Origin of the sequence: Mesorhizobium sp. CA16, from assembly GCF_020165175.1 — a bacterium.
In the GTDB taxonomy this organism is placed as follows: domain Bacteria; phylum Pseudomonadota; class Alphaproteobacteria; order Rhizobiales; family Rhizobiaceae; genus Mesorhizobium.
Map to the genome: position 1 here is coordinate 1 of NZ_JAIUHP010000015.1, position 55,414 is coordinate 55,414.

54 protein-coding genes and 1 pseudogene (1 of these 55 cut by a window edge) are annotated in these 55,414 nt (G+C 64.5%); 18 read left to right on the forward strand and 37 right to left on the reverse strand.

Features of this window, described 5'->3' with window-relative positions; translation table 11 throughout:
* Positions 1 to 280 precede the first annotated feature (280 nt).
* A complete protein-coding gene (locus tag LB525_RS20225; protein ID WP_224546259.1) occupies positions 281 to 1,171 on the reverse strand; it encodes a LysR family transcriptional regulator in 891 nt (296 codons plus the stop codon).
* Positions 1,172 to 1,267: 96 nt separating this feature from the next.
* Between LB525_RS20225 and LB525_RS20230 the strand changes: the two genes are divergently transcribed.
* Entirely contained in the window at positions 1,268 to 2,263 is a 996-nt protein-coding gene (locus tag LB525_RS20230; protein ID WP_224546261.1) for an aldo/keto reductase, read from the forward strand.
* A gap of 31 nt (positions 2,264 to 2,294) precedes the next feature.
* Here the strand turns inward: LB525_RS20230 and LB525_RS20235 are convergent, their stop codons facing one another.
* The 8 genes from LB525_RS20235 to LB525_RS20270 form a co-directional block, all read right to left on the reverse strand.
* Positions 2,295 to 2,897: a nucleotidyltransferase family protein gene (locus LB525_RS20235; protein WP_224546263.1), complete on the reverse strand. Its 603-nt coding sequence runs from the start codon at positions 2,895 to 2,897 to the stop codon at positions 2,295 to 2,297.
* 39 nt (positions 2,898 to 2,936) lie between these two features.
* On the reverse strand, positions 2,937 to 5,345 hold the full coding sequence (gene pheT / locus LB525_RS20240) for a phenylalanine--tRNA ligase subunit beta (RefSeq protein ID WP_224546265.1): 2,409 nt from the start codon (positions 5,343 to 5,345) through the stop codon (positions 2,937 to 2,939).
* On the reverse strand, positions 5,342 to 5,779 hold the full coding sequence (locus LB525_RS20245) for a GFA family protein (protein WP_224526030.1): 438 nt from the start codon (positions 5,777 to 5,779) through the stop codon (positions 5,342 to 5,344). Before LB525_RS20245 ends, pheT begins: the two co-directional genes overlap by 4 nt.
* On the reverse strand, positions 5,776 to 6,873 hold the full coding sequence (pheS, locus tag LB525_RS20250) for a phenylalanine--tRNA ligase subunit alpha (RefSeq protein ID WP_140843481.1): 1,098 nt from the start codon (positions 6,871 to 6,873) through the stop codon (positions 5,776 to 5,778). The genes LB525_RS20245 and pheS overlap by 4 nt, the downstream gene beginning before the upstream one ends.
* Before the next feature lie 145 nt (positions 6,874 to 7,018).
* A complete protein-coding gene (gene rplT / locus LB525_RS20255) occupies positions 7,019 to 7,420 on the reverse strand; it encodes a 50S ribosomal protein L20 (RefSeq protein ID WP_042637600.1) in 402 nt (133 codons plus the stop codon).
* A 38-nt stretch (positions 7,421 to 7,458) separates the two neighbouring features.
* Positions 7,459 to 7,662 (reverse strand): 50S ribosomal protein L35, encoded by a 204-nt coding sequence (rpmI, locus tag LB525_RS20260; protein WP_027166935.1) that lies wholly within the window; start codon positions 7,660 to 7,662, stop codon positions 7,459 to 7,461.
* A gap of 249 nt (positions 7,663 to 7,911) precedes the next feature.
* Positions 7,912 to 9,195 carry a hypothetical protein gene (locus LB525_RS20265; RefSeq protein ID WP_224526024.1) on the reverse strand — a complete coding sequence of 428 codons (1,284 nt, stop codon included), beginning with the start codon at positions 9,193 to 9,195 and terminating at the stop codon, positions 7,912 to 7,914.
* A gap of 180 nt (positions 9,196 to 9,375) precedes the next feature.
* The gene (locus tag LB525_RS20270; RefSeq protein WP_224526022.1) at positions 9,376 to 10,023 is read right to left on the reverse strand and encodes a methyltransferase family protein; all 648 of its coding nucleotides are present in this window, start codon (positions 10,021 to 10,023) and stop codon (positions 9,376 to 9,378) included.
* Between LB525_RS20270 and LB525_RS20275 the strand changes: the two genes are divergently transcribed.
* On the forward strand, positions 10,022 to 10,180 hold the full coding sequence (locus LB525_RS20275; protein WP_224546267.1) for a hypothetical protein: 159 nt from the start codon (positions 10,022 to 10,024) through the stop codon (positions 10,178 to 10,180). The two genes, LB525_RS20270 and LB525_RS20275, sit on opposite strands and share 2 nt — an antisense overlap.
* 74 nt (positions 10,181 to 10,254) lie before the next feature.
* Here the strand turns inward: LB525_RS20275 and infC are convergent, their stop codons facing one another.
* Positions 10,255 to 10,791: a translation initiation factor IF-3 gene (infC, locus tag LB525_RS20280; protein ID WP_095767981.1), complete on the reverse strand. Its 537-nt coding sequence runs from the start codon at positions 10,789 to 10,791 to the stop codon at positions 10,255 to 10,257.
* Between the two features lie 213 nt (positions 10,792 to 11,004).
* On the opposite strand from infC, the gene LB525_RS20285 reads away from it, so the two are divergent.
* The 4 genes from LB525_RS20285 (at position 11,005) to LB525_RS20300 (ending at position 14,395) form a co-directional block, all read left to right on the forward strand.
* Positions 11,005 to 11,778, forward strand: coding sequence for an alpha/beta hydrolase (locus LB525_RS20285; RefSeq protein ID WP_095768198.1), 774 nt, complete (start codon positions 11,005 to 11,007; stop codon positions 11,776 to 11,778).
* Positions 11,778 to 12,920 (forward strand): benzoate/H(+) symporter BenE family transporter, encoded by a 1,143-nt coding sequence (locus LB525_RS20290; RefSeq protein WP_224546269.1) that lies wholly within the window; start codon positions 11,778 to 11,780, stop codon positions 12,918 to 12,920. The genes LB525_RS20285 and LB525_RS20290 overlap by 1 nt, the downstream gene beginning before the upstream one ends.
* Positions 12,921 to 13,036: 116 nt before the next feature.
* Positions 13,037 to 13,516, forward strand: coding sequence for a DUF2852 domain-containing protein (locus LB525_RS20295; protein WP_095767983.1), 480 nt, complete (start codon positions 13,037 to 13,039; stop codon positions 13,514 to 13,516).
* Between the two features lie 120 nt (positions 13,517 to 13,636).
* A complete protein-coding gene (locus LB525_RS20300) occupies positions 13,637 to 14,395 on the forward strand; it encodes a M48 family metallopeptidase (RefSeq protein ID WP_095767984.1) in 759 nt (252 codons plus the stop codon).
* Positions 14,396 to 14,721: 326 nt separating this feature from the next.
* On the opposite strand, the gene LB525_RS20305 is transcribed toward LB525_RS20300, so the two are convergent.
* Positions 14,722 to 14,937, reverse strand: a complete 216-nt coding sequence (locus tag LB525_RS20305) for a hypothetical protein (protein WP_140686825.1) — start codon at positions 14,935 to 14,937, stop codon at positions 14,722 to 14,724.
* Positions 14,938 to 15,047: 110 nt separating this feature from the next.
* Between LB525_RS20305 and LB525_RS20310 the strand changes: the two genes are divergently transcribed.
* The 6 genes from LB525_RS20310 to LB525_RS20335 all read left to right on the forward strand — a co-directional run bounded on the left by LB525_RS20310 (position 15,048) and on the right by LB525_RS20335 (position 20,900).
* Positions 15,048 to 15,707, forward strand: coding sequence for a phosphoribosylanthranilate isomerase (locus LB525_RS20310; protein ID WP_224546271.1), 660 nt, complete (start codon positions 15,048 to 15,050; stop codon positions 15,705 to 15,707).
* 26 nt (positions 15,708 to 15,733) lie between these two features.
* The gene (trpB, locus tag LB525_RS20315) at positions 15,734 to 16,984 is read left to right on the forward strand and encodes a tryptophan synthase subunit beta (RefSeq protein WP_224546273.1); all 1,251 of its coding nucleotides are present in this window, start codon (positions 15,734 to 15,736) and stop codon (positions 16,982 to 16,984) included.
* 2 nt (positions 16,985 to 16,986) lie between these two features.
* Positions 16,987 to 17,826 (forward strand): tryptophan synthase subunit alpha, encoded by an 840-nt coding sequence (gene trpA, locus LB525_RS20320; RefSeq protein ID WP_224546275.1) that lies wholly within the window; start codon positions 16,987 to 16,989, stop codon positions 17,824 to 17,826.
* A gap of 94 nt (positions 17,827 to 17,920) precedes the next feature.
* On the forward strand, positions 17,921 to 18,847 hold the full coding sequence (gene accD / locus LB525_RS20325; RefSeq protein WP_224546277.1) for an acetyl-CoA carboxylase, carboxyltransferase subunit beta: 927 nt from the start codon (positions 17,921 to 17,923) through the stop codon (positions 18,845 to 18,847).
* 254 nt (positions 18,848 to 19,101) lie between these two features.
* Positions 19,102 to 20,427 carry a bifunctional folylpolyglutamate synthase/dihydrofolate synthase gene (locus tag LB525_RS20330; protein WP_224546279.1) on the forward strand — a complete coding sequence of 442 codons (1,326 nt, stop codon included), beginning with the start codon at positions 19,102 to 19,104 and terminating at the stop codon, positions 20,425 to 20,427.
* 53 nt (positions 20,428 to 20,480) lie between these two features.
* Positions 20,481 to 20,900 (forward strand): VOC family protein, encoded by a 420-nt coding sequence (locus LB525_RS20335; RefSeq protein WP_224546281.1) that lies wholly within the window; start codon positions 20,481 to 20,483, stop codon positions 20,898 to 20,900.
* A 36-nt stretch (positions 20,901 to 20,936) separates the two neighbouring features.
* Here the strand turns inward: LB525_RS20335 and LB525_RS20340 are convergent, their stop codons facing one another.
* The 14 genes from LB525_RS20340 to LB525_RS20405 form a co-directional block, all read right to left on the reverse strand.
* Entirely contained in the window at positions 20,937 to 21,701 is a 765-nt protein-coding gene (locus LB525_RS20340; protein WP_224546283.1) for a TSUP family transporter, read from the reverse strand.
* Between the two features lie 54 nt (positions 21,702 to 21,755).
* The gene (locus LB525_RS20345; protein ID WP_140546375.1) at positions 21,756 to 22,037 is read right to left on the reverse strand and encodes a cupin domain-containing protein; all 282 of its coding nucleotides are present in this window, start codon (positions 22,035 to 22,037) and stop codon (positions 21,756 to 21,758) included.
* Positions 22,038 to 22,168: 131 nt separating this feature from the next.
* Entirely contained in the window at positions 22,169 to 22,492 is a 324-nt protein-coding gene (gene trxA / locus LB525_RS20350; protein ID WP_095767992.1) for a thioredoxin, read from the reverse strand.
* Positions 22,493 to 22,566: 74 nt separating this feature from the next.
* The gene (gene addA / locus LB525_RS20355; RefSeq protein ID WP_224546285.1) at positions 22,567 to 26,079 is read right to left on the reverse strand and encodes a double-strand break repair helicase AddA; all 3,513 of its coding nucleotides are present in this window, start codon (positions 26,077 to 26,079) and stop codon (positions 22,567 to 22,569) included.
* Positions 26,076 to 29,195, reverse strand: coding sequence for a double-strand break repair protein AddB (gene addB / locus LB525_RS20360; protein ID WP_224546288.1), 3,120 nt, complete (start codon positions 29,193 to 29,195; stop codon positions 26,076 to 26,078). The genes addA and addB overlap by 4 nt, the downstream gene beginning before the upstream one ends.
* Positions 29,192 to 29,914 carry a nucleotidyltransferase family protein gene (locus tag LB525_RS20365; RefSeq protein ID WP_224546290.1) on the reverse strand — a complete coding sequence of 241 codons (723 nt, stop codon included), beginning with the start codon at positions 29,912 to 29,914 and terminating at the stop codon, positions 29,192 to 29,194. The genes addB and LB525_RS20365 overlap by 4 nt, the downstream gene beginning before the upstream one ends.
* Positions 29,911 to 31,422, reverse strand: a complete 1,512-nt coding sequence (tsaE, locus tag LB525_RS20370) for a tRNA (adenosine(37)-N6)-threonylcarbamoyltransferase complex ATPase subunit type 1 TsaE (protein ID WP_224546305.1) — start codon at positions 31,420 to 31,422, stop codon at positions 29,911 to 29,913. Before tsaE ends, LB525_RS20365 begins: the two co-directional genes overlap by 4 nt.
* Positions 31,423 to 31,432: 10 nt before the next feature.
* Complete coding sequence (locus tag LB525_RS20375) at positions 31,433 to 34,012, reverse strand: sensor histidine kinase (protein ID WP_224546307.1); 2,580 nt, start codon at positions 34,010 to 34,012, stop codon at positions 31,433 to 31,435.
* Positions 34,013 to 34,201: 189 nt separating this feature from the next.
* The gene (gene ahcY, locus LB525_RS20380) at positions 34,202 to 35,602 is read right to left on the reverse strand and encodes an adenosylhomocysteinase (RefSeq protein ID WP_095767996.1); all 1,401 of its coding nucleotides are present in this window, start codon (positions 35,600 to 35,602) and stop codon (positions 34,202 to 34,204) included.
* 290 nt (positions 35,603 to 35,892) lie between these two features.
* Positions 35,893 to 36,189, reverse strand: a complete 297-nt coding sequence (locus LB525_RS20385; protein ID WP_095767997.1) for an HPr family phosphocarrier protein — start codon at positions 36,187 to 36,189, stop codon at positions 35,893 to 35,895.
* The gene (locus LB525_RS20390) at positions 36,186 to 36,587 is read right to left on the reverse strand and encodes a PTS sugar transporter subunit IIA (RefSeq protein WP_027166957.1); all 402 of its coding nucleotides are present in this window, start codon (positions 36,585 to 36,587) and stop codon (positions 36,186 to 36,188) included. The genes LB525_RS20385 and LB525_RS20390 overlap by 4 nt, the downstream gene beginning before the upstream one ends.
* 164 nt (positions 36,588 to 36,751) lie before the next feature.
* Positions 36,752 to 37,213, reverse strand: coding sequence for an HPr kinase/phosphorylase (locus LB525_RS20395; RefSeq protein WP_224546319.1), 462 nt, complete (start codon positions 37,211 to 37,213; stop codon positions 36,752 to 36,754).
* Positions 37,214 to 37,226: 13 nt separating this feature from the next.
* Complete coding sequence (locus LB525_RS20400) at positions 37,227 to 39,011, reverse strand: sensor histidine kinase (protein ID WP_095767999.1); 1,785 nt, start codon at positions 39,009 to 39,011, stop codon at positions 37,227 to 37,229.
* 127 nt (positions 39,012 to 39,138) lie between these two features.
* The gene (locus LB525_RS20405; protein ID WP_006201274.1) at positions 39,139 to 39,840 is read right to left on the reverse strand and encodes a response regulator transcription factor; all 702 of its coding nucleotides are present in this window, start codon (positions 39,838 to 39,840) and stop codon (positions 39,139 to 39,141) included.
* 341 nt (positions 39,841 to 40,181) lie between these two features.
* On the opposite strand from LB525_RS20405, the gene LB525_RS20410 reads away from it, so the two are divergent.
* The 4 genes from LB525_RS20410 (at position 40,182) to LB525_RS20425 (ending at position 44,401) form a co-directional block, all read left to right on the forward strand.
* Positions 40,182 to 41,792: a phosphoenolpyruvate carboxykinase gene (locus LB525_RS20410; RefSeq protein ID WP_224525986.1), complete on the forward strand. Its 1,611-nt coding sequence runs from the start codon at positions 40,182 to 40,184 to the stop codon at positions 41,790 to 41,792.
* Positions 41,793 to 41,874: 82 nt separating this feature from the next.
* On the forward strand, positions 41,875 to 42,312 hold the full coding sequence (gene arfB / locus LB525_RS20415) for an alternative ribosome rescue aminoacyl-tRNA hydrolase ArfB (protein WP_224525984.1): 438 nt from the start codon (positions 41,875 to 41,877) through the stop codon (positions 42,310 to 42,312).
* A gap of 188 nt (positions 42,313 to 42,500) precedes the next feature.
* Positions 42,501 to 43,118, forward strand: coding sequence for an alpha-ketoglutarate-dependent dioxygenase AlkB family protein (locus LB525_RS20420; protein ID WP_224525981.1), 618 nt, complete (start codon positions 42,501 to 42,503; stop codon positions 43,116 to 43,118).
* A gap of 107 nt (positions 43,119 to 43,225) precedes the next feature.
* Entirely contained in the window at positions 43,226 to 44,401 is a 1,176-nt protein-coding gene (locus tag LB525_RS20425; protein ID WP_224546330.1) for a glycosyltransferase family 87 protein, read from the forward strand.
* A gap of 390 nt (positions 44,402 to 44,791) precedes the next feature.
* On the opposite strand, the gene LB525_RS20430 is transcribed toward LB525_RS20425, so the two are convergent.
* The 12 genes and pseudogenes from LB525_RS20430 to hisB form a co-directional block, all read right to left on the reverse strand.
* Positions 44,792 to 46,378 (reverse strand): hypothetical protein, encoded by a 1,587-nt coding sequence (locus LB525_RS20430; protein WP_224546332.1) that lies wholly within the window; start codon positions 46,376 to 46,378, stop codon positions 44,792 to 44,794.
* 140 nt (positions 46,379 to 46,518) lie between these two features.
* Positions 46,519 to 48,069 (reverse strand): hypothetical protein, encoded by a 1,551-nt coding sequence (locus tag LB525_RS20435; RefSeq protein ID WP_224546334.1) that lies wholly within the window; start codon positions 48,067 to 48,069, stop codon positions 46,519 to 46,521.
* A pseudogene (locus LB525_RS20440) lies at positions 48,066 to 48,341 on the reverse strand (GtrA family protein); the annotation flags it as partial. The gene LB525_RS20435 and the pseudogene LB525_RS20440, both read right to left, overlap by 4 nt.
* A gap of 218 nt (positions 48,342 to 48,559) precedes the next feature.
* Entirely contained in the window at positions 48,560 to 49,519 is a 960-nt protein-coding gene (coaA, locus tag LB525_RS20445) for a type I pantothenate kinase (RefSeq protein ID WP_095768007.1), read from the reverse strand.
* A 78-nt stretch (positions 49,520 to 49,597) separates the two neighbouring features.
* Positions 49,598 to 49,921 (reverse strand): phosphoribosyl-ATP diphosphatase, encoded by a 324-nt coding sequence (locus LB525_RS20450; protein ID WP_095768008.1) that lies wholly within the window; start codon positions 49,919 to 49,921, stop codon positions 49,598 to 49,600.
* 9 nt (positions 49,922 to 49,930) lie between these two features.
* Complete coding sequence (hisF, locus tag LB525_RS20455; protein ID WP_224546338.1) at positions 49,931 to 50,722, reverse strand: imidazole glycerol phosphate synthase subunit HisF; 792 nt, start codon at positions 50,720 to 50,722, stop codon at positions 49,931 to 49,933.
* The gene (locus tag LB525_RS20460) at positions 50,722 to 51,561 is read right to left on the reverse strand and encodes an arginase family protein (protein ID WP_224546340.1); all 840 of its coding nucleotides are present in this window, start codon (positions 51,559 to 51,561) and stop codon (positions 50,722 to 50,724) included. Before LB525_RS20460 ends, hisF begins: the two co-directional genes overlap by 1 nt.
* Complete coding sequence (gene hisA / locus LB525_RS20465) at positions 51,558 to 52,304, reverse strand: 1-(5-phosphoribosyl)-5-[(5-phosphoribosylamino)methylideneamino]imidazole-4-carboxamide isomerase (RefSeq protein WP_224546342.1); 747 nt, start codon at positions 52,302 to 52,304, stop codon at positions 51,558 to 51,560. The genes LB525_RS20460 and hisA overlap by 4 nt, the downstream gene beginning before the upstream one ends.
* A gap of 4 nt (positions 52,305 to 52,308) precedes the next feature.
* The gene (locus LB525_RS20470; RefSeq protein ID WP_095768012.1) at positions 52,309 to 52,599 is read right to left on the reverse strand and encodes a DUF1330 domain-containing protein; all 291 of its coding nucleotides are present in this window, start codon (positions 52,597 to 52,599) and stop codon (positions 52,309 to 52,311) included.
* 2 nt (positions 52,600 to 52,601) lie between these two features.
* On the reverse strand, positions 52,602 to 53,252 hold the full coding sequence (hisH, locus tag LB525_RS20475) for an imidazole glycerol phosphate synthase subunit HisH (protein WP_224546344.1): 651 nt from the start codon (positions 53,250 to 53,252) through the stop codon (positions 52,602 to 52,604).
* Between the two features lies 1 nt (position 53,253).
* The gene (locus tag LB525_RS20480) at positions 53,254 to 53,724 is read right to left on the reverse strand and encodes a DUF2628 domain-containing protein (RefSeq protein WP_224546346.1); all 471 of its coding nucleotides are present in this window, start codon (positions 53,722 to 53,724) and stop codon (positions 53,254 to 53,256) included.
* Between the two features lie 4 nt (positions 53,725 to 53,728).
* Positions 53,729 to 54,325 (reverse strand): imidazoleglycerol-phosphate dehydratase HisB, encoded by a 597-nt coding sequence (gene hisB / locus LB525_RS20485; RefSeq protein ID WP_224546348.1) that lies wholly within the window; start codon positions 54,323 to 54,325, stop codon positions 53,729 to 53,731.
* A 215-nt stretch (positions 54,326 to 54,540) separates the two neighbouring features.
* Here hisB and hslV point away from each other — a divergent pair, with 215 nt between their 5' ends.
* Together hslV and LB525_RS20495 are read left to right on the forward strand one after the other, a co-directional pair.
* The gene (gene hslV, locus LB525_RS20490) at positions 54,541 to 55,092 is read left to right on the forward strand and encodes an ATP-dependent protease subunit HslV (RefSeq protein WP_095768016.1); all 552 of its coding nucleotides are present in this window, start codon (positions 54,541 to 54,543) and stop codon (positions 55,090 to 55,092) included.
* A 6-nt stretch (positions 55,093 to 55,098) separates the two neighbouring features.
* On the forward strand, positions 55,099 to 55,414 hold the 5' portion of the coding sequence (locus LB525_RS20495) for a GNAT family N-acetyltransferase (RefSeq protein ID WP_224546349.1). It continues 248 nt past the right edge of the window; 316 of the gene's 564 nt are visible here — the first part of the coding sequence; its start codon is at positions 55,099 to 55,101; its stop codon lies beyond the right edge, outside the window.

The following is a 55,414-nucleotide window of genomic DNA, read 5'->3' on the forward strand; positions in this document are numbered from 1 at the left end:
TCCTTTCCCTCCGGAGGGGGGAAAGGTGGCGCTGCGAAGCAGCGACGGATTGGGGGAACAACGTGGCAATCAAGCCTTGGCCTGCAGTGGCGCCAGTCACAGAAGATGTGTGCATAGCGTAGCCACATTCTGGAGGGAGGAAACGCCAACCGCCGAGATTGCGGCCTCGAAAAGCCTGGCTTTCCTCTCCGCCATGAACATGGGTGAGAGGTGAACGCGCAGCGGCCGGAGTGGGGGCTGGCGCTGCCATATGCGATTTACCCTGCCCATTTTGGGGGTGCTATCCGCTCACCTTGAAGAAATCCACGAACGCCCTGAGCGCCGGGCGCATTTGCCGGCGGCTCGGATAATAGACGAAGAAGCCCTCGAAGGACGGGCACCAGTCCGCCAGCACGCGGATCAGCCTGCCATCGGCGAGCGGCGCCTTGACATAATCCTCGAAGACGAAGGCAAGCCCGGCGCCGTCGACTGCCGCCTGGGCGATAAGATGATCCTCGTCGAGGATCAGCGGTCCTTCCACCGCGATCTCGATTTCCTCGCCGTCCTTCTCGAACTCCCAGCGATAGAGAATGCCGCTGGAAAAACGGAAGCGGATGCAGCGATGGCCTGCGAGATCGCGCGGATGACCTGGCTTCGGCATGGAAACGAAATAGGAGGGCGCTGCGACCACCGCGCCGCGGATGTCGGGCCCGATCCGCACCGCGATCATGTCGCGCTGCAGGCTTTCGCCGAGCCTGACGCCGGCGTCAAAGCCGCCCTCGACGACATCGGTGAAGCGATCCTCGATGACGATCTCCAGCACGATGTCGGGATAGGCGGTGGCAAAGGCGCCGAGCCGTGGCGTCAGCACCAGATGCGCGGCGGTGCGCGGCACGCTGAGCCTGAGATTGCCGGCCGGCCGGTCGCGCGCCTCGACCGCCGTTTCCAGCGCGAGATCGATCTCGGACAGGGCCGGCCGCAGCCGTTCCAGAAGCTGCGCGCCTTCCTCGGTCGGCGCGACGCTGCGCGTGCTGCGCGCCAGCAGCCGCACGCCGAGCCGTGCTTCCAGGCTCGACACCGCATGGCTCACCGCCGACGGCGCGATGCCGAGCTCGCGGGCGGCGCCGCGGAAGCTGGCGCATTGGGCGACCGCGGCCAGCACGGCGAGTTGCGAGAGGTTCGTCCGATTCATCGTTCTATTTTATAGAGCAACCCGTACAAAAGAGAAAGAATTATCGAACGCAGTGCGAGGCGCTATCTCTCCCCCATCGCAACAAGGAGATGCGCCATGAAAACCCGCAAACTTGGAACTGAACTCGAAGTCTTCCCCGTTGGCCTCGGCTGCATGGGCATGAGCTTCGGCTATGGTGGCCAGCCGGAGGCGGAAGCGATCGCCACGCTGCGCCGCGCCGTCGAGATCGGCGTGACCTTCTTCGATACGGCCGAAGTCTATGGTCCATACGAGAACGAGATCCTGCTCGGCAAGGCGCTGAAGCCGGTACGCGACAAGGTGACGATCGCCACCAAATTCGGCTTCAAGATTTCCGAGCACGGCGAGGGCACCGACCGCATGGTCGGCGTCGACAGCCGCCCCGAGCACGTCAAGGCGGTGGCCGAGGCTTCGTTGAAGCGGCTGAACACCGACGTGATCGACCTCTATTACCAACACCGCGTCGATCCGAACGTGCCGATCGAGGACACGGTCGGCGCCATGGCGGAATTGGTGCGCGAAGGCAAGGTCCGGGCGCTGGGTCTATCGGAGGTGAGCGGCACGACGCTGCGCCGGGCGCATGCCGTGCACCCGATCGCCGCGGTGCAGAGCGAATATTCGCTGTGGAGCCGCGATCCCGAGGATGAGGTGTTCGACGTCTGCCGCGAGCTCGGCATCGGCTTCGTCCCCTACAGCCCGCTCGGCCGCGGCCTGCTCACCGGCGCGATCGCCAAGCCGGACGCGCTCGGCGCCGGCGACTGGCGCCTCACTCTGCCGCGCTTCCAGGCCGAGGCGATGGAAGCCAACAACGCGGTCATCGCAGTGCTGGAGGAGATGGCGGCGCAGAAGGGCGTGACAGCGGCGCAGCTGGCGCTCGCCTGGGTGCTGCACCAGGGCGATTTCATCGTCCCGATCCCCGGCGCAAGGAAGATACGCCACCTTGAGCAGAACACGGCGGCGGCGAATATCGAGCTGAGCGCGGCCGAGGTCGCGGCGATCGGTGATGCGCTGTCGCCCGACAAGGTAGTCGGCAAGCGCTATACCGAGGAATTGCTGGCGCTGGTGAATGGGTGAGCGACAATGGCAGGGGCGCTTCGGCGCCCCCCTACCACGGCACCACACTAATCTCCGGCCAATACTCCTGCGCCCTTCTCCCCTTCGCCTCGTGCGTCCGCTGATTGTCCAGCACCCGGTTCGGCGTGATGCGAAACGAAAAAAGATCGTCGAGGCCGAACGGTGCCACCAACTCCAGCGCCCCACCTGGACCGTACCGCACCCCCACCGCATGCGTCTTCGACGCAAAATAGCTCACCGACTCGCTCGCGCTCGCATAACGCGGGCACTCCTGCCCGAACTTCACCGGATACCACAAATGCACCCGCGCCTGGTTGCGCACCTCGACCGGCAGCGCCATCCCCGCGAAATGCTCTGCCGCCCGGCGGATCACCGCATCCTCGGCCTCGTAGGACAAGTCGGCGTCGTCGAAATAGAACAGGTCGACGTCCTTGATGCCGTAGCCCGGCGGCTTGCCGGTTAGGTGGTTCCAGACGCTGTTGTAGAGCGCGCCGGAAACCACCAGCCAGTCGGGAAGCGCAAGCTCGCGCACTCGCGCCAGCGTTTCATCCAGCAGCGGATCGGCCGCGATGATGGCCAGGAAGGCCGCGCGCTGTTCCTCGAAGGGGAGGCCGGAATAGCGGAGATGGTGCATCGCCCTTTGGAGAGCGATTCGCCATCTCTGCGCAATGCCTTACGCCCTCAGCACGCCGCCCGTCTGCTTGTTGACGTTGTCGACGATGCGTCTTGCGAGGGCTTCGAAATCCTCGTCGGTCAGCGTCTTTTCGACCGGCTGGATCGACACCTCGATGGCGATCGACTTCTTGGCCGCCCCCAGCGAGGCGCCTTCGAAGACGTCGAAAACCGAAACGCCGGCCACAAGCTTCTTGTCGGCCGCGAGCGCTGCCCGCACCAGCGTGCCGGCCTCGACCGTCTTGTCGACGACAAAGGCGAAGTCGCGCTTCACCGCCTGGAAGGGCGACAGCTCCAGCTTAGGCTTGGTGCGCGTCGGCTTGGCCTTCGGCTCCGGCACGGCGTCGACGAAAACCTCGAAGCCGCAGAGCGGCCCGGAGACGTCGAGCATTTCAAGCGTCTTCGGATGGAACTCGCCGAAGGTGCCAAGCACCGTCTTGGGGCCGAGCTTGATCGTGCCCGAACGTCCCGGATGATACCAGGCCGGGCCGCCGGGCTCGATCTGCAGCCGGTCGACCGGCGCGCCGCAGGCCTCGAGCGCCGCGATCGCGTCCGCCTTGGCGTCGAACACGCCCACCGGCCCGGCATTGCCGGACCAGCTGCGGCCCGAGCCGTCGAGCTTGGCGGTGCCGCGCCGCACGCCGGCGGCGACGCGCCGCTGCTGGTCGGCGCCATCGCCCTCATAGGTGCCCGAGACTTCGAACAGCGCCACATCGCCGATGCCCTTGTCGGCATTGCGCTGCGCGGCCGCGATCAGCCCCGGCAGCAGCGACGGCCGCATGTCGGACATATCTGCGGCGATCGGGTTGGCGAGCTTGAGCGCCGTCTGGCCGCCGCCGAACAGCTCTGCATGCCTGCCGGGGATGAACGACCAGGTGACAGCCTCCATCATGCCGCGCACGGCGAGCGCGCGCTTGGCGGCGCGGGTGCGCACCTGCAGCGTGGTCAGGATCTTGCCGTTGACCGCGTCATGCGAGGTAAGCGGCTGGGCCAAGATGTTGTCGACGCCATGTATGCGCATCACCTCCTCGACCAGGTCGGCCTTGCCGTCGACATCCGGCCGCCAGGACGGCACCTCCACCTTGACGACGTCGCTCAGTCCTTTCGGCTCGAAGCCGAGCCGGGTCAGGATGCCAAGGGCTTCCTCTCTCGGCACCTCGATGCCGGTCAGCCGTTTCACTTCCGACAGCGGGAAGGAGACGATCTTCGGCTTGTGGCCGGCATAGCCGGCAACCTCGATTTCAGAAGGCGTGCCGCCGCAGAAATCGAGCACCAGCTTGATCGCCAGCTCGACGCCCGGCACCATGAATTCGGGATCGACGCCGCGCTCGAAGCGGTAGCGCGCGTCGGTGATGATGCCGAGCGCGCGGCCGGTGCGGGCCGTGGCGATCGGATCCCAGAGCGCCGATTCGATCAGCACGTCGGTGGTGTTCTCGTCGCAGCCCGAATGCTCGCCGCCCATGATGCCGGCGATCGATTCCACGCCATTGTCGTCGGCGATCACGCACATTTCCGGCGTCAGCGTGTATTCGCGCCCGTCCAGCGCCAGCACCTTCTCGCCGTCCTTGGCGCGCCGCACCACGAGATTGCCGGCGACCTTGGCGGCATCGAAGACATGCAGAGGCCGCCCGCGGTCAAAGGTGACATAGTTGGTGATGTCGACTAGCGCGCTGATCGGGCGCAAGCCGATGGCGATCAGCCGCTGCTGCAGCCATTTCGGCGACGGGCCGTTCTTGACGCCCTTCACCAGCGCCAGCGCGAAGCCGGGGCAGAGTTCCGGCGCCTCGATCTTCACCTTGACCGGGCACAGGCCTTCGCCGGCATGCGGCATGATCCCGCCGCCGGTGAGTCGGCCAAGCCCGCTCGCCGCGAGGTCGCGCGCGATGCCGTAGACGCTGGTCGCATCCGGCCGGTTCGGTGTCAGATTGATTTCGATGACCGGATCGTCGAGATGCGCGTAGGCGGCGAAGCTGGTGCCGACCGGCGCATCCTCAGGCAAATCGATGATGCCGTTGTGCTCGTCGGAGATTTCCAGCTCACGCTCCGAGCACATCATGCCATGGCTCTCGACGCCGCGGATCTTGCCGACCGAGAGCGTCACGTCGATGCCGGGAACATAGGTGCCGGGCGCGGCGAAAGCGCCGATCATGCCGGCGCGGGCGTTGGGCGCGCCGCAGACCACCTGCACCGGCGGCTTGCCATCGCCGGTGTCGACGGTCAGCACGCGCAGCCGGTCGGCGTCCGGATGCTGCACTGCCGTCAACACTTTGGCGATGACGAAGGGTTTCAGGCCGGCCTTGTCGTCGACATGTTCGACTTCGAGACCGATCGCGGTCAGCCGCTCGACGATCTCAGCAAGCGAGGCGTCGGTCTCGAGATGATCCTTGAGCCAGGAGAGGGTGAATTTCATGACTGTGTTTCCGAGGGTCTTTGTTCTTCGGGCCGGGGCACGCTGGTCTTCAGCTCGCGCGGCAGCGCATCGGGCATGTGCAGGAAGGGCAGTTGCTCGCGCACATGCGCATGCACTGTCGGCCTGAAATAGGCCGGCATGTCCATGGCGCCGAGCATGAAATAGATCTGGTTGTCGAGCCGCTGATCGAGATAGGCGATCGGCGAGCCGCAGATGCCGCAGAACGTGCGCTCCACCGGGCCGTTGCGATAGCTCTTCAGCGATTTGCCGTTGAGCGCGACCTGATCGGCCATGAAACCGACAAAGGCCGACACCGGCGCGCCGCTGGCGCGCCGGCAATCGCCGCAATGGCAATAGCTGATGTGGTGCGGCTCGGCCGAGGCCTCGAACCGCACCGCGCCGCAGCGACAGCCCCCGGTGTGGGGTGCGGTCATGTCGACAGCCCCCCGAACAGCGTCGGCAGGTCGAGCGGCCGGAAGCCGTAATGCGCGAGCCAGCGCACGTCGGCGTCGAAGAAGGCGCGCAGGTCCGGCATGCCGTATTTCAGCATGGCGATGCGGTCGATGCCCATGCCCCAGGCAAAGCCCTGATATTCGTCGGGATCGAGCCCGCCGGCGCGCAGCACGTTGGGATGCACCATGCCGCAGCCCAGTATCTCCATCCAGTCGGAGCCTTCGCCGAAGCGCACTTCACCCGGACGCGAGCGATCGCACTGAATGTCGACCTCGAGACTGGGCTCGGTGAACGGGAAGAAGGACGGACGGAAGCGCATCTTGACCGACGGCACCTCGAAGAAGGCCTTGCAGAACTCCTCCAGCACCCACTTCATGTTGGCGACATTGGCTGATTTGTCGACCACAAGCCCCTCGACCTGATGGAACATCGGCGAGTGCGTGGCGTCGGAATCCTGCCGGTAGGTCTTGCCGGGAATGACGATGCGGATCGGCGGCTTCTGCTTCTCCATGGTGCGGATCTGCACGGGCGAGGTGTGGGTGCGCAACAGCTTGCGCTCACCCTTCTCGTCCGGCTGGAAGAAGAAGGTGTCGTGCATCTCGCGCGCCGGATGTCCCTCGGGAAAATTCAGCGCGGTGAAATTGTAGTAGTCGGTCTCGATATCGGGGCCTTCGGCGATGGCGAAGCCGAGATCGCCGAAGATCGCCGCGATCTCGTCGATCACCTGGCTGATCGGATGAATGCGGCCGCGCTCGGCCGGCGATTGGCGAACGGGGAGCGTGACGTCGACCTTCTCAGCCGCGAGCCGGGCCGCGATCGCCACATCCTTCAGTTCCGCCTTGCGCTGGGTGAGCGCTTCGGTGACGCGGTTCTTCAGGCCGTTGATCGCCGGCCCCTTCACCTGGCGCTCCTCGGCGCTCATTGCGCCCAGCGTCTTCAGCATTTCGGAGACGGAACCCTTCTTGCCCAGCGCCGAGACGCGCACCGCCTCGATCGCGGCCTCGTCCGCGGCCGCCGCGATTTCGGCGAGCAACGAGCCTTCCAGGGCTTCAAGATTTCCAGCGGTGGCGTTCACGGCGAAGCTCTCTCGGTCGGGCGACTGTCACCATTTCGGTTTCGGTGTCGCCATTTTGGTTACATCAGGCATAAGAAAAACCCGCGCCAGCCGTGCCAGCGCGGGTTCCCCAAATCAGAATTGCGTATGCTTGGGAAGCGCTGGCTTAGGCGACAGCGCTCTCAAAAGCATTCGGCGTGGTGTTCTTCAGATATTCGAGCGCGACCTTGGCCTTGGCGACCAGCGCAGCGAAAGCCTGCGGCTCGTGGATGGCCATGTCCGAAAGGACCTTGCGATCGATTTCGATGCCGGCCTTGTTGAGGCCGTCGATGAAACGGCCATAGGTCAGGCCATGCTCGTGGGTCGCGGCGTTGATGCGCTGGATCCACAGCGCGCGGAACGAGCGCTTGCGGTTCTTGCGGTCGCGGTAGGCGTATTGCAGCGACTTCTCCACCGCCTGCTTGGCGATGCGGATGGTGTTCTTGCGGCGGCCGTAGAAACCCTTGGCGGCCTTCAAAACCTTCTTGTGCTTGGCGTGGGCGGTAACGCCTCTCTTTACGCGTGCCATGTCATGATCTCCTTAAAAACGTTGTCCAAGCCGAGGGATTAGAGGCCGTTCGGCAGAAAATTCTTGATGACCTTCTTGCCGTCCGGTTCAGCCAGAACCATCGTGCCGCGGGCATCGCGAATGAACTTGTTGGAACGCTTGATCATGCCGTGGCGCTTGCCGGCGGCAGCCGACAGCACCTTGCCGGTGGCAGTAATCTTGAACCGCTTCTTGGCGGCCGATTTGGTCTTCATCTTGGGCATTTTGCTACTCCGTATTGGTGGCGCACCATCGCGCTTCTTGTCTCGCTTCGGGCCGACCAAAGCCCGAAAAGCAAATGAAACCGCCACGGCATGCCCTGCCGGGCGGTTTTCTTGGAACGGCGGTCCTATAGATCAAAGATGGCCGGCGTGCAACACCTGAAGCCGATACACCTGAAGCTACACGCACCGAAGCTGCGCGCCCGCCTCAGGTTCCCGAAGATCGGAGTGTGCTAACGCAGCGCTTATCAGTCACACGTCACCTCTTGTGGACTCGAGGTTGAAAAGAACTCGTTCCAATACATATTCATCGCCGTCGAAGACGAGCTCGGCGCGATAAAATCCATAGCCCCAGTGCTCCGGAGCACCCGCTACCACATCTTTCCCATCGATGGTCGTGGTCGCAGGCAAGGCCCACACCTTGTCTCCCAATTCCTTTGTTGGCGGCCGGTCGCCTAGGTAGCAATAAGCGAAGCCTCGGTTCCGCCCGTCGTCGACATCGATATTTGTTGTATTTACCGACTGTAGGGTTTCATACGCGGCAATCCTCGCGGTACGCTCCACAGGCCATTTGTCTTGCCTCATCGAAGTGTCCGCCGGATAGAACGCAGCAGCTTTTGTGGTGCTGCTGGCTTTCAGCCCCACCAATTGTGTACCATCGCGGCGCAGTGCCCCGAAGTCCGGTTGCCAGAAGCCTCCATTTACCCCTAGGGCCAGCCCATCGTCGCGGGTCTGTTTTTTCGCCTTTTTTCGCGCTTCGCGAATTTCGCTCGTAAGGGAGGCTTGGGTGGTCGTGTCCAAGAGTGTCTGGGAGATAGTCCAGTAGCGGGCAGCGGTCGATGGCCGGTACTTGCGCACGATCTCCCGCTCCGGCCCGGACAGTCTCCAGCGGGAAAAGGCGGAGCAACTTCTTCCGAACGCCAGATAGCTCCTCGGGAGGCCCAGAAGTGCGAGCTGGTAGTCATTTTGTGCAGAATGATACTGGCTGCGCGTGATGATGTTCTGTGGGCCATTGGCGCGGAAAGAATCGAACTCGGCGCGCGTAGCGCGCTCGACCGTCGCTTTGTCGAACCTCAGCACCGATGTCGGGCTTCGGTAGGCGTCGTCAGTCATATAGCCCGTGCCGAAGGCCATGGTGTCGGCATTCTCATAGACGACCATCACCGGTAGAAAATCCGCGGGCACGCCGCCGTTTTCTGTCGTGTCGCCACGGCAGGCATCGGGCGCACGAACCACCACCGCCTTACCGTCGCCCATGCGCTGCCCCCAAACTGTTGGGATCAGACCGGCTTCATAAGTCGAGGAACTATCCTTGTAGTGAATGTTGAGGACGTTGCAGCCAACAACAATGTCATAGTGTTGTTGTTCGCCCTTATAGTCAAAGTCCACCTTCAGACGGAAGTAGGTTCCGTGATCGACATAGGCGTCCTTTGTAAAGGACAATTGCTCGGTCGCGTGTTCGCGGTTGGCGGTCGCCGTCACCCAAGCCAAAGCCAGGAGAATGAGCCCGCCGACGGCGGCAACGGCAGTCCTCATCCTAAGCTTTGCTCCGTGTGGAAAACATTCGCAAATGTGGTGGTGCCGACCTGATGCTCGACACAGTGCACCCCCGGCGCTTTATTTGCCACGATCATCGCTACACCATTCGTGTAGCCAGACTATTAATATGTTCGGAAGTTAGCCCGGCAATTCGATAGTGCTTCTGTCCGTCAACTCTTAGGGCAGCGTGAACCACACCGGCAGCACCCCCGACTGCTGCATGCCGTCGATCAGCTCAAAGGCGGGCAGCGCCACCAGAAACACCAGGCCGTCGAGCAGCGTGTTCAAGAGCAGGCGCGGCCTGAAGCTGCCGGTATCGCCTTCCTGGTAGAGCGCAAGATTCGGGAAGAACCGCGGCACTTTGGCCAGATAGGCCTGGTAGGGCGCGCCGAGCAGTTCCTTCAGGTAACGCTCCTCGCGCAGGATGACGATGTGGAAGGCGCCGGCGCAGAGCAGCGAGAACAGGATGATGCCGCTGAACGAGCCGATCTGCGCCCCGACCCCGGCGGCAGCCAAGGTCGAAAACAAATAGAGCGGGTTGCGGGTGATCGAATAGGGACCGCCGGTGACCACCTCGGCCGATTTGCGCCCGCCGATATAAAGCGTCGACCACAGCCGCCCGACAATGCCGAGAAAGATCAAAAGCACGCCGAACATCTCGATCGACTCGTGCACGGACGTGTCCGGGGGAAAGGAAGACTGGCCGAACAGAAGCGCGCAGAACAGCACCACGATCAGCACCGCCAGCACGATCCGGCGCATGTGCTGGTAGCCGCCCAACCCCTCAGTCTGGTTGTCGGCTGAGACCTTCACTTCATCGACCATGACCCATCCGATCGTCGATTGGTTCGCGATCGGCAAAAGCCGATCGTCGATTGCTCGCGATCGCGAAGGGATCGTCGAGGTGGCTGGCGATCGGGTTGAAAACAGGCGCCCCGCCGATCGTCGGGACGCCGTGCCCGGCAATTCGGGCGGATTTTAGAGCGGGATACAAAGAGCCCGGCAACTCTCGAAACCGTGATGGACGCGACGCTTTGGCGGCCGCGCCATCCCTGGTCAGCGCGGCGCCAGAACCATCATCATCTGGCGGCCTTCGAGCTTCGGCTCCGCCTCGACCTTGGCGATCGTCGCAACTTCCTCGCGCACCTTGTTCAGAAGCTGCATGCCAAGTTCCATATGCGCCATCTCGCGGCCGCGGAAGCGCAGCGTCAGCTTGACCTTGTCGCCTTCCTCGAAGAAGCGCCGCACGGCCTTCATCTTGGTCTCGTAGTCATGGCTGTCGATGTTCGGGCGCATCTTGATCTCCTTGATCTCGATGACCTTCTGGTTCTTGCGCGCTTCGGCCGCCTTCTTCTGGTTGGCGTATTTCAGCTTGCCGAGATCGAGGATCTTGACGACGGGCGGCACCGCATTGGGCGAAATCTCGACGAGATCGAGCCCGGCCTCTTCGGCCAGCAGCAACGCGTCGTTGATGGAAACATCGCCTCGGTTCTGGCCGTCGGCGTCGATAAGCTGGACCCGGGGCACCCGGATGTCTCGGTTGGAGCGCGGCCCGTCCTTGGTGGGTGCCGCTGCTTTGAAAGGTCTGCGAATGGTCGTGGTCTCCTCGGCCGTTTCGTTCTGGGTTCTTTAGACAAAAGTAGATGGACGCGCCTATGTGGGAAGCGCGGGGCGTGAGTCAATAGCATAGCCGCGCCGCAAAATCACCTGCTGCCTGGTAATTGTCTGCACCAAGCAAAGAAACGCCGCGAGCACTTTTCGTTGAACCACCGCCTGTGCCAAAAGACCGGCGGGAAGGACAAGCTCATGGCCGCCAGCGCTCCGGTTTTCATCGATGTGGACGGGTCGGGCATCGCCGTCAGGCAGATGCCGGGCGCGGCGCCCGGCGTGGTCTGGCTCGGCGGCTACAAGTCCGACATGCAGGGCACGAAGGCGCAGACGCTTGCCGCCTGGGCTGCGAGCGAAGGCCACGCCTGTCTGCGCCACGACTATTCTGGCCATGGCGAGTCGGGCGGCGAATTCGCCGACGGCACAATCTCGAAGTGGTTGGCCGAGAGTCTCGCCGTCTTTCGCCGGTTCAGCAAGGGCAAGCAGGTATTGGTCGGCTCCTCGATGGGGGCGTGGATCGCGTTGCGCATGGCGCAGGAACTGCGCAAGGCGGGCGACACGAGGGTTGCCGGTCTGGTGCTGCTCGCCCCGGCGCCTGATTTCACCGTCGAGCTGATCGAGCCGGTGCTGACCGACGCGCAGCGGCAGGATCTGAGGGAAAAAGGCTTCTTCGCCGAGCCGTCCGACTATTCGGACGAGCCCTATATCTACACGCGCGCGCTGATCGAGGACGGCCGCGCCAATCGGGTGATGACCGGGCCGATCGACACCCATTGCCCGGTGCACATCCTGCAGGGCCTGGCCGATCCGGACGTGCCGTCCGGCCATGCCTTGAAGCTCGCATCCATGCTGCCCGCCGACGATGTGACGCTGTCGCTGATCCCGGACGGCGATCATCGCCTGTCCCGCCCCGAGGATCTCGACATGCTCAAGCGGGCCGTCGGCGACATGGTCAAGCGGGCGGCCGGATAATGCGCATCTCCATCCCGATATCCGCCTTCGTCGCGGCGATCGTCGGCTTCGGCGGCACTCTGGCCCTGGTTATTGCCGCCGCCAAGGCGGTCGGCGCTACGCAGATCGAGACCGCGAGCGGCGTGACGGCGATCTGCCTGGCCATGGTCGTTGAGTGTCTGTGGTTGTCCTGGCGCACCAAGATGCCGGTCATTACCGCCTGGTCGACGCCCGGCTTGGCGCTGATCGCGGCCTCCAGCGGGTTTACGATGCCGCAGGCCGTCGGCGCCTTCATGGTCACCGGCGTCCTTCTGGTCGCCACCGGTCTGTTCAAGCCTTTGACCAGACTGATCGCGAAAATCCCGGCCTCGGTAGCGTCCGGCATGCTGGCCGGCATCCTGGTCAGCTTCGCCGTCAATGCGGCTAAGGCCATTCCCGCCGACCCTTGGCTGATCCTGCCGCTGATCGCCGCCTTCTTCGTCATCCGCCTGTTCAATCCGGCTCTGTCGGTGCTGGTGGTGCTGATCGGCGGCGGCCTCGCCGCTTTCCTCACCGGCCGCGTCGGCAGCCTGCCGGCGCCGGAACTGTCGACATTGACATTGATTGCGCCGCAATTCACCGCATCGGCGATCATCGGCCTCGCCCTGCCTCTCTATCTGGTCACCATGGCCTCGCAGAACCTTTCCGGTCTCGCGGTGCTGCGCGCAGCGGGCTACCATCCGGAGCCCGGTCCGCTGATCGGCGTCACCGGCCTGTTTTCGCTGCTCTCGGCGCCGTTCGGCGCCGCGACCACCAATCTCGCGGCGATCTCGGCCGCAATCTGCACCGGCCTCGATGTCCATCCCGACCCGGCCGAACGCTGGAAGACCGGGCCGTTCTACGCGCTCGCCTATCTCATCTTCGCGATCTTCGGCGCCTCGCTGGTGGCGATCTTCGCCGTCCTGCCGCAAAGCCTGATCGTGCTGGTCGCGGGGCTCGCCTTGACGGCGCCCTTGGCCAACGCGCTGTCGATCGCGCTGAAGGACGAGGCCGAACGCATGCCGGCCACCGTCACCTTCGCCGTGACGGCTTCGGGACTCACGCTCCTTGGCGTCGGCGCGGCATTTTGGGGGCTGGTCGCCGGAATGGCAGTGCTTTTCCTGGAGAAGCTCAAAAAGCGATAATCATTTCAGGTGCTTCGCCGGTTTTGGCGGGGTTTGTCTTGAATCGCCGATTTCGCCTTCCCATTTCGATTCCACGCAGCCGGTTTGGCTGTCTCCAATGGAAGGATTGGGAGAAAATGAACACAAGTGCATTGATCCGTCCGGCCTGGACGCCGGCCACCATCGCGCTGATGGTCATCGGCTTCATGGTGTTCTGGCCGCTCGGCTTCGCCATGCTCGCCTACATCATCTGGGGCGATCGGTTGGAAGGCTTCAAGCGCGACGTCAACCGCGCCACGGACGGCATCTTCGCCGGTTGCCGTCGTCGCTCCGAGAAGGCGGCCCGCTGGGGCCACGGCTCGGCCCGCACCGGCAACGTCGCCTTCGACGATTGGCGCGAGAAGGAGCTGGAGCGCCTCGCTGAAGAGCGCCGCAAGCTCGACGAGATGCTCTCCGAGTTCGACGAGTACGCCCGCGAACTGCGCCGCGCCAAGGACCAGGAAGAGTTCGATCGCTTCATGGCCAACCGCAACAAGTCGACCGCGCCGAGCTCGACCGGCTCGAGCGACAAGGCGGGTCCGGAGGGCGGCAAAGGTACCAACCTGCTCGACGACTGAGATCCGGCGACACGTCTCGGTATGATATGCGGCGTCGCGTTTAGCGGCGCCGTTTCTTTTTTGTTCTCTATGTAGCTTCCCTCCACTGGCCGTTTTTTTCGAATCGCGTATCGTCCAGCCATGACCCTCGGCTTCCTTCGCAATCTGACCAAGCCAAAGCCTACGCCTGTCGTCGAGCGCGAGCATTGCGTCGCCGGCCGCACGCTGCCGCTCAAGATCGTTGAGAGCGCCAGGGCCCGGCGGCTCACGCTGCGCATCGATTCCGGCGGCCAGGGCCTGCGTGTCACCGTGCCCCCCGGCCTGCGCCGCGGCGAGGTGGAGAAATTCCTCGACCGCCACCAGGACTGGCTGGAGCAGCGGCTGGCCAAGGTGCCGACGAGACCGCAGGTGCGCCCAGGCATCCGGATCCCGATCCGGGGGGTGCCTCACCGGATCGTGCACGAGCCTTCTCGGCGCGGCACCGTCACCGTCGCGCGCGACGATCGCGGCCCGCTCCTGATCGTCCATGGCGAGCGTATCCATTTGCCGCGCCGCATCGGGGATTACCTCAAGCGCGAGGCCAAGAAGGAGATCGAGAGGCTGGTGATCAAGCACACCGAAACGATCGGCAAGCGGGCCAAGGCGATAAGGTATAAGGATACCTCCAGCCGCTGGGGGTCATGCACCTCGGAGGGCAATCTCTCCTTCTCGTGGCGCATCATGATGGCGCCGCCGGCGGTGATAAACTACCTTGTGGCGCATGAGGTGGCGCATCTCAAGGAGATGAACCACGGCCCGAAATTCTGGAAGCTGTGCGAAAAACTCTGCCCGGATACCGACCGCTGCAAGGACTGGCTGAAGCGCAACGGCGGCGCCTTGCAGGCGATTGTGTTTGAGTAACTCCAGCGGATGACAATGCAGAGAACGCCGTCACTGCTAGTGCAAACGCTGGAGATTAGCCGAGCCATCTCAGCTTCGTCATCCTAGGGCGAAGCAAGGAGCGAAGCGACGCGCGCAGACCCTAGGATCCATGCCGTGACGTGCGAACGCCGTAGCGGTTCAGAAATTGCTTTGCCTTTGGCGGGAGGCGTCCCGGAAAGGCGTTTTATTCTCTATCGCTGCACTCTTGGGCCGATGTAACGGCATGGATCCTAGGGTCTGCGCGCCGCTTCGCGTCGCTCCGCCCTAGGATGACGAAGGAGAGGTGGCGCCCTACTAGCGCCCCCTCAATCATCATTCGCCGCGTTCAGCTCTTCCGGCCGCAGTCCTTCCTCGGTATGCGGCCACGGCAAAAAATCCCGGTCGAACGTATCGCTTCCGAAATAATCCAGAGCCCGATGCGCCTCGGCGCCGTTGAAGGCGGCCTTGTCCATCAGATGCGCGATCACCTCGCGCGCCTGCGCGATCTTCTGCTTCAGTTCGGCGACGGTCCGGTCGGCCATGATTATTCTGCTCCCGCCTGTGGTTCCTATATGAAGGTAGTGTTTTCCGCCGGACCGGCAACAGCATGCTTTTTCTCGACTCTTTTCCCGTTTCGTGCCAAGCCCGCGCCATGACGCTCGACATCAAGATCTGCGGATTGAAGACCGACGCCGCGATGGCCGCCGCGCTCGCCGGCGGCGCCAGCCATGTCGGCTTTATTTTCTTCGCCAAGAGCCCGCGTTATGTCGAGCCCGCCGAGGCCGGCCGTTTGCGTCAGGCGGCGCGCGGCAAGGCCCTGGCGGCAGCCGTCAGCGTCGATGCCAATGATGCCTTTCTCGATGAGATCGTCGCGAAAATGCAGCCCGACATGCTGCAATTGCATGGTTCGGAAACGCCCGAGCGCGTGGCCGAGATCAAGGGGCGTTACGGCCTGCCGGTGATGAAGGCGCTGCCCATCAGCGAGGCGGCGGATCTCGACCGCATAAAATCCTTTATCGGCATCGCCGATCGATTCCTTCTGGATTCCAAGCCGCCGAAGGGCTCGCAACTGCCGGGCGGCAATGGCGTTTCCTTCGACTGGCGCATCCTTGCCGGCCTTGACGCCGGGCTCGATTACATGCTTTCCGGAGGGCTCAACGCCGCCAATATCGGCGATGCCCTGAGACAGGCCGACCCGCCCGGAATAGACGTTTCGTCCGGTGTGGAAAGCGCTCCGGGCGTCAAGGATCCGGCGCTGATCGAGCAGTTTTTCCGGGCCGTCAGGGCCGCGCGCGACGACCGCGCCGCCTGAATACAATTCACATCAGGAGATCGGCGATGAACAAGCCGGCAATGCCCAATTCCTTCCGCACCGGACCCGACGAGCAGGGCATGTTCGGCATTTTCGGCGGCCGCTTCGTCGCCGAGACGCTGATGCCGCTGATCCTCGATCTGGAAGAGCAGTGGAACAAGGCCAAGACCGATCCCGAGTTCAAGGCCGAGCTGCAGAACCTGTCGACCCACTATGCCGGGCGGCCGTCGAAGCTGTATTTCGCCGAGGGCCTCACCAAGCATCTTCGTGAGGTTTCCTCGGCGAAGGGCCTCGGGGGCGGCGCAAAGGTCTATTTCAAGCGCGAGGACCTGAACCACACCGGCTCGCACAAGATCAACAACTGCCTCGGCCAGATCCTGCTTGCCAAGCGCATGGGCAAGAAGCGCATCATAGCCGAGACGGGCGCCGGCCAGCATGGCGTCGCCTCGGCCACCGTCGCGGCGCGCTTCGGCTATCCCTGCGTCGTCTACATGGGCGCCACCGACGTCGCCCGCCAGAGCCCGAATGTCTTCCGCATGAAGCTGCTCGGCGCCGAGGTGCGGCCGGTCACCGCCGGTCACGGCACGCTGAAAGACGCCATGAACGAGGCCCTGCGCGACTGGGTCACCAATGTCGAGGACACCTACTACCTGATCGGTACCGCCGCCGGCCCGCACCCCTACCCGGAGCTGGTCCGCGACTTCCAGTCGGTGATCGGCACGGAAGCCCGCGCCCAGATTCTGGAGCAGGAGGGCCGGCTGCCCGATGTCATCATTGCCGCCATCGGCGGCGGCTCCAACGCCATCGGCCTGTTCCATCCCTTCCTCGACGACAAGGACGTCCGCATCATCGGCATCGAAGCCGGCGGGCGCGGCCTCGACGGCGTCGAGCATTGCGCCTCGATGAATGCCGGCAAGCCCGGCGTGCTGCACGGCAACCGCACCTATCTGTTGCAGAACTCGGACGGCCAGATCCTCGACGGCCATTCGATCTCGGCCGGCCTCGACTATCCGGGCGTCGGCCCCGAGCATTCCTGGCTGCGCGATTCCGGCCGCGTTCAGTATGAGCCGATCCTCGACGACGAGGCGCTGGAAGCCTTCCAGCTCACCACCCGTGTCGAAGGCATCATCCCGGCGCTGGAATCGGCGCATGCCATCGCGCATGCGATGAAGATTGTGCCCACAATGGACAAGGACCAGATCGTCATCGTCAATCTGTCCGGCCGCGGCGACAAGGACGTGCACACGGTGGCGAACATGCTGGGCATGGAGATCTGACAATGACCACCCGCATCGATCGCCGCATGGCGAAGCTCAAGGCCGAAAGCCGCCCGGCTTTGGTCACCTATTTCATGGGCGGCGACCCCGATTACGACACCTCGCTGTCAATCATGAAGGCGCTGCCGATAGCCGGCGCCGACATTATCGAGATGGGAATGCCCTTCTCCGACCCGATGGCCGATGGCCCGGCGATCCAGGCCGCCGGCCTGCGCGCACTGAAGGGCGGCCAGACACTGGTCAAGACGCTGAAGCTGGCGGCCGACTTCCGCGCCGGCGACGACGAGACGCCGATCGTGCTGATGGGCTACTACAATCCGATCTACATCTATGGCGTCGACCGCTTCCTCGCCGACGCCAAGGCGAGCGGCATCGACGGACTGATCGTCGTCGACCTGCCGCCGGAGATGGACGAGGAGCTTTGCATTCCGGCGCTGAAGGCCGGCGTCAACTTCATCCGCCTGGCGACGCCGACCACCGACGACAAGCGCCTGCCCAAGGTTTTGGAAAACACTTCCGGCTTCGTCTACTACGTCTCGATGACCGGCATCACCGGCTCGGCCTTGGCCGACACGGGCAAGGTGGCCGCGGCCGTCAACCGCATCAAGGGCCACACCGACCTGCCGGTCTGCGTCGGCTTCGGCGTGAAGACCGCCGAGCAGGCGCGTGTGATCGGCGCCAATGCCGACGGCGTCGTCGTCGGCACCGCGATTGTCAATGCGGTCGCCAATGTGCTCGGCCCCAAGGGCGACAAAACAGCCGATCCGGCCGAAGCCGTCGCCACTTTGGTCAGCGGTCTTGCCCAGGGCGTGCGCTCGGCCCGCCTTGCTGCCGCCGAATAGCCCGACTATTTGTTCTTGAGCAATTCCGGCCGGAAAACCCCACAGACTTTCCCTGGAATTGCTTGAAGTCCTTTCCAGGACAGGAGCCGAAGCCATGAACTGGATCACCAATTACGTCCGCCCGAAGATCAATTCGATGCTCGGCCGGCGCACCGACATGCCGGAAAACCTCTGGATCAAGGATCCCGAGACCGGCGAGATGGTCTTCCACAAGGATCTCGAATCCAACCAGTTCGTCATCCCGGCTTCCGGCCACCACATGAAGATCTCGGCCAAGGAGCGGCTGAAATATTTCTTCGATGACGGCAAATACGAGGTGCTGGAAAACCCGAAGGTCGTCCAGGACCCGCTGAAGTTCCGCGACGAGAAGCGCTACACCGACCGCCTGAAGGAGGCCAAGGCCAAGACCAGCCTCGAGGATGCGATCCTCAACGGCGCCGGCACCATCGACGGGCTGCCGGTCATCGTCACCGCGCAGGACTTCGCCTTCATGGGCGGCTCGCTCGGCATGGCCGCCGGCGAAGCCATCGTGCATGCTTTCGAGGTCGCGCTGCAGCGCAAGCGGCCGCTGATCCTGTTCGCCGCTTCCGGCGGCGCCCGCATGCAGGAAGGCATCCTGTCGCTGATGCAATTGCCGCGCACCACGATCGGCGTCGATCGGCTGAAGGAAGCCGGCCTGCCCTACATCGTGGTGCTGACCAACCCGACCACCGGCGGCGTCACCGCCTCCTACGCCATGCTGGGCGACGTCCACATCGCCGAGCCCGGGGCGCTGATCGGCTTTGCCGGCCCGCGCGTCATCGAGCAGACCATCCGCGAAAAACTGCCCGACGGTTTCCAGCGCGCGGAGTATCTGATGGAACACGGCATGGTCGACATGGTCGTGTCGCGCCTCGAGATGCGACGGACCATTTCCCGTCTCTTGAAGATGATGCTCAAGATGCCGGAGGCCGAGAAGCCGCTGGAGCCGGAGATCCTGCCGCCGGCGGTGGTCAATGCCGAGGCGCGCGCGCAAGCCTGACGCGATGTCGGCCTGAAGCGATATATCGGCTTGGCGCGACATCGCTTGCCGCGAACCGCGAGTTGCGCCGCCTGTTGCGTGCTGTAGCCTCTGATTTGCGCACGGCTCGTTCGAACCGATTCCCGGTTTCGGGAACCGCCCGCCAAAGCAATTCCAGGAAAAGTGTGGAACGGTTTCCGTTTGGAATTGCGCCAACAAAAAAGAGAGAGCGGTTCTGCATTCCATGAGATGATGAACCGCTCTAGGATTCCATCATGACAACGCTTTCCGCCGAACGCGAAATCGAACATCTGATGAGGCTGCATCCGAAAGGCTTCGACCTTTCGCTGGACCGCGTCACGGGGCTTCTCGAGCGCCTCGGCAATCCGCAGGATCGGCTGCCGCCGGTCATCCACATCGCCGGCACCAACGGCAAGGGCTCATGTGCCGCCTTCGCGCGCGCGCTGCTGGAGGCCGCCGGCCACCTTGTCCACGTCCACACCTCGCCGCATCTGGTGAACTGGCATGAGCGCTACCGGCTGGCGGCCGAAGGCGGCGGCAAGCTCGTCGAGGACGATATTTTCGCTGAGGCCATCGCGCGTGTCGCCGAGGCCAATGGCGGCCAGAAGATCACCGTCTTCGAGATCCTCACCGCCGTCACCTTCATCCTGTTCTCGGAGCATCCGGCGGAGGCGGCGATCATCGAGGTCGGCCTCGGCGGCCGGTTCGACGCCACCAATGTCATCAAGCAGCCGGCGGTTTCGGTGATCATGCCGATATCGATGGACCACGAAGCCTATCTCGGCGACCGCGTCGAGCTGATCGCCGCCGAGAAGGCCGGCATTATGAAGCGCGGCTGCCCGGTGGTGATCGGCGCCCAGGAAAGCGACACTGCGCTTCAGGTGCTGATCGAGTCGGCCGAGCGGTTGGATTGCCCGACCGTGGTCTATGGCCAGGATTTCCTCGCCTTCGAGGAAAACGGCCGCATGGTCTATCAGGACGGGGACGGGTTGATGGACCTGCCCTCGCCGCGCCTGCCGGGGCGCCATCAATACGCCAACGCCGCGGCGGCGATCGCTGCCGTCAAGGCGGCCGGCTTCGAGATCGGCCACCGCGCCGCCGAGCGGGCGATGACCCATGTCGCCTGGCCGGCACGCATGCAGAAGCTGACCCAAGGCAAATTGGTTGACCTGGCGCCGAAGGGCGCCGAGATCTGGCTGGACGGCGGCCACAACCCCGGTGCCGGCATCGTCGTCGCCGAGGCGCTGGCCGAGCAGGAGGAAAAGAACCCGCGGCCGCTGGTCCTGATCTCCGGCATGATCAACACCAAGGACCAGACGGGCTATTTCAGCGCCTTCAAGGGGCTTGCCCGCCACGTCTACACCGTGCCGGTAACCAGCAGCGACGCCGGCGTTCCCAACGACGAGCTGGCCTTGCGTGCCGAAGAGGCCGGCCTGTCGGCCGAGCCGGTCAGCTCCGTCGCCAACGCGCTGATGCTGTTGCGCGACTCTTGGGATGGCCCGGCGCCGCGCATCCTGATCGGCGGCTCGCTCTATTTCGCCGGCGCCGTGCTGGCCGAGAACGGCACGCCGCCGACCTGAGGCGAAACCGGGACAGCGTTGCGGATTTCGGCGGGGGCCGAAAGGAACCGGCCATGATCAAGGTGAAGCAGCTCGCTCATGTCTGCATCTTCGCGCACGACCTGGAGGCGACCCGTTGCTTCTATCGTGACGTGCTCGGCATGGACACGCGGTTCAATTTCCTGCGCGACGGCAAGATCTTCGGCTTCTACCTCGACTGCGGCGGCCGCAGCCATGTCGAGGTGTTCGAGAAACGTGAATCCAGCTACAGCGAGGCGAACCAGATCAACCACCTCTGCCTTGAGGTGGAAGACATCGATGCGGCGATCCTTCATATCCGGTCGAAAGGCATCGCTGTCACGCCAAAGAAGCTCGCCTGCGACGACACATACCAGGCCTGGATCACCGACCCCAACGGCGTGAAGATCGAGCTGTTCGAATACACCGCCAAAAGCGCGCAATTCACCGGCGGCGACCGTGTCGCCGACTGGTAAATTGGAGCGACACGTCGCCCGCATGAGCAGTTGAAGTTAGACGGCAAGGTGCATCGCGGCAGGCAGCGCCAGCGAGAGCCCTGACAGGAAAAGCAGAACAAAGACGATCTTTCGCATTGTCCCTTGCGACAATGACGGTGGCCAGCGGCGTGCCGAATAGGTCATCAGCATTACGGCCGGTATGGCGACGACGAGCGCGACAGGCGACATGGTCGGCAGGTTGCCGCTTGCCGTCACCAGGATAAGCCGCACCACCTGCGCGGCGCCGAAAGCGGCGACCAGCGTTTCGCGGACACGTTTGTGCGGCATTGGCTGGCGAAAGAGATGATAAACGAGCGGTGGGCCGCCAGTCGCAAACAGCCCACTCATCAGGCCCGAAACGACACCGAAGCCGACGAAACTCGCGTCCGATGATCGTTTTGCCAAGCCGGCAGGCCTGATGGCCAGTTGCAGGCTGGACATCATGATGACCAGACCGAGTCCGATTTTCAGCAGGTCGGCCCGCGTGTCCGCCAGCCATTCCAACAGGGCATACCCCAAGAGCAGCGAAGGGAGGCTTGCGACCAGGATAAGCCGCAGCTCCCGGCGCGCAATCTCGCGCCAGCCGCCCTGGATCAGCATCTGCGTGGCATTGACCAAGGTCAGCATGCCGACCATCGCGGCTGCGTCGGGCAGCGGCAGCAAGCCGACAAGCGCAATCGCGCCCATCATCACCAGGCCGAAGGCGAAGCCCGTCAGGGTCTGGACATAAGCGGCCACCGCCGCAAAACCGGCAAAGGCGAGGACAGGCGTTAGACCCACGACATCCCGCACGAGGCCGGAAAGGAAACGTGCAAGCCGGCAATCACGGCCGGCCTACTTCAGCTCGATTTCGATGAAGGCGTATTCGCCGTCATTGGCATTGATGACGTCGTGCTCGACGCCTTCCCGGCGGAAATAGGGCGCGCCTTGCTTCATCTCGGCGAAGGATTCGCCGTCCTTGGTCACCAGCTTCACCTTGCCGTCCATCAGCGGCACGACGACATAGTCGTGGCCATGGCGGTGCCAGCCGGTGTTGGCGCCCGGCGCGAAGCGGTATTCGGTGACGATGACGCGCTCATTGTCGACGTGAACTATGGCCTTGGCGGTTCCGGTCATGGAGCTCTCCCTTTCCTGCGAACAGAGAACACGGAGTGCCCGCAGGCGAGAGCCAGAGCGCGACGAGCCATGACGCCAAAGAAAAGCCCGGCGCGATGGCCGGGCTTGGATCTTGAAAACTTCAGATTGGCTCAGGCGAGGCTGCCGTTGATCCAGTGCGACAGGGCGGTCTTCGGCGCGGCGCCCACTTTCATGTCGGCCACTTCGCCGCCCTTGAAAATCATCAGCGTCGGGATCGAGCGCACGCCGTACTGCGCGGCAAGCTCCGGGTTCTCGTCGATGTTGAGCTTGGCCACCTTGATCTTCGCGCCGAGTTCGTTGGCGATGTCTTCCAGCGCCGGAGCGATCATCTTGCACGGGCCGCACCATTCCGCCCAGAAATCCACCACGACCGGCTCCTTGGCGTTGAGCACATCGGCCTGGAAATTGCCCTTGTCGACCTTGACGGTGGCCATGCTGAAATCCTTTCGAAAATTCGGGTTGCACCAAATGTGGTGGTTGTGGCGGCGATGTTCAAGCAGTTCTTGTGTCACGCTGCCGTGAGTCGGGCAAGGGCGTCATCCATGGCGGGGGCGGGCAGCTCGATCAGTCGCGGCGCCTCGGTGAACAGCAGCGCCGCCGTCACCTCGCGGCCCGGATAGAGCGGCTGGAGCAGAGCGCGGTAGAGCGCAAGCTGCAGCACATAGGCCGGCGGCACCTCCGCCAGGTCTTTGGGGGCCGGCCGGTTGGTCTTGTAGTCGATGATCGACACCTTTTCGGGCGCGACCGCCAGCCGGTCGATCTTGCCGGAGATCGAGCGCAGCCTGCCCTTCACCTCGAGGCTGCCCATGACGGCGACCTCCGCTCGGGAGAATGGCGAGAACAGCGCGCCGAAGCGGGTGTCGGACAGGATGGAGAGCACGGCGTCCAGCGCCCTGTCGCGCTCGCCATCCGGCCAATCCGCGCCGGCGCGCGCCAGGTAGCGCTCGGCGGCGCCCCGCCTTTCCTCCTCCGCGATGCCGGGCAGCATCTGCAGCAATTTGTGCAGGGCAAGGCCGCGCATGATCGCAAAGCCGGGTTCGGCGGCGGCGTCGAGCACCGGCGAGCGCGTGTCGGGGACGGCTTCTTTCGCCTCGTCGATCAACGCCGAAGCGCCGGAAGGCGAAAGCGGCCGCGGCAGCTCCTCATAGGGCGGGAGCGGCCGGAACAGGTTTTCAGGCAGCGGCGCTACGTGCTCGAACGGCCCTGCCTCGTCGACGCTGGTCAGCGCCACCGGCGGCAATTTCGTCATGTGGAACCGGTGCACGGCCACCTCGGCAGTCGCCGGATGCCGCCGCTCCGAACTCTCCGGCGCACCGAGCAACGCCCGGCTGACGATCGAATGCCAGGTGCCGGTGCTGGGCTGCCGCTTGCCGTGATAGCCGCAGACGACCAGCCGGTCCTCGGCACGCGTCATGCCGACATAGAGCAGCCGCCGGTATTCGTCGTCGGCCAGTTCGCGCGCCCGGACCGAGGCCGCCTTCGAGACGCCATTGGCGACATCGCTGGCCGAGCGCCACAGATAGCCCTTGCCTTTCCATTGCGCGCCCGAGCTCTCGAACGGCATCAGCCGCGGCAGATGCTGGTCGCTGAACGGCGCCGAGCCGCCATCGACCAGGAAGACCACCGGCGCTTCGAGACCCTTGGCGGCATGCACGGTCATGACGCGGACCTCGTCACGCGTCTGATCCATCTCGCGTTTGATCTCGGGACCGGCATTTTCCAGCGTCGACAGGAAAGATTCCAGCCCCGGCAGTCCAGCCCGCTCCTCGGCCAGGCAAAAACTCAGGAATTCGTCGAGGATGTCGCCAGCCTCCGGCCCGAGCCGCGCCGTCATCCTGCGCCGCAGCCCGTCGCGTGCCAGTGCCGCGGCGTAGAATTCGAACACCGGCTTGAAGGCCACTTCGGTTGCCCAGCCGTCGAGCCGGCTAACGACAGCGGCGAGGGAAACATCCTCGGCCGCATGTTGCCTGAGCGAGGCGATCAGCGACTGGCCCTTCGGCCTTTGGCCGGCAAGCGTCAGCAATGTCTCCTCGGAGACCTCGAAGATCGGGCTGCGCAGCACCGCGGCCAGGGACAGGTCGTCCTCCGGCTGGATCAGGAAATGTCCGAGCGCGATCAGGTCCTGCACGGCGATATGGCCGGGCAGGCTCAGCCTGTCGGCGCCGGCGACCGGGATCTGCCGGTTCTTGAGGCTGCGCGACAGCGCATGGACGAAGCGGTCGCGTTTGCGCACCAGGACGAGGATGTCGCCGGCGGTCAGTTTCCTTCCCTTGCCCTCGATGATCTCGCCGTTGCGCAGCCAGGTCTGGATGGTGGTGGCCACATGCTCGGCGACGCGCACCGCGGGCGCGCTGGCGTGGTTGACCGGCAAGGTCCAGTCGTCGGGCTCCTCGACCATCTCGGCGCCGACCGAGGGCCACACCTCGACATAGCCCGGCGCGTCATTGCGGATCGCCTTATGACTCAGAGGGTCTGGATCGTGGCTGATGCCGCGCCTGACACCGGGTTCGGCGAAGACGCGGTCAACCGCAGCCAGCACGTCGTCGCTCGACCGGAACGACCAGGTGAGCTTGAGATTGGCGAAGGCGGCCTCCGCGTCGCGCACGCGGCCGGCAAACAACAGCCGGCTTTCGGCAAAGGAATCCGGCGCCGCGCCCTGGAAGGAGTAGATCGACTGCTTCTCGTCGCCGACGGCAAAGACAGTTCGGCGCACCGCTTCGCGCTGGCCAAGCCCGGCAAAGAACTCTTCCGTCAGCTTCTTCACCACTTCCCACTGGTCCGGGCTGGTGTCCTGCGCCTCGTCGAGCAGGATGTGGTCGATGCCCTGGTCGAGCTTGAACTGCACCCATGGTCCGGCATCCGGTCGCGACAAGAGACTGACCGTGCGGGTGATGAGATCGTTGAAGTCGAGGAAACCCCGCCCGCGCTTCAACTGCTCGTAGCGCGCGATCAGCCAGCCGACGACGGTCAGTGCTGCCGCTGTCCCTTCCAGCATGCGGAACAGCGCCAGCCGGTCGGTTACGTCGAGGATTGCCTTCGCCACCACGAAATAGCGGTCCGGCAGGTCGGGCAGGCGGTCGATCAGCGCCTTCCTGAAGATTTTGGGCGGATCGTAGGGGTCGCCGTCCGCACGCAGGAATGCTTTGGCGAGCAGGCGCAGCCGCCGGATCGGATCGGCCTCGGCAAAGGCGCTCTGCGCATAGGGCAGCACATTGTTCAACACTTGCTTGGCGTCGGCTGCCTCGGCGGCACGGGCAAATTCAGCGAGCTGGCCAGGCGAAAAGCCAGGCAGCGGCCACAGCGAAGCAGCGATGTCCTCGGCCGTCTGTCCAGGCCTGAAGCCGAATTCGGCGAACAGCGGCCGGAAGTCCCGATCCTCGTCGAACTTGGCGATGAAACCGCGCAGTTCATCGCGCTTGCCGACGATCTCGGCAAGCAGCGTATCGAGCCCGAACTCGCCGCCGCGTTCCAGCACGGTGGCAAAGGCTTCCGCCAGCCCTTCGACGCCGGCGCCTGCGCCGGAGATCATGTCGCGGCGGGCATCGGCGAACAGCGAGGCCTCCATCTGCGGATCGAGCATCTCGAAATGCGCCGGGATATTGGCTTCGAGCGGGAACTGGTGCAGCACGGATTCGCAGAAAGCGTGGATGGTCTGGATCTTCAGCCCGCCCGGCGTCTCGAGCGCCTCGGCGAACAGCCGGCGCGCGCGCCGCATCATGTCGCGGTCGGCGCCGCGGCCGTCCAGCGCCGCGATCCTGATCGCCAGTTCCGCATCGGGCAGCGCTGTCCATTCCGACAGGGTCGAGAACACGCGGTTCGACATGTTGGCGGCGGCAGCCCGCGTGTAGGTGAGGCACAGGATCTTCGACGGGTCGGTGCCGTTGAGCAGGAGCCTGATGACGCGCTGCGCCAAGACATGCGTCTTGCCCGAACCGGCATTGGCCGACACCCAGGCGGAGTAGGCGGGATCAGAGGCGCGCGCCTGGCTGGCGGCGGTATCGGAGGGGATCGGATATTTCATCCCTCCGCCTCGTCCTCGCTGGCGCCGCCGGCCGACCATTCGAGCACCCGCGCCAGATGATCGTAGTCGCCGTCGGCCTCGCCCTCGCGGAAGGGCAGCGCGCGCGACAGATAGCCGGTGGTCGGGTCGGCATAATGGAAGAGCAGCCGTTCCAGCCGCGCCCAGGCCTCCTCGGAAAGGTCGTTGGCGGTGCGGAACTTGCGATTGTAGTCGAGGATCGATTCCTCGAATACCTCGCCATTCGGCTTCAGCCGCACGAAGGCGAGCTGCGAGGGTTCGCGGATGCCGAGTTCCTTGAAGGCGCCGCGCCTGAGCAACGCGCCCTCCAGCGCGAGCTGCGGCGACAGCAGCGTGTGCGCCTGCGCTTTCGAGGGCGAGGACCCTGTCTTGTAGTCGAGAATGTCGGCCATGCCGCCGGCAAGCAGGTCGATGCGATCGGCATAGCCGGAGAGCGTCACCCCGGTGCGGCCGACCACCGTCTTCTCGGCGCGCTCCTCGGCATAGCGCCTTGCGACCGCATCGGCGCGGCCATGCTCCCATTCGATGATGTTTTCGGCGAGCTTTTCGAAACGCGGCCACCAGATAGCCTCGATATCCGGCGGAAGCTTTGCGTCGGCAAAGCAGGTACGGCCCGCTTCAATGAGGCTGGCCAGCGCGTTCGGCGCCCTCGGATCCTCGACCCGCCGCGAGAACAAATGCAGGATCTCGTGGAACAAAGTGCCGCGTTCGGCCGCGCCCGGATCGCGGATCAACGGCTCCAGCGGCACCAGGCCGAGGATGCGCCGCGCATAGACCGCGTAGGGGTCGCGGCGCAGCGTCTCGATCTCGGTGACCGAGAAATGCTGCGGACGCAGGCTGAGCGGCGGCTTCGGCTGCGGGCGCGAGGCAAAATCCTTCTTCTCGCCGGCATCGAGCGCGCGCGCCCAGGCAAGCAGCGCGTCGCCGCGGCCGCGAAGTGCTGCCGCCGGCTCCTTGCCGAGGAAGGTCAGGATGCGCTGCAGCCAGCGCGACGGCACCGCCGGCGCGTCGCCGGAGCGGGCCGAACGCGTCAGCACGACCTCTTTTGTGCCCATCGCCATCTGGAAGTCATGCGCGGCAAGGCCGATGCGCCGCTCCGGCGGCTCGAGGTCGATGCCGGTCTTCATCAGCCGCGACATGAAGCGGTCGCTCTCGGGCTTGCGCGGCCAAACCCCTTCATTGAGCCCGCCGATGACCAGCATGTCGACATGCTGCAGCCGAGCCTCCAGCGCGCCCCAGATGGCGATGTTGCGATCGGTGCCTTGCGCCGGCTTGACCGTCTCCGGCGCGATCAGCGCCTCCATCACGTCGGGCCACTCCAAAGCGGCGAAGGTGAAGGGCGACGATGCCGCCACCAGCCCGCGAAGCAGCTCGGCGAGTTTCTCGCCCGCATCGCCGGCATAGAGCTCCGCCAGGTCGCCGTCGACGGCGCGGCCCAGATCCTCCAGCGCGACAACGCTTGCGCGCGTCAGCGTCGCAATATCGGCGCCTTTCTCGTCGCGCATCGCGGTGAGCGGCAACAGCGACTTGGTAAGGCGGCTAAGCATATCTTGGGCCTGCTCGATGCCGCGCACGGTCAAGCGCGAGAACCAGAAAGGCTGCCTTGTGTCGCCGCTCAGTTCCGCCAGCCGTGTCTCGAACAGCGCGCCGAGCGACGCGACATCAGGCCGGCCCGTGCCGCCGCGCAGCGCCACCAGCTCGACGAGCTCGGCAGCCTTGCGCATGGCCTGGCGTTCGAGACCGAGCGCGAGCAGCGGATGCTTGAGCAAGGCAAGCAGGCCGACGGGATCGCCGGGCCGGAAGGCGGCGCTCAGCGCGAGCCTGAGCAGGCTGGCGGCCGGTGTATTGATTAAAGGCGCGCCGCCGGAATCGTCGGCGACGACGCCGAAACGCAAAAGCTCGGCCGAAACCCGCCGGGCGAGCGCTCGGTCACCGGTGACGAGCGCCGCGCGCTTGCGCGGGACCTCCACGGCGCGCTTCAGCGCGATGGCGATTGCCGCCGCCTCGTCGCGTTCGTTCGCCGCTTCCACCAGCGTCACGCCGGCCAGCGCATGTTCGATGTCGAGTGCCGTGAAGCGCGACCGCGTCTCGGTCCAGTATTCGGTGGTTTCGGCCGGCCGCAGCGCCTCGCCTACCAGGGCCGCGCGCAACGCGAGCGGCGATGGCGCCGCAACAAGGTCCTCGACGTCGCGGCGCGGAATGCCGATGCCGCCGATCAGCTTGGCGAGGCCGTATTGGGGGTGGCCGAGCGTTGCCGGGCGCGCGCCAGGCGCCGTGATCGCCGCGAAGGATGCGTCGTCGAGCTCGCGGTCGAGCCCGGGCAGCACGACGGCGCCATTGGACAGGCCGGCGATCACGCCAAGCAGTTCCGCAGTGGCGGGGATGGAGCCGGTCGAACCGGCGGCAATCACCGGTCCGGCCGGCGGAGTGCGCTTCAGCCGCGCCGCCTCCAGCCGGATCAGCGCGCTGCGATGCGCGGCTGGATTGGAGCGGTCGCGCTCCTTGAGCAGTTCCGGCCAGTTGTCGGTGACGATGCCGAGGAAATCGAGCGTCACTTGCCACCAGCCGGCGAGATTGCCGGTGACCAGCGTCGCGAGCTTCGCCCAATCCGTGCCCTCGGTCTCGATCTCATCCATCAGCCGGGCAAGGTCGCGCGCCAGCCAGATGGCGTCGGCGGCCGAGGTCGGCACGACGAATTCCTCGTTGAACCGCTCTCTCACATGCGCCGGCAGGCTTTCCTTCCAGGCGCGCACCAGCGGCGCCAGCAACAGCAGCCGCTCCTGCGCGGCGATCGGCGGCGCCAGATCTATCGCCGGCGCGGCTTCGGCGTCGAAGGCCGCCTCGTCCTCGTCGAATTCGCCGAGCGGCCGCACCGTTGGCAGGATGGCGGAGCGTTTCCCTAAAACATCGACGAAGGCGCCGCGCAGCGCACGCGCCGCGCGCCGCGTCGGCACATAAATGGTGGCGTCGGCAAGCGCCAGCGGGTCGCCGTCGAAGCGGAAGCCGGGGATCAGGCGCCCGTCGAGCAACGCCCCCGCCAGCGTCGGCAGGAACGGCGCTCCGGGCGGAATGGAAAAGACGCGGCGCGTGCCGCTCATACCGCCTTCGCTAGGGCACCGGCCACGGCTGCCTCGGCCGCCGAAATGGCGTCCGGAGTGCCGACGGTGATCCAGCGTCCGTTCATCTTCATGCCGAACAGGCGCCCTGTGGCGATCGCCTTGTCGAAATAGACATTGAGCGAATGCGAGCCCATGGGCGCATCCTTGAAGATGCGCGGATGGATGATGGCGGCGCCGGCATAGATCAGGCCCGCCGGATCGCCTTTCGAGCGCCGTAGAGCTCCATCAGGGGCAACAAGGAAATCGGTGCCGACGCAATGCCCGGTCGCTGAGTCGAGATCGGTAAGCATCAGCAGAATATCCATTCTCGCGGCGTCCCATGCAAGGGCAAGACGCTCTAGGCTGGGCTGGCCGCTGTCGATCCAGAAGGTATCGGCATTGATGATGTAGAAGGGCTCGCCACCCAGAAGCGGCAGCGCCTTGACGATGCCGCCAGCCGATTCCAGCAGCGCCTCGCGCTCGTCGGAGATGACGATCTTCGGTGCGCGCCTAGAGGCAACATGCGCGACGATCTGCTCGGGCAGATAGTGCACGTTGACGACGGCCTTGGCGACGCCGGCGGCTTCCAGGCTGTCCAGCCCCCAATCGAGCAAGGTCTTGCCGGCGACCTTCACCAGCGGCTTCGGCATCGTGTCGGTGATCGGCCGCATGCGCTTGCCGAGTCCGGCCGCCAGCACCATCGCAGTCGTCGGCTTCATGGGACCCGTTCCTCAAGCAGGCCGTGGGCCATGTAGAAATCCTTCAGGCCGGCAAGCGCCGGATGCGTCAGCGCCCGCCTCAGATAATCGCGGATGCGCGGCAGGTGTTTCAGATAGTAAGGCTTGCCGTCGCGCTTTTCGAGCCGCACGAAGATGCCGAGGATCTTCGAATTGCGCTGCGCGGCCATGATCGCATAGGCCTCGGCGAAGCCGGCCTCGTCGAAAGCGCCGGCGGCGCGCCGCGCCGCGACATAAGCCGCGACGGTGCGCCGCTCGATCTCGGGCGAGACGGTGACGCGCGCATCCATGGCCAAGGAAGCGACGTCATAAGCGGCAGGCCCGACCAGCGCGTCCTGCACATCGACGATGCCCAGCCGGTCGAGGCCGGCGCGCTCGGCCCGCCAGATGATGTTGGGCGAATGGAAGTCGCGCAGCATCAGCGTGTATTCGCTGCCTGCCAGGTGATCGAGAAGTGCGTTCCATACCTTGTGGTAGCCTTCCCGCAACGCGTCGTTTGCCGGTTCGCTGGTAATCCAGGGGACATACCAGTCGACCAGAAGGTCGGCCTCGATCAGCATGGCTTCCCGGTCGAAAGGCGGCACGTCGTAAAATACGCCGGGCGCCGCTTCCAAGCGCGTAGGCCAGGCCTTGCCATGCATCATGGCCAGCAATTCGGCCGCCGCCTCATAGCGTTTGGCGATAGGCTGGCCGTCGCGACCGAGGAAACCTTCCGAGCCGAGATGCTCGATGAGCAGAAAGCCTTGGTCGAGATCCTGGGCATGGATCGCCGGCACGCTGACGCCGGCCCCAAGCAGCGCCCGGTCGATGGCGACGAAGGCGGCGACGGATTGCGCCGTGTGGGCGATCACCGCATAGGGCTTGCCGTCGCGAACCGGCGGCCCGAGCACCAGGCGCGGCGAGTTCATCAGCACGCGCGGCGCTTGGCCGGGCAGCGAGACGATCTCATAGGAGCGGGCGGAGGCGTCGCCGACGAAATGACGGCGGCTGGCTTCGCCCCATCCGGCAGAGGCCAGGAAATCGCGCATCGCGAGCGATCGCGCCACGCGATCATAGATCGGTCCCTGCCCGGAAAGCCGCGCCACGCGGCCTTCGCCCTGCTCGGCAAGATCGACCCACAGCGCCGTTTCCGGCAAGCGGTCTGCGGCCCGTTCCGGCCATTCGATGAGCGCCGCGCCTTGGCTTAGCGCGTCGTCGAGGCCGAGCTCGTCGAGCTCGTCCGGCGCGGACAGCCGATAGAGGTCGAAATGGTGCACCGGAACGCGCGTCTCGTAGCTCTGCACCAAGGTGAAGGTCGGGCTCGGCACTTCGAGATTGGCGTCGTCGGCGAGCGCCCGGATCAGCGCGCGGGCCAACGTCGACTTGCCGGCGCCGAGATCGCCTTTCAGCGCGATCGCGTCGCCCGCGCGCAACGCCATGGCGAGGTCCTCGCCAAGCCTTGCCGTGGCCGCCTCGTCGGCGAGAAAACGTTCCAACACTGGTCCAGCCATATAGTCCGCGCTACTCGGCCGCGTCGCGGATGCCCGCCGGCGTATCGGGGATTCCGGAAGGCTTGTCCGGGACGGTGCAGATTACCGTGGTGCCCCTGTCCTGGCCGGTCTCGATGCGCACGGTTCCACCATGCAGTTCGACGAAGCTCTTGACGATCGAGAGCCCCAGCCCGGCGCCGCGCCTCCGCCCGCCATTGGCGCGCGGCTCGAAGCGGCGGAAGACCGATTCCAGCACGTCCGGCGGCATGCCAGGACCGTCGTCATGCACGGAGAACTCGACCCCGTCGGTGAGACGCCGGCAGGTGAGCCGGATCGTGCTTGCCTCCGGTGCGTAATTGGCCGCGTTGCTGAGCAGGTTGTAGAGGATCTGGCGGATGCGAGTCTCGTCGCCATGGAAGCTCGCCGGCGCCTCCGCCGCATCGATCTCGAGCTTGATCCGGTGCTCGTCCAGCCGGTCGGCGACCAGCTCGGCGGCCGCGGCGATCGTCCGGTCGATGTTCATTTCGGAGATGTCGAGCTGCATGATGCCGGCATCGACGGTCGCCAGGTCGAGTATATCGTTGACGATGGTGAGCAGCACCGATGACGACGAGCCGACATGCTCGACATATTCGCGCTGCTTGGGCGTCAGCGGCCCGGTCGCGGGCAGCGACAGAAGCTCGGTGAAGCCGATAATGTTGGTCAGCGGCGAGCGCAGCTCATAGGAAACGTGCTGCACGAATTCGTTCTTCAGCTGGTCGGATTTCTCCAGCGCCTCGTTCCTGTCCTTCAGCGCCCGCTCGACATTGACGGTGTCGGTGACGTCGACGAAGGTGATCATCACCTGGCCGTTGGGCAGGTGGATCACCGCGTAGCTCAGCACCGTCCCGTCGACGAGCTCGATCTGGCCGCGACGGTCGCGGCGCTCGTCGTCGAAGCCGGTGACTGCGGCGACGAAGCCGCCCCAAGGGCTGTTCGCGGCGCGCTGGTCGCACAGGTCGCGGATCGCCGAAACATGGACGTTCGGCTTGACCGCTTCCATCGTCAGCCCCCACAGCGCGACGAAGGCCGGGTTGGACAGGCGCAGCCGCCCGTCCGGACCGAACACGACCACGCCTTCGGCGAGATTGTCCAGCGTCTCGCCCTGCACCCGCACGGCGGTCTGGTAGCGGCTTTCGAGGTCCATCTTTTCGGTCAGGTTCTCGAACACCCAGGTGACGCCGCCCTTCGGCTGCGGGTTCGCCACGACGCGGATCGTCTTGCCGTCCGGCAGGTGCCACCAGTGTTCCTGCGATTCGACGGCGCGATAGGCGCTGAGCAGGTTTTCCTTCCAGCGCCGCCATTCCGGTTGCTCGGCGATCCTGCCTTCGCTGCGCAGCCTGTCGAGCAGCAGCGTGTTGGAGGGAGCGCTGAGCAGGAAGCCCGAGTCGAGACCCCACAGCTTCTGGAAGGCCTGGTTGAAGAAGCGCAGCTTTTCCTCGGTGTCGAAGATCGCCACGGCGGTGTTCAACTGGTCGAGCGTGTCGGCATGGCTGCGCACGGTCCGCTCGTATTCGGCGCGGATCGTCTCGGCCGCGCTGGTGTCGCAGGCGAGCCCCGCCGAACCGTCGGCGCCGGCGAAGTCGGTGACCGCGAACATGCGGCGATCGCCTTCGATCACGGTGGATAGCGTCTGTTCGAAGACCGGGTGCGACTTATGCTGCTCGGCGATTTGATCGCGCGCCTGGCCGCCAAGGAATTCCGTCGCGTCGCGCACGGCCGCGGCGGCGCTTCCTGCTTCCACGGCCTCGGCGTAGGCGCGGTTGACCCATTGCAATCGCCCGTCCGCGCCGCGCAGCCATGCCGGCATCTTCAACGCGTCGAGCAGGCCGATCAAGGTGTCGTAGTCGGCGCTGAGCCGCTGGTTCTCGATCTTCAGCCTGGCCTGGTTGCGCAACGTCTCCGACAGCGAGACGAAACGCACCAGCACATGCGCCGCGCTCTTGCGGCCATGCACCTCCAGCGGCACGCCGGCCTGCGTTTCGATGACCAGATCGAAGGTCTTCGCCTGTTCGCGCAAGCCGGCAACCGCGTGCTCCAGCGCCGCCGCCGAGCGCGGCATCAGCCAACGGCCGAAAGCGAGGAAGGCGGACCTGTCGTCAGGCGCGCCGCTTTCCAGCGGCAGGCTGCCGATGAGCTCGGGTTTCTTGTTGTCCGTTGTCCACACGATCAGGCGCTGGTCGCGCAGATTGAGCAGCGCCTCGGAACGCTGCAGCGCAGCGTTGACGTCCGCGATGCGGGCCCTGAGCTGCAGGTTCTGCGAGGCGGTGCGTGCGCGCTCGCGGATAAGGAAGATGGCCGAAACCAGCGCCGCGCCCATGACGCCCACGAACATGGCAAGCTGCATGACCTCAAGCGTGCTGACCGGCGCCGCGGCCTTTGCCGGAATGCCCGTCTCGGCGTGGGCCGCAAAGGCGAGGAGCGGGCCGGCAAGCATCGAGCTCGCAAGCAGCGAGGCCAGCCGCGAGCCGGCACGAAAATCGCCGCGGCTCACACCGGGGCCGGCATCATTCGAATCCTCATGGCCGCCGGAAACGGCCTTTCCCGCGCGTGGCGGGTAATCCCCCGGCATGTCTTGGTCCTCTTCGCCGCTTGAATGCAAGACCGCCCTGATGCGTCCCCGGCCCAACATGTCCCCGGACCGCGAATCACAACAATAACGCTTGCTGGAATCGGCGTGAAGAATCATTGGCGCAAAAAATAAAGCCGGATGGAAAGTCAACCATCCGGCTTCAATATATGGTAGATAATTTCGCTTTGGTTAATAGCGGTAGTGTTCAGGCTTGTACGGACCCTGCGGCGTCACGCCGATATAGGCGGCCTGTTCGCCGGACAGCTCCGTCAGCTTGGCGCCGAGCTTGTCGAGATGCAGCCGCGCCACCTTCTCGTCGAGGTGCTTGGGCAGCACATAGACCTGGTTCTCGTACTGGCCGTGCTTGCTGAAAAGCTCGATCTGCGCCAGCACCTGGTTCGTGAACGAGGCCGACATGACAAAGCTCGGATGACCGGTGGCGTTGCCGAGGTTGAGCAGGCGGCCCTCGGACAGAAGGATCATACGCTTGCCGTCCGGGAAGGTGATCAAATCCACCTGCGGCTTGATGTTGGTCCATTTCAGGTTGCGCAGCGCCGCCACCTGGATCTCGTTGTCGAAGTGGCCGATATTGCCGACGATCACCATGTCCTTCATCGACCGCATATGGTCGAGCGTGACGACGTCCTTGTTGCCGGTGGTGGTGATGACGATGTCGGCAGTCGGGGCGGCGTCTTCCAGCGTCACCACCTCATAGCCGTCCATCGCCGCCTGCAGCGCGCAGATCGGGTCGACCTCGGTGACTTTCACACGCGCGCCGGCGCCGCGCAGCGAGGCCGACGAGCCCTTGCCGACGTCGCCATAGCCGCAGACCACCGCGACCTTGCCGGCCATCATGGTATCGGTGCCGCGGCGGATGCCGTCGACCAGCGATTCCTTGCAGCCGTATTTGTTGTCGAATTTCGACTTGGTGACGGAATCGTTGACGTTGATCGCCGGGAAGGGCAGCAGGCCCTTCTTCTGCAGCTGGTAAAGACGGTTGACACCGGTGGTGGTCTCCTCGGTGACGCCGCGGATCGCTTCCCGCTGCTTGGTGAAGAAGCCTGGCGAAGCCTTCAGGCGCTTCTTGATCTGGGCGAACAGGATCTCTTCCTCCTCGCTGCCGGGATTGGACAGCACGTCCTCGCCGGCCTCGGCGCGCGCGCCGAGCAGGATGTACATGGTGGCGTCGCCGCCATCATCCAGGATCATGTTGGAGGTACCGCCATCGGTCCACTGGAAGATCCGGTCGGTGTAGTCCCAATAGTCTTCCAGCGACTCGCCCTTGATGGCGAAGACCGGAATGCCAGCCTCGGCTATGGCCGCGGCCGCGTGGTCCTGGGTCGAGAAGATGTTGCAGGAGGCCCAGCGGATGTCGGCGCCCAGCGCCTTCAGCGTCTCGATCAGCACCGCCGTCTGGATGGTCATGTGCAGCGAGCCGGTGATGCGCGCGCCCTTCAGCGGCTTCTTGGCGCCGAACTCCTCGCGGCAGGCCATCAGGCCCGGCATTTCGGTTTCGGCGATCTCGATCTCCTTGCGGCCCCAGCCGGCAAGCGAGATGTCGGCGACCACATAGTCCTTGCTACCCGTCATGGCAGTGCTCCGGTGTGATTTTTTCTCAAGGCGCGCCGACGCCGGGAGGCGCATGGGAGGGCGCGGTTGCCGGCCTGACTAGCAGATCGGCCGCCATACGACAATGGGACATAAAGAAATCTTTATTCGTGCATGTCTTCTGCGAAGCGAGATGTTCCGTGAAATCGGCGCAAACGCCGGGGATTGGTTGAAGCCGCCGCAACGACGCGAGGGCGTTTCGGCCAATCGCCAAGGCATGCCGCCTGCCAACGCAAACAGAGCCGACCGGCAAAAATCCCTGTGCTGAGGAACTAGATTTCCTCGCCGAAACGCGAGGCGATCAGCTGCTCCAACGCGTCCATGGCCGGCACGGCTTCCGGGCCGCTGGCGATGACGCGGATCGAATAGCCTGGGCTCGCCGCCAGCATCATCAGCCCCATGATCGAGGTGCCGCCGACCTTTACGCCGTCCTTCTCGACATGGATGGTGGCGTCGAAGCCGCTGGCGACCTGGACGAACTTGGCCGAAGCGCGCGCATGCAGGCCGCGCTGATTGATGATCGGGAACTCCCGCACCACCTCATCCGTCCGCGGCGCCGATGCGTTCATTTGCTGCTCAGGAGCTGGCTGGCGACGTTGATGTATTTACGGCCGGCCGCTTGCGCTTCGTCGAGCGCGGCGGCCATGTTGTCGCCCTTGCGGATCGAGGAGAGCTTGATCAGCATCGGCAGGTTCATGCCGGCGATGACCTCCGTGCGGCCGGATTCCATCACCGAGATGGCGAGGTTGGAAGGCGTGCCGCCGAACATGTCGGTGAGCACGATGACGCCTGCGCCGGTGTCGACGCGCGCGACCGCGTCGACGATGTCGGCCCGGCGCTGCTCCATGTCGTCGTCGGCGCCGATCGCCACGGTTTCGAAATTGTCTTGCGGCCCGACGACATGCTCTACGGCATGTCGGAACTCGGTAGCGAGTTGACCGTGCGTCACGAGCACGAGTCCGATCATTCTCTGGTGGCTCCCGTCATCGCCGCTTCACAGGCGTATCTTATGTTCGCCAGCCATTCCAGGCGGCGGGAGCGCTATCTTGTCGACGCACGGCCGGTTGACAAGCCCAAAATTGCGGCGGCCCGGGCCATTTTGACGCATCGCAGCAAAAAACCCGGGCCGGATCATGAAAAAGGCTGGATCGACAGCCGCGCCATCAGCATGGGCAACGCGGCGGTGACATTTCGCCGGGCGACATCGACGCGGGGCAGCCGGCATCCGCCGATCGTCTCCGTGGTCTCGTCCTGCAGACGCGCCATGTCCGCCGGTTCGACAAGCCGCGCCACAAGGTCGATCACGGCGGCCGGTTCGAAAGCCAGCGGCCGCGGTCCGATGCCGTGCACCTCGGCGAGGCCGGCGATGCTCGCCGGCGCGCGGCACACCAGCCGGCCGCTGTGCGCGGCCGCAAACAACTGGTCGTCGCCGACCAGCCGGGCAAAAACGCCCTGCGCGCGGCAATGATCGACAAGCGCCAGCGCCAGCGTCGTCTTGCCGGCGCCGGACGGCCCGGTGATCAGCACGCCGCGCTCGCCGACCAGTATGGCCGTCCCATGAATGTTGCGGGGCTTTGCGGCGGCGCTTGGCATGTCGGTTCGGCGATCAGCCTTCCGCCGGCAGCGTCACCACGAAACGCGCGCCCTTGATCTCGCCGGGCTTGGTGCCTGGGATGTTCTCGGCCGTCAGCGTGCCGCCATGTGCCTCGACGATCTGGCGGCTGATCGACAGCCCGAGGCCGGAGTTCTGGCCGAACGCCTCGCCGGCCGGCCGGTCGGTATAGAAGCGCTCGAAGATGCGGTCGATCTTCTCGGCCCGGATACCCGGGCCGTTGTCGTCGACGGTGATAATGTTGAACTTGCCCGCGCGCGCCAGCGAGATCGCGATGTGGCCATGCTCGTCCGGCACGAAGGAACGCGCGTTCTCGATCAGGTTGGTGATGACCTGACCGATCCTGAGGTCATGGCCGACAACGAAATAGCCTTTGGCGCCGGCCGGCAGCTTGGCGACCTTGAGGTCGATCTCGACAGCCTTCTTGTTGCGCGTCGTCTCGCGCGAGACGGCGATGAGATCGGTGATGAACTTCTTCAGGTCGACGGTCGCGGCATCGTCGCGCGCCAGCTCGGCATCGAGGCGGGACGCATCCGAGATATCGGTGATCAAGCGGTCGAGCCGCCTCACGTCGTGCTGGATGATCTCCATCAGGCGCGCGCGAGAAGCATCGTTTTTCGCCAAAGGCAGTGTTTCCACGGCGCTGCGCAGCGACGTCAGCGGGTTCTTCAACTCATGCGACACGTCGGCGGCGAAACTTTCGATCGCCTCGATTCTCGCGTACAGCGCATTCGTCATATCGCGCACGGCAATGGACAAATTGCCGATCTCGTCCTGACGATCGGAAAAGTCGGGGATTTCCTCGCGGCTCTTGACGCCGCGCCGCACCCTGACGGCGGCGGCTGAAAGCCGGCGCAGCGGATTGGCGATGGTGGAGGCGAGCAGCATCGACAGGATCGCGGTGACGAGCGCCGCCACCCCGAACACGCGCAGGATCGCCTTGCGCTCGGCCGCGACGATCTTGTCGATGTCGCCGCCTTCGGTGGACAGCATCAAGACGCCGAGCACGGCGCGGAAGCGCTGGATCGGCACCGCGACGGAGACGATCTGTTCGCCCTGCTCGCTCACCCGCACGATGGTCGAAGGGCTGCCGGTCAGTGCCTTGACCACTTCGGGAAAGGCCGCGCCGTTGCCGCCGGGCTGCTCGTGGTAGACCGGCAGGTCCTTGTTGCGGAAGAAGTCGAAGATGAACTTCTCCACTCGCTCCACGACGCCCGGCTGCTCCTCGTCGACGGGCGGCAGGTCGTAGCGCAGGATCTGGCCGCGCGAATAAAGATGCCGCGAATCGAGCAGCAGGTTGGCGTCGCGGTCATAGATGCGGGCGCGGGTGCGCGTCGGCGAGATCAAGCGTCGCAGCACCGGCGCGACGCGCTCGGGATTGATCGGGAAATCGAGGTTGTCGAGCTGGTCCGACCCCGGCCCCAGGCTTTCGCCCGCCTGCAGCTCCAGCAGCTTTTCCGGATCGATGCTGATCGAATCGGTCTCGACGGTCGCCGAAGCCGCGATGGCGCCGGCGATGATCTCGCCCTGCGTCATCAGGCTTTCGACGCGCGCGTCGATCAGCCCGTCGCGAAAGGTGTTCAGGTAAAGGATGCCGGTGACGAGCACGGCGAGGCCGGCCAGGTTGAGGAACAGGATGCGCCGCGTCAGGCTGGAGAAGATGTGATGGCCGAGAAACCGGCGCATCGGCACCGTGATTTTCGAAACGAAGGCGGGCACGATCCGCGGCGGACGCCTTGCCGCGCCCGCCCGTCTGCCTCGCTCTACTTCCACTGCCATCGAATAGCAGGCCCTGTTTAGTTAGTGAGTAGTGAATAGGCAGTAGGGAAGTGGTTGGCTGACTTCGGCTATGGGTGGCCGCCCGCATCATTCAAAACTGACTACTGACTCTTCCCTACTGCCTATCTCAAGCTTCGCGGAACCGGTACCCGACTCCGTAAAGGGTTTCGATCATCTCAAAGTCGTCGTCGACGGCCTTGAACTTCTTGCGCAGCCGCTTGATGTGGCTGTCGATGGTGCGGTCGTCGACATAGACCTGTTCATCATAGGCTGAATCCATCAGCGCATCACGGCTTTTTACCACACCGGGGCGCTGCGCCAGCGAATGCAGGATGAGGAATTCGGTCACCGTCAGCGTCACCGGCTCGCCCTTCCAGGTGCAGGTGTGCCGCTCCTGGTCCATCACCAGCTGGCCGCGTTCGAGCGAGCGGGCCTGCTGGCTGGGCGCCTTGGCCGCCGCCTCGCGGGCGCTGGTGCGGCGCAGCACTGCGCGCACGCGCTCGACAAGCAGGCGCTGCGAGAACGGTTTGCGGATGAAGTCGTCGGCGCCCATCTTGAGGCCGAACAACTCGTCGATCTCGTCGTCCTTCGACGTCAGGAAGATGACCGGGAGATCCGACTTCTGGCGCATGCGGCGCAACAGCTCCATGCCGTCCATGCGCGGCATCTTGATGTCGAGGATGGCGAGGTTCGGCGGCCGTGCCGCCAGGCCTTCCAGCGCCGACGCGCCATCGGTGTAGGTTTCGACCCGATAGCCTTCGGATTCGAGCGCGATCGACACCGAGGTCAGAATGTTGCGGTCGTCGTCGACAAGCGCGATTGTTGCCATTTCAAGCGGCTCCCTCATGAGCTGTCCCTTCTGTCGTCGAGAAGGGGCTTTTGCAGGACAAATTGGGTACAAAATGTGGCACGGGCCTTGTCCGAAGTCACGGGCGGCCTGCCGTCACACGCCATCGCACCCATAGTGGGATTGGACGAACCGAGCCTGCCAATCCTTTGGGCAACCTCTACGGTTTTTTGCACATATAAACGATTTAAACAACTTTCAAATTTTTTAAATCGATTAATGATTTGATATCATTCGGCTTTTCTGGTTCTGAACCTGACGGCCCCAGCGCGGGCTCCGGGAAGTAACCCGTCAGATGCGGCCAAATCCAGAGAGGAAATTTGATGTCGGAAGCCGGCAAACGCAACCCCGACTGCGCCATCGACGCGATCGGCCTGAAGACAATGAGCATGGTACGCTATAATTTTGGCGCGGCCGAACTCTACGAGGAAGCGATCCGGCGCGGCGAGGCGAGGTTGACCGCGCAGGGCGCGCTGGTCGCCGAGACCGGCCAGCACACCGGGCGTTCGCCGAAGGATAAATTCGTCGTGCGCGACGAGGCGACCGGCGGCCAGGTCTGGTGGGACAACAACAAGGCGATCTCGCCGGGTGAGTTCGAAGCGCTGCTGGCGGATTTCAAGGCACATGCAGCCGGCAAGGACCTCTACGTGCAGGACCTCGTCGGCGGCGCCGACGCCAATCTGAAGCTGCCGACCCGGGTCATCACCGAATTCGCCTGGCACTCGCTGTTCATCCGCAATCTTTTGATCCGTCCCGAAGCCGCGGAGATCGAGCGTTTCGTGCCGCAGCTTACGATCATCGACCTGCCCTCCTTCCGCGCCGATCCGGCCCGTCACGGCACCCGCACCGAAACGGTGATCGCGGTCGACCTCACCCGCAAGATCGTTCTGATCGGCGGCACCTCCTATGCCGGCGAGATGAAGAAGTCGGTTTTCACCATGCTGAACTATCTGCTGCCGGCAAGGGGCGTGATGCCGATGCACTGTTCCGCCAATGAAGGTGCGGACGGCGACGCAGCCGTCTTCTTCGGCCTGTCCGGCACCGGCAAGACGACGCTGTCGGCCGACCCGTCGCGCACGCTGATCGGCGACGACGAGCATGGCTGGGGCCCGCACGGCATCTTCAATTTCGAGGGCGGCTGCTACGCCAAGACGATCAGGCTGTCGGCGGAGGCCGAACCGGAGATCTTCGCCACCACGCAGCGCTTCGGCACGGTGCTGGAGAATGTGGTGCTCGACGCCGGCCGCGTTCCGGATTTCAACGATGGCAGCCTGACCGAGAACACGCGCTGCGCCTATCCGCTGGATTTCATCCCCAATGCCTCGAAGACCGGCCGCGCCGGGCATCCGAAGAACATCATCATGCTGACCGCAGACGCCTTCGGCGTCATGCCGCCGATCGCCAGGCTGACGCCGGCGCAGGCGATGTACCACTTCCTGTCGGGCTATACCGCCAAGGTTGCCGGCACGGAAAAGGGCGTCACCGAGCCGGAGGCGACGTTCTCGACCTGCTTCGGCGCCCCGTTCATGCCGCGCCATCCATCCGAATACGGCAATCTGCTGCGCGAGCTGATCGCCGGCCATGGCGTCGACTGCTGGCTGGTCAACACCGGCTGGACCGGCGGCGCCTACGGCACCGGCCGCCGCATGCCGATCAAGGTGACGCGCGCGTTGCTGGGCGCCGCGCTCGACGGTTCGCTGAAGTCGGCCGAGTTCCGCACCGACGCCAATTTCGGCTTTGAGGTGCCGGTGGCGGTCCCGGGTGTCGACGGCGCCATTCTCGACCCCCGCTCGACCTGGGCGGACAAGGCCGGTTACGACCGCCAGGCCGCGAAGCTGGTCAACATGTTCGCCGTCAATTTCGAGAAGTTCGAACGCCATGTCGACGCGACCATCCTCGGCGCGGCGCCGCGGATGCAGGAAGCGGCTGAATAGCAGTCACTGCCAATGTCTTCCTCCAGGGCCTGGCTCGCGCCGGGCCTTTTCTTTTTGCCGCCGTCGCGTCATGAGTGCGTGCATGGCAAGCGACGACGATATCATCATCTCCGGCGAAGCGGTCATCCATCCTGGCGACCTGCATGAGGACTTCATCCGCTCGTCCGGTCCGGGCGGCCAGAACGTCAACAAGGTGGCCACCGCCGTGCAGCTGCGCTTCGACGCGGCGAACGCGTCCGGCCTGTCCGAGCGCGTGCGCGAGCGCGCCATCAAGCTGGCCGGCCAGCGCGCCACCAAGGACGGCGTCATCGTCATCGAGGCAGGCCGCTTTCGCACCCAGGAGCAGAACCGCGCCGACGCGCGGGCGCGGCTGACTGCATTGATCGCCAAGGCGGCCGAGCCGCCGCCTCCGCCGCGCAAGAAGACCAGGCCGTCCAAAGGCGCCGTGGAGCGCCGCCTGAAAAGCAAGGCAGGCCGGTCGACGGTGAAGAAGCTGCGCGGTCGGGTGGAAAGCGACTGATCCGGCCAAAGCCGCTGGTTTCGGGTCGCCGCCTTCTTTGAAGGATGGCATGGCTTGGAGCATGATGCCGACCAGTGTGAAGCGGTTTTCGGGACATCATGCCCTATCTCTCTGATTTAGAGACGGATTCAGATTTCATGTCGAACAGACCCGAAACCATCCGGCTCTAGGGAGCAACGGATCGATCCATGCTCGTTCTGCCCAAAGGCGTCCGCCATATGCCGGGCTACCTCGCGCGCCCGGCCCAGGAAGCGCTGGTCGAGGAGATCAGGCGCGTCGTGCACGCCGCACCCCTCTACGTGCCGGCCATGCCGCGCACCGGCAAGGAGATGAGCGTGCGCATGACCAATTGCGGCGCGCTTGGCTGGGTGACCGACAAGGAGCGCGGCTATCGTTATCAGCCGACGCATCCGGTGACCGGCGAGCCGTGGCCGGCGATCCCGGAAGCCCTGCTGGAATTATGGCGCGAGGTTTCGGCCTATCCGCATCCGCCCGAGGCGTGCCTGGTCAACTTCTATTCGGCGGATGCCAAAATGGGCCTGCATCAGGACCGCGACGAACAGGATTTCGCCGCGCCCGTGGTGTCGGTCTCGCTGGGCGACGACTGCCTGTTCCGGGTCGGCCAGGACAGGCGCGATGGCGGCACCAAGTCGTTCAGGCTGAAGAGCGGCGACGTCGTCGTGCTTGGCGGCGAAGGCCGCCTCGCCTTCCACGGTGTCGACCGCATCTATCCGGCGACGTCGGCGCTGCTGAAGAACGGCGGCCGCATCAATCTGACGCTGCGGCGGGTGACGGTGCCTGGCTGAGCATATTGGGGCAAGACGATCTTAAGGACACCTGGGCTACAATCGCGGTTGCTATAACCGAGATCGCCATGCAACCGGATTGGATTAGGACCAGGAGCCTTTTGGACGTGGCCATTGTCACGGTCGTGTCGATCATCGCCGCATGGATGACTTGGTTCTACCTGAGCTTTCTGTGGACCTTGGACAGCCGAGGCTTTTCCGCGCTGTCGCACAGGCTCCCCTACTGGGATTTCACCAACCTCTGGGCAGGTTCGCGCATGGCCATCGAGGGCCACGTTGCCGTTCTCTTCGACGTGGAGGCCTACCGCGCGGCGCTGCGCGCGATGTTCTCACCCGACCTTCCAAATCAGGAATGGAGCTATCCGCCGAACATCCTCCTGCTCGGCGTTCCGCTTGCCACCTTGCCGATCCTGCCTGCCTATCTGATCTGGACGGTCGGGACCGTGCTGTGCCTGTGGCTGGCTGTCCGGCCGCTGAAGCTCGGAGCGGCGCTGGAACTGGCGATTGTCTTGAGCCCGGCGGTTATCTGGAACTCCTTGTTCGGCCAGAACGGCGCGCTGACCGCCGCGCTGTTGATCGGAGGCCTCGCCGTGGCGCCAAGGCGTCCGCTGCTGGCCGGAATCCTGTTCGGCCTGCTGACGATCAAACCGCATCTCGGCATTCTCGTGCCCTTCTGCCTGCTCGCCAGCGGCAACTGGCGCGCCATTCTCGCGGCGATCGGCACCAGCGTCGTGATCGCCCTCGCCACCGGCCTGTTCTTTGGCTTCGATGTCTGGCGCCTGTTCCTGACCGAAACCCGCCCCTTGATGACGGCGATCATGGAGGCGCCTTATCCGCAGCCCTATCAGTACAACGCGATAACGGTGTTCTTCACGGCGAGAGCTTTCGGCGCCGGGGTGACCTCCGCCTATGGCGTGCAGGCGGTCGCAACCATCGCGTCCATCGCCGCGGCGATCTGGCTCTGGCGGCCGGGCCGCGTGGTCTCGCATCAGGAACGCGTGGTGCTTACCGCTGTCCTCGCAATCCTTGCCACGCCCTATGGCTATACCTACGACACGATCGGTGTGGCCGTAGCGGTGGCGATGCTCGCCGCGATGGTTTCCAGGCCGCCTCGGCTGATCCTGGCGATTTGCTGGCTCGCGCCTTTCGTCGTGAATTTTTTCACCTGGGGCGGATATTGCGTCGCTGTCCTGATCCCGCTGTTTCTTGCCGCGTGGATGCTGCATTCGATATGGACGAGAGGCCGGAAGGCTGAACTCTCGGGAGAACCGTCCCTAGCCTGAAACAATTCCAAGATACGTGCGCAGCGATAGGCTCGGCGGCTTTGCCGCAGCCTTCCGTTCGCCGCAGGAAGTATGAAGAATGACGGCCATATCAATTTGAGGCGGTCGCGGGTCCTCGTGCCTGGCTAATTCCGGCGTTGCGCTGTAGCACGCGCGTGCACCACGGCATCAGCGGCAGGAAAAGCGCGACGCCGATATGCTCACGCTCGCTGAGACATTGCCGGGAAACAGCACCGGCATCGCATAGGCGGCGGGCGCAAGCGCGAGAAGCGCCGGTCCTTCCCTGAAACGGGCGGCGCACCCCCGCGCCGGCCAGCATCAGTCCCGCCAGGGCAGCCAGAAAGGAGACATCCTTTAAGCGCCAATTGATCTCGATAAGCCAGTGCCGCCCTAATTGCGTTCGGCGATATCGCTGCGGATGAACAGGGTTACGGAGGCGTTCTGATAGAGCAGACGATAGTCCTGCAAAGCCTTTGCGATCAAAGGGCTGTCACGCAACGGCGCCGTTGCGTGCGGCTGTGTCAGATGGAGCTTTATCGGTGCGTCCGGTCCTGCGGTTCCGTCATCGGCAACGATATCCGGCCGTTTCGTGGCCAACTCACTGGCGATCGCCTGCGTGTAATCCGCGCGCAAGGCTTCGAGCCTGAGGTGGGTCGCGGTATCCGGCCCAGACTCGATCAGGACCTGGGCATCATTGACCATCCAGCCGGACGGGTGGCGCCCAACCATGCGAGCGCCGGTCATCCGGACGAGCGGATTGCCGATCTGCAGCGCCGAGCCGATCGATATAAAGGTCGGGTGATCGGCGATCCGGTTGATGGCGGCCGTCGCCGCGTCGAGATCGCCACGCGGTTCGACGAATGCCAGGCCTTGCCGCGGCGCGACGGTCGTTACGAGCAAAAGCAGACCGAACCCGACACCCGCCCTTGCCAGCACAGGCAGGTCGCGCTGTGGCCGCAACCGGATAAACTGGAGCACAAAGGCCAACATGCCGAGCGTCAGGAACGGCATCGCCTGATAGGTCCAGCCTTTGCCCAAGACGACAAACCCAGGGACATAGCCAACACCTGCCAGCAGCAGAACCTTCGCATCGCGATCGGGCCGGTCAGGGTAGGCCATGGCCAACGTTGCCGCGGCCATGGCCACGAAAATCTTCACCGGCAAGAGCATCAACATGTCGACGACCGGCAAGCGCATCGGCAAATAGACCTCGCGCAGCAAAGGCAGGGCATCGGTGAAGAAGGGCCGCATAAAGACTACAAGCACGACCAGATAGGCGACGGTCAAAACAGCGCCGAAGACATTCTCGGTCGTCAGCAGAGGCCGCGCCGAGCGTCGCTGCGCGGCAAGGACCAGCACCGGCGCAGCCAGCGCCAGCACGCTGAAGGGCGGTTTGATCATGACGAAAATCGCGGCGCCAATCCCGGCGGCAAGCCGCTCGGCCGTGCTGCCGGCGCGGAAATCCGCTGTCCGGTCGCGTGCCGCAAGCAGCGCCAGCCAAGGCAAAAGGCAGATGACTGCGATTTGTTCGCGCTGGCCGAAATCCGCCGGCGACAGCGCAAGCAGAAGAAACACCAGGGCCGGAACTGCCCAGACGAATCGCGTCAGCGTTTGGTCGGCACGTACGAGGATTCGAGCTGAAAGCCAGACCGAACCGATTGCCAGCACTACCATGCCGAGCCCCACCCAGAGCTCCGCCGAAAACTCGGTCAACCGCTCAAGAATTAGGAATGGCAGATAGAGCCAAGTCGAAAAGGGCGGATTGGCCTCGGCGACGTCGACATAGAGGCGTTCGCCGCTCAGCACGCGGTCGCCGACGGTCAGCAGCCACGATACGTCGACATTGCCCGGCAAGAGGCGCGAGACGACGATCGCATAGAGGGCGATCAACAATGTTGCGGCAGCCGGCAGGCCAAGGCGAAATGCAGTTCCGGCCTGACGGGGCCGCAGATCGGCCTGCTCGTCTGAAGCAACCAATGGCGCATCCATGCCGGGAGCCTCAATAGCAGTACAGCGTTTGTGGCTTAGTTTCTAACGGACCGGCAGTTAAGCGCGCTTTAACCGGCAGCCGTCGTTCAAAAGTTCGTCGCGACCTCTCCCGAAAGGACGGCTGCGGATCACTCTGCCTGGGCAGTTCCTGCATTGCGCAGCAACACCTGCACTTCGTCATCCTCGGCAATTTGCTGATAGCGTCGCAGGAAGTTGGTGTAGTCTTGCCACTGGGCAAGCTCCGCATTCCAGTCCCTGTCCTTTTTCTCGACGATTATCATGGCAGGCTTCTGGGTCTCGAGTTCGGCGATCTTGCTCTCGATGTAGCGCTCGGCGATCTGCCGGTAGTGGGACGCCGCCTCCTGGTCGCCGTTCCGGCTTGCGATGCCCGAAAGATAACGCGCCGATTCACCCAGCCAGTCGTTGCAATGGCGTGAAATCCATGTCCCGCCGAGCATGCGGGTAAGAGGATGGCCTCCCGAGATGTCGGCGCCGACTAGCGCGACGGTCGGCTGAGGAGCAGCGGCCTTAAGCTTGGCGACAAACTCTGCACTGAGCTTCTGTGTCTGCATGAACGGGATGGCGGCGGCGGCAATGATGACAGCCAGCAGCACCTTGCGCACCAGTTCCATTGCCGTGCCCGGCGACTTGTATGTCGCCGGGGCAGCTTGCGCCATCCTCAGCAGGAGGGCCGCCAGAATCAGACTGAAGGCCGGAAACGCGTGATAGGGCCAGCCTTTTGCCTGGTAGATCAGCGGCACGGTCGCAGCCAGCGAAGCAAGCGTGAACACGGTGACCAGTGGCGACAAAGGCAATCCCGGTCTAAGAAGATATAGCGCGGCAAGAGCGACCACATAGATCGGCACATAGATCTCCAGCAGCGCCTGCATCTTCTGCATCCGCATATAGGTGTCGGCCAGCATCGGATAGACGACGCTCAGGAATTCCGGATAGAAATACTGGACGGCAACGACATACGCGACGCAGACCAGGCCGATCGCCCAGTTCTCGACGGCGAAAAGCATCCGGATCGACCGGCGGCTCCAGGCCGCGTAGAACGCCGGAACGAGCACGACCAGTGCATAATAGGGCTTCACCAGAACCAGCACGCTGCCGCTAAGCCCGGCAAGAACCGCCGGCAGGATACTCGGCACGCGTCCTTCGATAGGCGCCGCGCGCCACGCCGTCAGCACCAGCATCGGCAAAAACAACGCGATCCCCAGTTGCTCCCGTTCGGTGAAAGCATTGCCCGGGAAGATGACAAGCAGGGCCAGGAACAGCGGCAACATTTGAAACAGCGCGCGGTTCTCGGCAAGACCGGCTTGCCTGGCGATCAGCCCGGCAAACCCCAATCCTGCCAGGCAAATCGCATAGCTGTAGGCATGAACCGCCACCTCCGGCGACATGCCGACCTTGTGCGCCAGTGCCACGACCGGCATGAACATCCAAGGCGTGAAAGGCGGATTGACTTCGAACACGTCGACATAGAGCCGTGATCCGGCAAGCATCTTCTCGCACAGCGTGATCACCCAACTTGTGTCTGGTATGACGCCCCATCGCATCTGCCAGGGAATGGCGGCCGCCAGGACCAGCAGGCAAAGTATCACGGTCCATGCCCACATGCTGCGCGCTTCGCCGATAGGCGCGTCTGCTGTCGGTCTGTCGAGCACGGCGGTCATCGGCTCTCTCCTTCGGGGCAGAGGGGGCCGTTGGCGCCCATGGGAGCGCCGAAGACAAACTTGCGTAAGACTGCGAAGTTCAGAACCGGCACTAGAATGGAAGCCACCGCCACCGGCGCCGACGACAGGTATCCGGCGAGATCGGTGAGAATTGCGGCCAGCCCAACGGAGAGGAGGAATCCGGCCCCGGTTGCACAGGCGAAGCGGAAGATTTCGACGCCAAGCGCACCGTCAGGCATGAACGTCACGCAGCGATGCCCGCAATAGGAAAACGCTGCTCCGGCGCTGGCGTCGAGCTTGTCGAGTTAGGCTCATCCCGCCGGACAAATAGCGGCAGCGCCGCCTCTGCATTGAAGCCCGAAATGACCAGTGAATAGACCGGGGCTCGCGTCCCGCGGCATTGCCCGCATTGATCACCGGTTGCCTCCCGACACCCGCTGGAGTTTGGCTGGCAACGCTAGTCGGGATTGCCTAAGGCGTCGTTAAGGGGTCACAATTTCCTTAACGCCACTTCCTCGATCAGGTGGTTGGTGCCCTTGCGCAGGATGAGGTCGGCCCGCGCCCTGGTCGGCAGGATGTTCTCGCGCAGGTTCTTCAGGTTGATGTTGGCCCACAGCCCCTCGGCGATGGCCCGCGCGGCATCCTCGGAGAGCTGCGAATAGCGGTGGAAGAAGGAATCCGGATTGCGGAAGGCGGTTTCGCGCAGCCGCATGAAACGCTGGATGTACCATTGATGGATCAGCTTCTCGTCGGCATCGATATAGATGGCGAAATCGAAGAAGTCGGACAGGAACGGCACGATCTTGCCATCCTTCGGCAGCTTGCCCGGCTGCAGCACGTTGATGCCTTCGAAGATCAGTATGTCCGGCCGGTCAATGGTGACGAACTCGCCGGGGATCACATCGTAGGTCAGGTGCGAATAGACCGGCGCGCTGACGCTGCTTTGCGCCGACTTGATGCCGGACAGGAACCTGAGCAGCGCGCCGACGTCGTAGCTCTCGGGGAACCCCTTGCGCTCCATCAGGTTCTCGCGGCGCAGGATCTCGTTGGGCAACAGGAAGCCGTCTGTGGTGATGAGGTCGACTTTCGGGCTCGACGGCCAGCGCGCCAGAAGCTCCTTCAGCACGCGCGCCGTGGTCGACTTGCCGACCGCGACCGAGCCCGCAATGCCGATGATGAAGGGTGTCTTGACGACGTCCTGCGCGTTGAAAAAGGCCTGGCGCTGCCGAAACAGCAGCTGGCTTGCCTCGACATGGGCCGAAAGCAGCCGAGACAAAGAGAGGTAGATGCGCTTGACCTCTTCGAGGTCGACCGGGTCGTTGAGCGAGCGCAGCCGGTCGATCTCGTCCCCGGTCAGCGTCAGCGGCGTGTCGGCGCGAAACTGCGACCATTGCTCGGCGGAGAAGAATCGATAGGGGGAATACTTCTCGGTCGGAGCCAGCTGGTCCATCGGGTTTCCTGCCCTCCTAGAGCGTGCCGCCGAAAAGTGCGAAGCCGTTTTCGGGCGACATCATGCTCTCTCTTTCGATCAGCCCTGGGGCCGGGACGCCTTTTCGGCGGTACCCGAGCGGCTGGTTCGGCCCTCAAGCTCCTTCAGCACCTCGTCAAGCGGAATGCCCGCGATGCCAAGGACGACCAGCCAATGATATATAAGATCGGCGCTTTCCGAAACGACGGCTTTCTTGTCCCCCTTGACGGCGGCAATCACCGTTTCGACGGCTTCCTCGCCGAGCTTCTGCGCCGCCTTGTCGATGCCTTTGGCGAACAGCTTCGCCGTCCATGAGTCGGCGTCGCCGGAATGGGCGCGCTGATGGATGATCGTTTCCAGCTCGGCGAGCGAAAATTGAGCCATAGCAGCGGTTTAAGTCCGATGGGCGGCCGAGTCCAGCCGCATCGGCAGGCCGGCCCTGGCCATGTGCGTCTTGGCTTCGGCGATGGTGTAGGTGCCGAAATGGAAGATCGAGGCGGCAAGCACCGCAGCCGCATGGCCGTCGCGGATGCCTTCGACCAGGTGATCGAGCGTTCCGACGCCGCCGGAAGCGATCACCGGCACACGCACCGCGTCGGCAATCGCGCGGGTGAGCGCGATGTCGTAACCGGCCTTGGTGCCGTCGCGGTCCATCGAGGTCAAAAGGATCTCGCCGGCGCCGCGCTCGACCATGCGCTGCGCGAATTCGACCGCGTCGATGCCGGTCTTCTCGCGTCCGCCGTGGGTAAAGATCTCCCAGCGGTGGGTCTCGCCTTGCGCTGATACCTTCTTGGCGTCGATCGCCACGACGATGCACTGGTTGCCGAATTTATCGGCGGCTTCCGCGACGAAATCCGGGTTCTTCACCGCCGCCGTGTTGATCGACACCTTGTCGGCGCCGGCCAGGAGCAGCTTGCGGATGTCGGCCACCTGGCGCACGCCGCCGCCGACGGTGAGCGGCATGAAGCACTGCTCGGCAGTTCGGGCAACCACGTCGAAGATCGTCTCGCGATTGTCGGACGAGGCGGTGATGTCGAGGAAGCAGAGCTCGTCGGCGCCAGCGGCGTCATAAGCCTTGGCGGCCTCGACCGGGTCGCCGGCATCGACGAGGTCGACGAAGTTCACGCCCTTGACCACGCGGCCGTTCTTGACGTCGAGGCAGGGGATGACGCGGGCCTTGAGCATCACTTGCGCTCCAGCGTCGAGAGCAGGTCGACCACCAGCGCGCCGACCAGCGGCGGCACGTCGCCCTTGGGGTCGAAGGCCGGATCGTAGGCGGAGATGGTGAGCCCGGCGATGGCGAGCGGCCCGGCGAGGCCGCACATGGCGGTGCGCAGCTGCTCGGGAGCCGGACCGCTGGGCGTGGTGTAGCGATTGGCCTGCAGCTTCTCGGGGTCATGCACGTCAAGGTCGACATGCATGTGAACCTGGCGCGCGCCGTCGGCCTTCAGCCTTTGCGCCGCGCTCTTCCAGTCCGGGCATTCGGTCCGGATGATCGGCAGCTTTTCCAGCAGTTCCTTTTCCGCGCTGTCGAGGTCGCGCGCGTTGACCAGAACGCAGCGCGACGGATCGAGGGGCTTGAAGCCGGGGATCTGCGCCGCTATCGATCGCCAGCACAGACCCAGCACGGTGGCCAGCGCCATGCCGTCGAGAAAGCCCGTTGTGGTGGTTTCCGGCGTGTTGAGGTCGCCGTGCTGGTCGGCCCAGATGATGGCGTCGGCACCGGCACCGGCCACGGCGCCGGCGGCGGCCAGGCAGTTGCCGGCCAGCACGATCGGAAACCGCTTCCTGTCCAGCGCCATGCGGACTTCGCCTGAAACGGCGTTGCAGACGGCAAATCCGGTACCGATCTCGCGCTCGGCTTCGTCCTCGACCACTTTGCCGATGTCGCTCACCTCGACATCGTGGCCGGCGAGCTTCAGCGCCTCGGCCAGCCCGCCCGAAATCAGCGCGTCCGGGCCCTGGCCGCAGCCGCCGTGGAAATGGCCGCTGTCATAGGAGGCCAGAATGATCGAAATGTTCACGCTCTTGCCCCCGTCCGCTCGCCGCGCAGGATCGCCAGCGCCTCGGCTGGGTCGATACGTCCGTCATACAGGGCGCGGCCGGAGATCGCGCCTTCGAGTTTTTGCGCGTCGGGCATGGTCATGCGCACGATGTCGGCGATCGAGGCGAGGCCGCCGGAGGCGATCACCGGAATCGACACGGCCTCGGCGAGGTCGATGGTCGAATCCCAGTTGATGCCGGAAAGCACGCCGTCGCGGTCGATGTCGGTGTAGATGATGGCGGCGACGCCGGCGCCCTCGAATTTCATGGCCAGCTCGATGACGCCGAGCTCGGAGGCCTCGGCCCAGCCTTCGACCGCGACCTTGCCGCCCTTGGCGTCGATGCCGACGGCTATTTTCCCGGGAAAGGCCTTGCAGGCCTCCTTGACCAGGTCGGGTTCGCGCACCGCCACGGTGCCGAGGATAACGCGCGTCAGGCCGCGATCCAGCCAATCCTCGATCTGCGGCAAGGTGCGGATGCCGCCGCCGAGCTGCACCGGGTTCTTCGTCGCCTTCAGGATGGCACCGACCGCCGCCGAATTGACGCTTTGGCCCTTGAAGGCGCCGTTGAGGTCGACGACATGCAGCCACTCGAAGCCCTGCTCCTCGAAGGCCCTGGCCTGCGCGGCGGGATCATCGTTGTAGATGGTGGCGGTGGCCATGTCGCCATGCTTCAGGCGCACGCACTTTCCGTCCTTGAGGTCGATGGCGGGAAACAGGATCATCGGTTCAGGCGCCCTCGACAATGACGAAATGGCCGGTCGAAGCGGCGAGCCGGAACTTCGAGGCATGCTGATATTCAGGCGAATGATAGCATTCGATCGCCTTGTCGTAGGACTCGAACTCCACCAGCACGTGACGGTTGCCGGTCGGCCCTTCCGGACTCTCGTAGCGTCCCGCGCGGACCGGGAACTTTGCGCCGTATTTCGCGAAGGCGACGGCATTCGCGTCGATATACTGCTTGTAGACGTCCGGATCGCGGACATCGATCATCGCCATCCAATAGCCCTTCTTGCTCATTGTCAGGGCCTCCACTTCAGGAAATTGGTGATCAAGGCCAGGCCGAGCGCTTGGCTCTTCTCGGGGTGGAACTGCGTGCCGGCAAGGTTGTCGCGGGCGACGGCCGCCGTCACCGCGCCGCCATAATCGGTCGTCGCCAGCACTTCGCCGGAATTCTTCGCGTCCAGATGATAGGAATGGACGAAATAGGCGTGCAGCCCCTTCGGACCGGTCTCGATGCTGGAAAACAGCGGGTGCTTGCGTTGGAGTTCGATCGTGTTCCAGCCGATCTGCGGGATTTTCAGCGCCGGATCGGACGGCGTGATCTCCTTGACGTCGCCGGCGATCCAGCCAAGACCTTGGGTGATGGTCTTTTCGAGGCCGCGTTGCGACATCAGCTGCATGCCGACGCAGATACCGAGGAAAGGCCGCCCCTTACGAAGCGCGACCTCTTCCACCGCCTCCCACATGCCTGCCACCGCATGCAGGCCGGAGGCGCAGTCGGCATAGGCGCCGACGCCCGGCAGCACGATGCGGTCGGCGGAACGCACGCGCTCGGCGTCGGCCGTCAGCTCGATCGTCGCGGCAAGGCCTGTCTCATGCGCGGCGCGCTCGAAGGCCTTGGTGGCCGAGCGCAGATTGCCCGAGCCGTAATCGATGATGGCCACCCGCATGTCAGGGCCTTCCAGGCGTATGGGTCAGGCCGAGCGCCATGCCTGTCTGCGGCGGACGTGCCTGCGATGCATCCGGCACGATGCGGGGCAGAGGCTGCTCCTCGCTCTCCTCGCCGGTTTCCAGCGCATGGCGCGTCTCGGCATCGCCGAGATTGCCGGCCTCGATCACGCCCCATTCGCGCCAGCCGCGCCGCCGCAGCGAGGCGATCCGCAGCCCCTGGCCTTCGAAGCCGACATAGAGCGAGACCAGCAGCGACAGCAGCGATCCGGCCCCCTCAAGCCCGAGCCTCTCGCCGGCCACCGACAGGATCGCCATGACGATGAAGGTCAGAGCCGCCTCGATCCACATCCGGTGCCAGGCGAGCCAGAGCGGCGCGACCAGGAAACCCAGCCAGGTGAAGCTGTCGCGCACGAAAATTGCGTCCTCGGCTTTGTTGCCGGCCGGCGGCGCCATCACGACATAGATCGCCATAGGGCTATCCTTTCAGGGATCCCTTGGTGGAAGGCACCGCGTCGGGCTGGCGCGGATCGGGCTCCAGCGCTGCGCGCAACGCCCGCGCCACCGCCTTGAAGCAGGTTTCGGCGATATGATGGTTATTGGCGCCGTAATGGTTGGTCACATGCAGCGTGATGCCGGCATTCTGCGTCAGCGCCTGGAAGAACTCGCGCACCAGCTCAGTGTCGAACGTGCCGATCTTCGGCGACGAGAAGCCCACATTCCAGACCAGGAAGGGCCGGCCCGAGACGTCGATCGCCGCCCTGGTCAGCGTCTCGTCCATGGCAAGGTCGATCGAGGCATAGCGCATGATGCCGCGCCGTTCGCCCAGCGCCTTGCTCAGCGCCTGGCCGATCGCGATGCCGGTGTCCTCGACCGTGTGGTGGTCGTCGATACGCAGGTCGCCCTTAGCTTTGACCGTCATGTCGATAAGCGAATGCCGCGACAGCTGGTCAAGCATATGGTCGAAGAAGCCGATGCCGGTCGAAATGTCGGATTTTCCCTTGCCGTCGACATCGACGGAGACCGAAATCTCGGTTTCCTTGGTCTTGCGGCTGACTTCGGCCGAACGCGTCATCGCTTTGTCCTTGTTGCCCTGCTTGGAGGCGCCAGGGCTTGAAAATGAGAGCCTTCTATCAGCATGATCCGGCGATTGCCAGTTGCCATTCCGGCCGCTATCTGCTCGGCCTGAGGTGGTTTGCAATCGTTGGCCCTATGCATACATATGGCCGATCAAACTCACTCGTACCGCGCCAATCGCCTTTTCAAGGGATAGCGCGCATCGGAGCTCAAATGTCCAATGAACTCACCATGCACGCCACGACCATCATCAGCGTGCGCAAAGGCAACAAGGTCGTGATCGCCGGCGACGGCCAGGTCAGCCTCGGCCAGACGATCATGAAGGGCAACGCCCGCAAGGTGCGCCGCATCGGCAAGGACGGCAGCGTCATTGCCGGCTTCGCCGGCGCTACCGCCGACGCCTTCACCCTGCTCGAGCGGCTCGAAGCCAAGCTCGAACAGTACCCGGACCAGCTGACGCGCGCCTGCGTCGAGCTCGCCAAGGACTGGCGCACCGATCGCTATCTGCGCCGGCTGGAAGCCATGATGCTGGTCGCCGACAAATCGGTCTCGCTGGCGCTGACCGGCAATGGCGACGTGCTGGAGCCCGAGCATGGCGTCATGGCCATCGGCTCCGGCGGCAATTACGCGCTGGCCGCCGCCCGCGCGCTGATCGACACCGACAAGGATGCCGAGGAGATCGCCCGCAAGGCCATGCAGATCGCGTCCGACATCTGCGTCTACACCAACAACAATTTTGTCGTCGAAACGCTCGATGCCGCTTGAACGACCATGATCCCGAAGGGTGGCCGCCGGTTTTCGGACAAGATCATGGTCGAACAGGAAGATAGCTATGATTTTCGGCCGGTCACGGAAAAAGACCTGCCGATGATCGCCGGCTGGCTGCGCGAGCCGCATGTCGCCGCATGGTGGGACGATCCGGACAAGGAAATCGCCGAGATCCGTGAGCATATCTCCTCGGTCTCGGTGGAGCCGCTGATCGTCGAGCTCGACGGCAGGCCGATCGCCTATCTGCAGAGCTATGATCCGCATATGGAGGACGACCATCCTTATGCCGACCAGCCCTTCGGCACGCTGGGCATCGATC

What these genes read in the sequence shown, in the direction of transcription:
- LB525_RS20245 (WP_224526030.1), bottom strand. Translation starts at nt 5,779, where the DNA reads ATGACCGCACCCCACACCGGGGGCTGTCGCTGCGGCGCGGTGCGGTTC.
- arfB (WP_224525984.1), top strand. Translation starts at nt 41,875, where the DNA reads ATGGCAAGCGACGACGATATCATCATCTCCGGCGAAGCGGTCATCCAT.
- LB525_RS20265 (WP_224526024.1), bottom strand. Translation starts at nt 9,195, where the DNA reads ATGAGGACTGCCGTTGCCGCCGTCGGCGGGCTCATTCTCCTGGCTTTG.
- LB525_RS20310 (WP_224546271.1), top strand. Translation starts at nt 15,048, where the DNA reads ATGACGCTCGACATCAAGATCTGCGGATTGAAGACCGACGCCGCGATG.
- rpmI (WP_027166935.1), bottom strand. Translation starts at nt 7,662, where the DNA reads ATGCCCAAGATGAAGACCAAATCGGCCGCCAAGAAGCGGTTCAAGATT.
- LB525_RS20435 (WP_224546334.1), bottom strand. Translation starts at nt 48,069, where the DNA reads ATGACCGCCGTGCTCGACAGACCGACAGCAGACGCGCCTATCGGCGAA.
- ahcY (WP_095767996.1), bottom strand. Translation starts at nt 35,602, where the DNA reads ATGACGGGTAGCAAGGACTATGTGGTCGCCGACATCTCGCTTGCCGGC.
- LB525_RS20295 (WP_095767983.1), top strand. Translation starts at nt 13,037, where the DNA reads ATGAACACAAGTGCATTGATCCGTCCGGCCTGGACGCCGGCCACCATC.
- hisH (WP_224546344.1), bottom strand. Translation starts at nt 53,252, where the DNA reads ATGCGGGTGGCCATCATCGATTACGGCTCGGGCAATCTGCGCTCGGCC.
- LB525_RS20230 (WP_224546261.1), top strand. Translation starts at nt 1,268, where the DNA reads ATGAAAACCCGCAAACTTGGAACTGAACTCGAAGTCTTCCCCGTTGGC.
- tsaE (WP_224546305.1), bottom strand. Translation starts at nt 31,422, where the DNA reads ATGGCTGGACCAGTGTTGGAACGTTTTCTCGCCGACGAGGCGGCCACG.
- coaA (WP_095768007.1), bottom strand. Translation starts at nt 49,519, where the DNA reads ATGGACCAGCTGGCTCCGACCGAGAAGTATTCCCCCTATCGATTCTTC.
- LB525_RS20290 (WP_224546269.1), top strand. Translation starts at nt 11,778, where the DNA reads ATGCGCATCTCCATCCCGATATCCGCCTTCGTCGCGGCGATCGTCGGC.
- LB525_RS20410 (WP_224525986.1), top strand. Translation starts at nt 40,182, where the DNA reads ATGTCGGAAGCCGGCAAACGCAACCCCGACTGCGCCATCGACGCGATC.
- accD (WP_224546277.1), top strand. Translation starts at nt 17,921, where the DNA reads ATGAACTGGATCACCAATTACGTCCGCCCGAAGATCAATTCGATGCTC.
- hslV (WP_095768016.1), top strand. Translation starts at nt 54,541, where the DNA reads ATGTCCAATGAACTCACCATGCACGCCACGACCATCATCAGCGTGCGC.
- trpA (WP_224546275.1), top strand. Translation starts at nt 16,987, where the DNA reads ATGACCACCCGCATCGATCGCCGCATGGCGAAGCTCAAGGCCGAAAGC.
- LB525_RS20235 (WP_224546263.1), bottom strand. Translation starts at nt 2,897, where the DNA reads ATGCACCATCTCCGCTATTCCGGCCTCCCCTTCGAGGAACAGCGCGCG.
- LB525_RS20480 (WP_224546346.1), bottom strand. Translation starts at nt 53,724, where the DNA reads ATGGCGATCTATGTCGTGATGGCGCCGCCGGCCGGCAACAAAGCCGAG.
- rplT (WP_042637600.1), bottom strand. Translation starts at nt 7,420, where the DNA reads ATGGCACGCGTAAAGAGAGGCGTTACCGCCCACGCCAAGCACAAGAAG.
- LB525_RS20365 (WP_224546290.1), bottom strand. Translation starts at nt 29,914, where the DNA reads ATGAAGCCGACGACTGCGATGGTGCTGGCGGCCGGACTCGGCAAGCGC.
- hisB (WP_224546348.1), bottom strand. Translation starts at nt 54,325, where the DNA reads ATGACGCGTTCGGCCGAAGTCAGCCGCAAGACCAAGGAAACCGAGATT.
- LB525_RS20470 (WP_095768012.1), bottom strand. Translation starts at nt 52,599, where the DNA reads ATGAGCAAGAAGGGCTATTGGATGGCGATGATCGATGTCCGCGATCCG.
- LB525_RS20390 (WP_027166957.1), bottom strand. Translation starts at nt 36,587, where the DNA reads ATGATCGGACTCGTGCTCGTGACGCACGGTCAACTCGCTACCGAGTTC.
- LB525_RS20345 (WP_140546375.1), bottom strand. Translation starts at nt 22,037, where the DNA reads ATGACCGGAACCGCCAAGGCCATAGTTCACGTCGACAATGAGCGCGTC.
- LB525_RS20400 (WP_095767999.1), bottom strand. Translation starts at nt 39,011, where the DNA reads ATGGCAGTGGAAGTAGAGCGAGGCAGACGGGCGGGCGCGGCAAGGCGT.
- trxA (WP_095767992.1), bottom strand. Translation starts at nt 22,492, where the DNA reads ATGGCCACCGTCAAGGTCGACAAGGGCAATTTCCAGGCCGATGTGCTC.
- pheT (WP_224546265.1), bottom strand. Translation starts at nt 5,345, where the DNA reads ATGAAATTCACCCTCTCCTGGCTCAAGGATCATCTCGAGACCGACGCC.
- LB525_RS20385 (WP_095767997.1), bottom strand. Translation starts at nt 36,189, where the DNA reads ATGAACGCATCGGCGCCGCGGACGGATGAGGTGGTGCGGGAGTTCCCG.
- LB525_RS20225 (WP_224546259.1), bottom strand. Translation starts at nt 1,171, where the DNA reads ATGAATCGGACGAACCTCTCGCAACTCGCCGTGCTGGCCGCGGTCGCC.
- LB525_RS20420 (WP_224525981.1), top strand. Translation starts at nt 42,501, where the DNA reads ATGCTCGTTCTGCCCAAAGGCGTCCGCCATATGCCGGGCTACCTCGCG.
- addB (WP_224546288.1), bottom strand. Translation starts at nt 29,195, where the DNA reads ATGAGCGGCACGCGCCGCGTCTTTTCCATTCCGCCCGGAGCGCCGTTC.
- LB525_RS20405 (WP_006201274.1), bottom strand. Translation starts at nt 39,840, where the DNA reads ATGGCAACAATCGCGCTTGTCGACGACGACCGCAACATTCTGACCTCG.
- LB525_RS20450 (WP_095768008.1), bottom strand. Translation starts at nt 49,921, where the DNA reads ATGGCTCAATTTTCGCTCGCCGAGCTGGAAACGATCATCCATCAGCGC.
- LB525_RS20395 (WP_224546319.1), bottom strand. Translation starts at nt 37,213, where the DNA reads ATGCCAAGCGCCGCCGCAAAGCCCCGCAACATTCATGGGACGGCCATA.
- hisA (WP_224546342.1), bottom strand. Translation starts at nt 52,304, where the DNA reads ATGATCCTGTTTCCCGCCATCGACCTCAAGGACGGAAAGTGCGTGCGC.
- LB525_RS20305 (WP_140686825.1), bottom strand. Translation starts at nt 14,937, where the DNA reads ATGGCCGACCGGACCGTCGCCGAACTGAAGCAGAAGATCGCGCAGGCG.
- LB525_RS20375 (WP_224546307.1), bottom strand. Translation starts at nt 34,012, where the DNA reads ATGCCGGGGGATTACCCGCCACGCGCGGGAAAGGCCGTTTCCGGCGGC.
- trpB (WP_224546273.1), top strand. Translation starts at nt 15,734, where the DNA reads ATGAACAAGCCGGCAATGCCCAATTCCTTCCGCACCGGACCCGACGAG.
- LB525_RS20270 (WP_224526022.1), bottom strand. Translation starts at nt 10,023, where the DNA reads ATGGTCGATGAAGTGAAGGTCTCAGCCGACAACCAGACTGAGGGGTTG.
- LB525_RS20300 (WP_095767984.1), top strand. Translation starts at nt 13,637, where the DNA reads ATGACCCTCGGCTTCCTTCGCAATCTGACCAAGCCAAAGCCTACGCCT.
- addA (WP_224546285.1), bottom strand. Translation starts at nt 26,079, where the DNA reads ATGAAATATCCGATCCCCTCCGATACCGCCGCCAGCCAGGCGCGCGCC.
- LB525_RS20335 (WP_224546281.1), top strand. Translation starts at nt 20,481, where the DNA reads ATGATCAAGGTGAAGCAGCTCGCTCATGTCTGCATCTTCGCGCACGAC.
- LB525_RS20275 (WP_224546267.1), top strand. Translation starts at nt 10,022, where the DNA reads ATGACCCATCCGATCGTCGATTGGTTCGCGATCGGCAAAAGCCGATCG.
- LB525_RS20330 (WP_224546279.1), top strand. Translation starts at nt 19,102, where the DNA reads ATGACAACGCTTTCCGCCGAACGCGAAATCGAACATCTGATGAGGCTG.
- hisF (WP_224546338.1), bottom strand. Translation starts at nt 50,722, where the DNA reads ATGCTCAAGGCCCGCGTCATCCCCTGCCTCGACGTCAAGAACGGCCGC.
- LB525_RS20285 (WP_095768198.1), top strand. Translation starts at nt 11,005, where the DNA reads ATGGCCGCCAGCGCTCCGGTTTTCATCGATGTGGACGGGTCGGGCATC.